The 50849-nt window shown below is 50.4% G+C and carries 45 protein-coding genes; 25 read left to right on the top strand and 20 right to left on the bottom strand.

Going from position 1 to position 50849, the window contains the following annotated elements; genetic code table 11:
- Positions 1 to 240: 240 nt before the first annotated feature.
- From ACTBZS_RS06625 to ACTBZS_RS06610, 4 genes are all read right to left on the bottom strand, one after another.
- The gene (locus ACTBZS_RS06625) at positions 241 to 546 is read right to left on the bottom strand and encodes a c-type cytochrome (protein WP_022653633.1); all 306 of its coding nucleotides are present in this window, start codon (positions 544 to 546) and stop codon (positions 241 to 243) included.
- Between the two features lie 95 nt (positions 547 to 641).
- Positions 642 to 1226, bottom strand: coding sequence for a YggT family protein (locus ACTBZS_RS06620; protein WP_460430578.1), 585 nt, complete (start codon positions 1224 to 1226; stop codon positions 642 to 644).
- Positions 1226 to 2038, bottom strand: a complete 813-nt coding sequence (proC, locus tag ACTBZS_RS06615; protein WP_463043620.1) for a pyrroline-5-carboxylate reductase — start codon at positions 2036 to 2038, stop codon at positions 1226 to 1228. Before proC ends, ACTBZS_RS06620 begins: the two co-directional genes overlap by 1 nt.
- A gap of 6 nt (positions 2039 to 2044) precedes the next feature.
- Positions 2045 to 2749 (bottom strand): YggS family pyridoxal phosphate-dependent enzyme, encoded by a 705-nt coding sequence (locus tag ACTBZS_RS06610; protein ID WP_463043621.1) that lies wholly within the window; start codon positions 2747 to 2749, stop codon positions 2045 to 2047.
- A gap of 47 nt (positions 2750 to 2796) precedes the next feature.
- Here ACTBZS_RS06610 and ACTBZS_RS06605 point away from each other — a divergent pair, with 47 nt between their 5' ends.
- Both ACTBZS_RS06605 and ACTBZS_RS06600 read left to right on the top strand, forming a co-directional pair.
- Positions 2797 to 3825 (top strand): type IV pilus twitching motility protein PilT, encoded by a 1029-nt coding sequence (locus ACTBZS_RS06605; RefSeq protein WP_460430580.1) that lies wholly within the window; start codon positions 2797 to 2799, stop codon positions 3823 to 3825.
- A complete protein-coding gene (locus ACTBZS_RS06600; RefSeq protein WP_463043619.1) occupies positions 3798 to 4949 on the top strand; it encodes a GGDEF domain-containing protein in 1152 nt (383 codons plus the stop codon). Before ACTBZS_RS06605 ends, ACTBZS_RS06600 begins: the two co-directional genes overlap by 28 nt.
- A 1-nt stretch (position 4950) precedes the next feature.
- On the opposite strand, the gene ACTBZS_RS06595 is transcribed toward ACTBZS_RS06600, so the two are convergent.
- Positions 4951 to 6597 (bottom strand): methyl-accepting chemotaxis protein, encoded by a 1647-nt coding sequence (locus tag ACTBZS_RS06595; RefSeq protein WP_463043618.1) that lies wholly within the window; start codon positions 6595 to 6597, stop codon positions 4951 to 4953.
- Positions 6594 to 6770 (bottom strand): hypothetical protein, encoded by a 177-nt coding sequence (locus tag ACTBZS_RS06590; protein ID WP_460430583.1) that lies wholly within the window; start codon positions 6768 to 6770, stop codon positions 6594 to 6596. Before ACTBZS_RS06590 ends, ACTBZS_RS06595 begins: the two co-directional genes overlap by 4 nt.
- A 225-nt stretch (positions 6771 to 6995) precedes the next feature.
- Here ACTBZS_RS06590 and ACTBZS_RS06585 point away from each other — a divergent pair, with 225 nt between their 5' ends.
- From ACTBZS_RS06585 to ACTBZS_RS06570, 4 genes are all read left to right on the top strand, one after another.
- On the top strand, positions 6996 to 7991 hold the full coding sequence (locus ACTBZS_RS06585; RefSeq protein WP_463043617.1) for a sulfate ABC transporter substrate-binding protein: 996 nt from the start codon (positions 6996 to 6998) through the stop codon (positions 7989 to 7991).
- Between the two features lie 73 nt (positions 7992 to 8064).
- Entirely contained in the window at positions 8065 to 8901 is an 837-nt protein-coding gene (gene cysT / locus ACTBZS_RS06580; RefSeq protein WP_460430585.1) for a sulfate ABC transporter permease subunit CysT, read from the top strand.
- Between the two features lie 11 nt (positions 8902 to 8912).
- The gene (gene cysW / locus ACTBZS_RS06575) at positions 8913 to 9812 is read left to right on the top strand and encodes a sulfate ABC transporter permease subunit CysW (protein ID WP_022653644.1); all 900 of its coding nucleotides are present in this window, start codon (positions 8913 to 8915) and stop codon (positions 9810 to 9812) included.
- 38 nt (positions 9813 to 9850) lie between these two features.
- A complete protein-coding gene (locus tag ACTBZS_RS06570; RefSeq protein WP_463043616.1) occupies positions 9851 to 10918 on the top strand; it encodes a sulfate/molybdate ABC transporter ATP-binding protein in 1068 nt (355 codons plus the stop codon).
- A 71-nt stretch (positions 10919 to 10989) separates the two neighbouring features.
- On the opposite strand, the gene ACTBZS_RS06565 is transcribed toward ACTBZS_RS06570, so the two are convergent.
- The 7 genes from ACTBZS_RS06565 to ACTBZS_RS06535 form a co-directional block, all read right to left on the bottom strand.
- Positions 10990 to 11175, bottom strand: coding sequence for a YgaP family membrane protein (locus tag ACTBZS_RS06565; RefSeq protein ID WP_022653646.1), 186 nt, complete (start codon positions 11173 to 11175; stop codon positions 10990 to 10992).
- A gap of 81 nt (positions 11176 to 11256) precedes the next feature.
- The gene (locus tag ACTBZS_RS06560) at positions 11257 to 12435 is read right to left on the bottom strand and encodes a YbfB/YjiJ family MFS transporter (RefSeq protein WP_460430468.1); all 1179 of its coding nucleotides are present in this window, start codon (positions 12433 to 12435) and stop codon (positions 11257 to 11259) included.
- Between the two features lie 67 nt (positions 12436 to 12502).
- Positions 12503 to 12961 carry an aspartate carbamoyltransferase regulatory subunit gene (gene pyrI, locus ACTBZS_RS06555; RefSeq protein ID WP_460430467.1) on the bottom strand — a complete coding sequence of 153 codons (459 nt, stop codon included), beginning with the start codon at positions 12959 to 12961 and terminating at the stop codon, positions 12503 to 12505.
- 14 nt (positions 12962 to 12975) lie between these two features.
- Entirely contained in the window at positions 12976 to 13899 is a 924-nt protein-coding gene (pyrB, locus tag ACTBZS_RS06550) for an aspartate carbamoyltransferase (RefSeq protein WP_463043615.1), read from the bottom strand.
- Positions 13900 to 14024: 125 nt separating this feature from the next.
- Positions 14025 to 15080, bottom strand: a complete 1056-nt coding sequence (locus ACTBZS_RS06545) for a Tim44 domain-containing protein (RefSeq protein ID WP_463043614.1) — start codon at positions 15078 to 15080, stop codon at positions 14025 to 14027.
- A gap of 77 nt (positions 15081 to 15157) precedes the next feature.
- The gene (gene tsaA, locus ACTBZS_RS06540; protein WP_463043613.1) at positions 15158 to 15862 is read right to left on the bottom strand and encodes a tRNA (N6-threonylcarbamoyladenosine(37)-N6)-methyltransferase TrmO; all 705 of its coding nucleotides are present in this window, start codon (positions 15860 to 15862) and stop codon (positions 15158 to 15160) included.
- 58 nt (positions 15863 to 15920) lie between these two features.
- Positions 15921 to 16691, bottom strand: a complete 771-nt coding sequence (locus ACTBZS_RS06535; RefSeq protein WP_022653652.1) for a GNAT family N-acetyltransferase — start codon at positions 16689 to 16691, stop codon at positions 15921 to 15923.
- 192 nt (positions 16692 to 16883) lie between these two features.
- On the opposite strand from ACTBZS_RS06535, the gene ACTBZS_RS06530 reads away from it, so the two are divergent.
- The 15 genes from ACTBZS_RS06530 (at position 16884) to ACTBZS_RS06460 (ending at position 30118) form a co-directional block, all read left to right on the top strand.
- Positions 16884 to 18653 (top strand): tRNA uridine-5-carboxymethylaminomethyl modification enzyme MnmG/GidA, encoded by a 1770-nt coding sequence (locus tag ACTBZS_RS06530; RefSeq protein WP_463043612.1) that lies wholly within the window; start codon positions 16884 to 16886, stop codon positions 18651 to 18653.
- A gap of 4 nt (positions 18654 to 18657) precedes the next feature.
- The gene (rsmG, locus tag ACTBZS_RS06525; RefSeq protein WP_460430462.1) at positions 18658 to 19284 is read left to right on the top strand and encodes a 16S rRNA (guanine(527)-N(7))-methyltransferase RsmG; all 627 of its coding nucleotides are present in this window, start codon (positions 18658 to 18660) and stop codon (positions 19282 to 19284) included.
- Between the two features lies 1 nt (position 19285).
- Positions 19286 to 20068 carry a ParA family protein gene (locus ACTBZS_RS06520; protein WP_463043611.1) on the top strand — a complete coding sequence of 261 codons (783 nt, stop codon included), beginning with the start codon at positions 19286 to 19288 and terminating at the stop codon, positions 20066 to 20068.
- Positions 20065 to 20940: a ParB/RepB/Spo0J family partition protein gene (locus tag ACTBZS_RS06515; RefSeq protein ID WP_463043610.1), complete on the top strand. Its 876-nt coding sequence runs from the start codon at positions 20065 to 20067 to the stop codon at positions 20938 to 20940. The genes ACTBZS_RS06520 and ACTBZS_RS06515 overlap by 4 nt, the downstream gene beginning before the upstream one ends.
- A 40-nt stretch (positions 20941 to 20980) precedes the next feature.
- Positions 20981 to 21391: an ATP synthase subunit I gene (locus tag ACTBZS_RS06510; RefSeq protein ID WP_460430459.1), complete on the top strand. Its 411-nt coding sequence runs from the start codon at positions 20981 to 20983 to the stop codon at positions 21389 to 21391.
- Positions 21392 to 21405: 14 nt separating this feature from the next.
- Positions 21406 to 22197 carry a F0F1 ATP synthase subunit A gene (gene atpB, locus ACTBZS_RS06505; RefSeq protein WP_460430458.1) on the top strand — a complete coding sequence of 264 codons (792 nt, stop codon included), beginning with the start codon at positions 21406 to 21408 and terminating at the stop codon, positions 22195 to 22197.
- 100 nt (positions 22198 to 22297) lie between these two features.
- Positions 22298 to 22579 (top strand): F0F1 ATP synthase subunit C, encoded by a 282-nt coding sequence (gene atpE, locus ACTBZS_RS06500; RefSeq protein ID WP_460430457.1) that lies wholly within the window; start codon positions 22298 to 22300, stop codon positions 22577 to 22579.
- A 52-nt stretch (positions 22580 to 22631) separates the two neighbouring features.
- Positions 22632 to 23102, top strand: coding sequence for a F0F1 ATP synthase subunit B (locus ACTBZS_RS06495; RefSeq protein ID WP_463043609.1), 471 nt, complete (start codon positions 22632 to 22634; stop codon positions 23100 to 23102).
- Positions 23103 to 23109: 7 nt separating this feature from the next.
- Positions 23110 to 23646, top strand: a complete 537-nt coding sequence (locus ACTBZS_RS06490; protein ID WP_460430456.1) for a F0F1 ATP synthase subunit delta — start codon at positions 23110 to 23112, stop codon at positions 23644 to 23646.
- An 8-nt stretch (positions 23647 to 23654) separates the two neighbouring features.
- The gene (atpA, locus tag ACTBZS_RS06485) at positions 23655 to 25199 is read left to right on the top strand and encodes a F0F1 ATP synthase subunit alpha (RefSeq protein ID WP_460430455.1); all 1545 of its coding nucleotides are present in this window, start codon (positions 23655 to 23657) and stop codon (positions 25197 to 25199) included.
- A gap of 31 nt (positions 25200 to 25230) precedes the next feature.
- A complete protein-coding gene (gene atpG / locus ACTBZS_RS06480) occupies positions 25231 to 26097 on the top strand; it encodes a F0F1 ATP synthase subunit gamma (protein ID WP_460430454.1) in 867 nt (288 codons plus the stop codon).
- Between the two features lie 38 nt (positions 26098 to 26135).
- The gene (gene atpD / locus ACTBZS_RS06475; protein ID WP_460430453.1) at positions 26136 to 27512 is read left to right on the top strand and encodes a F0F1 ATP synthase subunit beta; all 1377 of its coding nucleotides are present in this window, start codon (positions 26136 to 26138) and stop codon (positions 27510 to 27512) included.
- A 15-nt stretch (positions 27513 to 27527) separates the two neighbouring features.
- Positions 27528 to 27950, top strand: coding sequence for a F0F1 ATP synthase subunit epsilon (locus ACTBZS_RS06470; RefSeq protein WP_022653665.1), 423 nt, complete (start codon positions 27528 to 27530; stop codon positions 27948 to 27950).
- A gap of 93 nt (positions 27951 to 28043) precedes the next feature.
- A complete protein-coding gene (gene glmU, locus ACTBZS_RS06465; RefSeq protein ID WP_460430452.1) occupies positions 28044 to 29420 on the top strand; it encodes a bifunctional UDP-N-acetylglucosamine diphosphorylase/glucosamine-1-phosphate N-acetyltransferase GlmU in 1377 nt (458 codons plus the stop codon).
- Complete coding sequence (locus ACTBZS_RS06460; RefSeq protein ID WP_463043608.1) at positions 29417 to 30118, top strand: thermonuclease family protein; 702 nt, start codon at positions 29417 to 29419, stop codon at positions 30116 to 30118. Before glmU ends, ACTBZS_RS06460 begins: the two co-directional genes overlap by 4 nt.
- A 74-nt stretch (positions 30119 to 30192) precedes the next feature.
- On the opposite strand, the gene ACTBZS_RS06455 is transcribed toward ACTBZS_RS06460, so the two are convergent.
- The 6 genes from ACTBZS_RS06455 to ACTBZS_RS06430 form a co-directional block, all read right to left on the bottom strand.
- A complete protein-coding gene (locus ACTBZS_RS06455) occupies positions 30193 to 40518 on the bottom strand; it encodes a DUF5801 repeats-in-toxin domain-containing protein (protein WP_463043607.1) in 10326 nt (3441 codons plus the stop codon).
- 261 nt (positions 40519 to 40779) lie between these two features.
- Positions 40780 to 40995: a hypothetical protein gene (locus ACTBZS_RS06450; RefSeq protein WP_463043606.1), complete on the bottom strand. Its 216-nt coding sequence runs from the start codon at positions 40993 to 40995 to the stop codon at positions 40780 to 40782.
- 99 nt (positions 40996 to 41094) lie between these two features.
- Positions 41095 to 41805, bottom strand: coding sequence for a pseudouridine synthase (locus tag ACTBZS_RS06445; RefSeq protein WP_463043605.1), 711 nt, complete (start codon positions 41803 to 41805; stop codon positions 41095 to 41097).
- Between the two features lie 3 nt (positions 41806 to 41808).
- Positions 41809 to 42948 (bottom strand): c-type cytochrome biogenesis protein CcsB, encoded by a 1140-nt coding sequence (gene ccsB, locus ACTBZS_RS06440; RefSeq protein ID WP_463043604.1) that lies wholly within the window; start codon positions 42946 to 42948, stop codon positions 41809 to 41811.
- Positions 42949 to 44979 carry a cytochrome c biogenesis protein ResB gene (locus tag ACTBZS_RS06435; RefSeq protein ID WP_022654175.1) on the bottom strand — a complete coding sequence of 677 codons (2031 nt, stop codon included), beginning with the start codon at positions 44977 to 44979 and terminating at the stop codon, positions 42949 to 42951. It lies immediately after the preceding gene.
- Positions 44980 to 45057: 78 nt separating this feature from the next.
- The gene (locus tag ACTBZS_RS06430) at positions 45058 to 45678 is read right to left on the bottom strand and encodes a c-type cytochrome (protein ID WP_460430447.1); all 621 of its coding nucleotides are present in this window, start codon (positions 45676 to 45678) and stop codon (positions 45058 to 45060) included.
- Positions 45679 to 45767: 89 nt separating this feature from the next.
- Here ACTBZS_RS06430 and yihA point away from each other — a divergent pair, with 89 nt between their 5' ends.
- From yihA to ACTBZS_RS06415, 3 genes are all read left to right on the top strand, one after another.
- The gene (gene yihA / locus ACTBZS_RS06425) at positions 45768 to 46439 is read left to right on the top strand and encodes a ribosome biogenesis GTP-binding protein YihA/YsxC (RefSeq protein ID WP_022654173.1); all 672 of its coding nucleotides are present in this window, start codon (positions 45768 to 45770) and stop codon (positions 46437 to 46439) included.
- A gap of 131 nt (positions 46440 to 46570) precedes the next feature.
- Entirely contained in the window at positions 46571 to 49021 is a 2451-nt protein-coding gene (locus ACTBZS_RS06420; protein WP_463043603.1) for a hypothetical protein, read from the top strand.
- Entirely contained in the window at positions 49018 to 49527 is a 510-nt protein-coding gene (locus tag ACTBZS_RS06415) for a DciA family protein (protein WP_460430445.1), read from the top strand. Before ACTBZS_RS06420 ends, ACTBZS_RS06415 begins: the two co-directional genes overlap by 4 nt.
- Here ACTBZS_RS06415 and ACTBZS_RS06410 read toward each other — a convergent pair.
- Complete coding sequence (locus ACTBZS_RS06410; protein WP_460430444.1) at positions 49421 to 50314, bottom strand: patatin-like phospholipase family protein; 894 nt, start codon at positions 50312 to 50314, stop codon at positions 49421 to 49423. The genes ACTBZS_RS06415 and ACTBZS_RS06410 overlap by 107 nt on opposite strands.
- Positions 50315 to 50400: 86 nt before the next feature.
- On the opposite strand from ACTBZS_RS06410, the gene tnpA reads away from it, so the two are divergent.
- Positions 50401 to 50814 carry an IS200/IS605 family transposase gene (gene tnpA / locus ACTBZS_RS06405; protein ID WP_460429815.1) on the top strand — a complete coding sequence of 138 codons (414 nt, stop codon included), beginning with the start codon at positions 50401 to 50403 and terminating at the stop codon, positions 50812 to 50814.
- Positions 50815 to 50849 lie beyond the last annotated feature (35 nt).

Below are 50849 nucleotides of genomic sequence, written 5' to 3'. Positions count from 1 at the left end.
GCGGATGCTGTTGATCAAATCGGACAGCAATTCGGGTGATTGGGCAAAGAGACGTTTGAAGATGTAATCGTTCTTCGGGTCGAGCAGCGGCAGCATGATGGGGGTGGGGCTGAGGGTAACAGCCGATTGTAACTTGTGAACAATAAGCCGAATACACCAAACTGCCCTTAATTGGGTGGGGCGGCATTGTTGGCTTAAGCTGCCTCATCATGATAGATGAGGCAGTATTTGCTCAGTCAATTACTGTGCCAATACCCATTTCACTAGGGTTTTAGCATCAGCTTCGCTGACGTTGTTAGCTGGCATTGGAATTTGGCCCCAAGTGCCTACGCCACCTTTGATCACTTTCTGAACCAGTTTGGCTTCAGCGTCTTTCTGACCTTTGTATTTGGCTGCCACTTCTTTGTAGCTTGGGCCCACCACTTTCTTATCCACTGCGTGACAGGACATACAGGCTTTTTGCTGTGCCAGTTGCAGATTGGCAAAAGCAGGGGCAGCAGCAAAACTTGCGCTCAGGGCAGCAGCAATCAGCATTGCTTTTTTCATTTTTGAATTCTCCATAAACAAGGAAGATCACCATCGAGCGCTAAGCTTGGCGCTTTTTGCCCGATGATGTTTTGCGTTAACGCAACGTGTTGCCATCAGGATAACACTCGCGTTAACAAATTGAACACGCTCTGTTCAATCCATGCCACTGGTAGCATTAAGATCACTTGAATCAGCAATAACAATGCCAGTGGAGACAAATCAACACCGCCAACATTCAAGCGGCGAAAAGGCTGTAGAAACGGGGCGGTAAGACGATCGAGCAACGGGGCCAGCGGATTATAAGGACTGACCCAAGACAGAATCGCTTGCACGATGACTGCTCCCATCAATAGATGCAGCGAAGCCCGAAACAGTTCCAGAATCGACAATAAAGCCACACCTAGCCAAGTGGGGGGGGCGGTGAAGTTAAAGGGATAAGGCGACAACACCAATAACACCGATGTTGAACACAGCGATACCAACAGCGCCAGTAACAACGTTGCGCTGTCATAGTGTTTGATACTGGGCACCCAACGTCGCAATGGTAAGACGGCAAAATTGGTGAGGGAAACGACAAATTGTGCCAGTGGGTGTTGAAAAGGGGCGCGCACGAGCTGTAAATAAAAGCGCAACAACACCACCAAAACAAACAAATCGCTGACCGTTTTGAACAAAAAACGCAGGGTTTCCAGCAGCATCAGTGGTTTTCCTGATTGAGTAATTGACCTAATTCTTCCGAACGGGCGCGGCAATCTGCCACACCAGCCATCAGGGCGTGTTTTACCCCTTCTTGGTCAAAGCGTAGGATGGCCCGCTCGGTCGTACCCCCTTTTGAAGTGACATTGGCACGTAGATGAGCAGGGTCTTCTCCGCTGACACGGGCGAGTTTAACCGCCCCTTCAAATGTTGCCAGTGCCAATTCGCGGGCCTCGGCTTCGACAAAGCCTTGTGCTAATGCTGCATCGCGCAGGGCCTCAATTAAATAAAACACATAAGCCGGCCCACTGCCAGAAATCGCGGTGATGGCGTCCATCGCTTTTTCATCTGCAACCCATTGCGTCGAGCCAACTGCATCCATGATTTGTGTGGCGGTTGTACGGTCGCGAAGGCTTAGCGTGTCCTCTGCAAATAAACCTGAGACACCGAGGCCAACCAGTGCTGGGGTATTGGGCATGACCCGCACAATCCGCTGATGTCCTTCTAACCAACGGCTTAATGTTGCGACGCCCACACCCGCTGCAATGGATAGCACCAATGCCCCGTTTAACCGAGGGGCAATCTGTTGACAGACTTCTTTTAATTGCTGTGGCTTGACCGCCAAAATCACCACTTCTTGAGCGTCAAACTGTGTTGGTAAGGTGGCTGTGGCTGCAATGCGAAAGTGGGTAATCAATTCGGTGCACTTCGCCACATTGGGCTCAACCACCCGAATTTGGGTGTCTGCCAATTTCACCAAGCCACCGATAATGGCAGTTGCCATATTACCGCCACCGATAAATGTAATGTTCATTGCAAATTATCCTTCCCGTTGAGACGATGGCCGTGCACCAAACAAGGCGCTGCCCACTCTCACCATGGTCGAGCCATGTGCTACGGCCAGTTCGATATCGGCAGACATGCCCATCGAAAGGGTGTCGAGTGTTAGACCCTGTTGCTGCAATTCTACAAATAACTGTTGTAAACAGTGAAACTGTGCCGCCAATGCCGATTCATCTGTTGTGGCTTCTGGAATGCACATCAAACCGCGTAAGCGCAGTTTGGGTAGGGCGGCGATGGCCTGTGCTAATGCCAATGTTTGTGCTGGATCGACACCGCTTTTCGATGCTTCACCACTGACGTTGACCTGAAGACAGACGTTTAACGGTGGTAATACCGCTGGACGTTGTTCGGACAAGCGTTGGGCGATTTTTAGCCGATCGACAGAATGAATCCAACTAGCCAACTCTGCTACATGGCGGGTTTTATTACTCTGTAATGGGCCAATAAAATGCCATTCTATCGCCAAATCGGCGAGCGCTTGCTGTTTGTCCAGCCACTCTTGCACATAGTTTTCACCAAAGGCGGTTTGGCCAGCGGCAAAAGCCTGTCGTAATCGATCTGCGCTCACGGTTTTGCTAACTGCCAGCAATTGCACACTGTGGGCAGGGCGCTGGGCTGCTTGTTCTGCTTGGCGTAGACGGTGTTGGATGGTGTGTAACGAAAGGGTGAGGTTTTCTGTCATCATCAATTTCTGTTAAATATGCCTGTTGCGATAAGGGAGGCGCTGTCGTGTTGTTATCTGAATTGTTGGCATTTGCCTATCAACACAAGGCATCAGATATCCATTTGGTCAGTGGTTCGGTACCGATTTTACGGATTGGCGGGGTATTACATCCCCTCGATATGCCGATAGTGACGGCAGAAGCATTATTGACCATTCTAAACCGAGAGCCTGCCATTGCGCCCTATCTCAGCGCGTTAGGCGAACACGAACAGGATTTCGCCCTCTCTTTTCCTGAGCTGGGTCGCGTGCGCTTTAATATTTTTTTACAACAGCATGGCGTATCCTGTGCCATGCGGCTTTTGCCTAAACAACTCCCGACTTTGGCCGATTTGGGGGTGCCTGATGCGTTATTGGCCTGTTGTGTACGACAACAAGGCTTGATTTTAGTCACTGGGGCGACCGGATCGGGGAAATCCACCACGTTGGCCGCTTTGGTGCAATACATCAACCACACCCAACCTCGGCATATTGTGACGTTAGAAGATCCGATTGAATGGATACACAGTGCGAAATATGCCCTGATTCAACAGCGAGAGATTGGCAGACATAGCCCCTCTTTTGCACACGCTTTGCGTGCTGCTTTACGACAAGATCCCGATGTTTTGTTAATCGGGGAATTGCGTGATCTAGAAGTCATGCGATTGGCACTCACGGCAGCAGAAACCGGACATTTGGTGTTGGCAACATTGCATACCGGCTCAGCCGTCAGTGCAGTAGATCGCCTGCTTGATAGTTTTCCTGCTGCTGAACGCGACATGGCGGCGGCGATATTGGCCGATACCTTATTAGCGGTGGTAGCACAAACCTTATTGCCAACGGTGGTAGAAGGCCAACGTCGCGCTGTGTTTGAATTATTGCTATCTACCCCCGCTGTCAAAAACTTAATTCGGGAACGCAATAGTGCGCAATTGCTCTCGGTCTTACAAACAGGACAAGCCCAAGGTATGCAAACCCTGATGCAAGATACGCAACGACTTTATGATGCAGGTGTGATTGAGCGCACTGCATGGCTTTCGGTAAAAAACAGGTTATGAAGAATGATTATTGGGAGCGGTGTTCCGCTTGGTGGCTAGGCAGCCGAGATAAACCGTTTGAATATACCCATCACGCCCTGTTACTGGTCGGTATCGGTTTGCATCTGGTTGCCGCGGTGTTCAATTTGGCTTTGGAAACAGCCGAGGCCAACTATGCGATATCAATGTTGTTGTTGGTGCCCCTGTATCTATTTTTTTGGTATCAGTCCCGTTGGTGCGGCCGTTTTCAGATCATGGCGGTGGCGTTTAATTTTCTATTTGTGTTGTTCAATCTACCCCTGAATTGGTTTTTTAACGGTGGTTCCGCTGGCCCGACGCTGATGTTTTATTTGATCGGTTTGGTTTATATCACGGTGGTACTGCGTAGCTTGGGACGGGTACAGCGGGCGTTACAGCTATTATTTTTATTGGTACCTGTGCTGTTGTTATTGGTCGAGCAGCAATACCCGACATGGGTGTATCCCTATCCGAATGAACAAGTGCGGCAGTGGGATTTGGTGTTTAGCTATTTTGTCACGGCGGTGTGTGTGCTGATTTTGGTGAATAACTATGGCCGACGTTATCAGCTCGAACGTGACCGTGCCACCGCACTGGCTGAACAGCTCCGGCTGTTAGCGGAACGCGATACTTTAACTGGTTTGTTTAATCGCCGCGCTATGGAACAATCTTATCAAGCTTGGCAAGGCCAGCCCTTTTGTGTGGCCTTGATGGATTTAGACCATTTTAAGCGGCTAAACGACACGTTTGGTCATGCTTATGGCGATGAGGTCTTAAAACGCTTTGCTGAGTTGGCGCAGAAAGTCGCGACTCCGCTGCAAGCCGTGGCTGGACGACACGGCGGTGAAGAATTTGTGTTGTTGGTGCTCGGGGACCTTGCTGTTGCCGAGCAATGTTTAATTCAATTGCGACAACAGCTGTATGCGATTGATTTGCTACACGGTGTTGTCACCTTCAGTGGGGGGATTGTGTCCGTACAGGAAGGCGAGTCATTAGACCACGCGCTACACCGCGCTGATTTGTTGTTGTATGCCGCAAAAGAACAAGGCCGTGATCGGGTGTTGATAGAAACGCTCTCCCCTCACACGGCCCCACGGCAAGAAGAATCGGAAGCCTCGATGGTGTAACTTACACCGTTTCTGGCAAACGGAAACGGGCCAATTGCTGGCGCAAGGTGCTCACACTGTCGTTTAACGATTGTGCTGCCGAAGCGGATTGTGTGGCTGCAGCGCTGTTTTGTTCAGAAACCGCGGCTAATGATTCAACATTGCTGCCAATATGGCGACTGGTCGCCGACTGAGTTTGTAATGCTTCGGTCAAGGCATTTAATTCGCGTCGTGCTACAACTGCACCATCGCGCAATTCGCTTAAGGGTTTTACCAAACCGCTAATCAGCGATACCCCAAAACTCACCAACTTTTCACCCTGCAATAAATTATCCGCCGCGCGTCGGGTTTGTTCCTGTACCCAAGCGATGGTTTGGCTAATGTCAGTGGTGGCAATGCGAGTTTTCTCTGCCAGTTGCCGAACCTCATCCGCTACCACAGCAAACCCTCGCCCCTGTTCTCCTGCTCGTGCAGCTTCAATCGAAGCATTTAAAGCCAATAAATTGGTTTGTTCCGCTACTGCAGCAATGGTTTGCACAATGCGGCTGATTTCATCGGTACGTGCTGCCAAGTGTGAGACATCCTCAGCTGAACTTTGAATCGCTTGCACCATGTTTTGGATTTCTTGTGCGGCTTGTACGATGACTTTATCGCTGCTGCTGGCTAATTGCTGTGCCGATTCTGAGGCCTGTAGGGCTTGATTAGCGTTACCGGCAATTTGGGCAATACTTGTGAGCATTTCTTCGACAGATGCAGCAATGCTGGCTGATGACTCGCTTTGCACTTCGGTGGCAGAGGCAATTTGTTGTGAGGCGGTGGCCACTTCTTCCGCTACTCGATTGACGCTATCCCCTTCTTTCACGATCACCGCAAAGCTATGGCTGATGGTATCCAGTAGGTGGTTAAATGCTTGTGCAGTACGGGCAATTTCGTCTTGGCCTTTGATTTGACAACGCCGCGTTAAATCAAGGTCTTGGCTGCTGTTTTCCGCCGTGGTGCGCATTGCATTCAGCGGGCGCAGAATGGTACGGATAATCCATTGCGCCAAAAGAATAAACCCCGCTGTGGCCAATAAACCAAACCACAGAATAGCCTGACTGTTTTGTTGCAGGGTGTCGACCAATGCCGCTTCATTTTCATTGGCGATACGGTTGGTCATCTCTAATAGAGTTTCTAACTCACGTTCTAGCTGCTGCATCAACGGTGCCATCTCAGCCAACCCTGCCCGATATTGGTCGAGCACCGACGCGGTGACTTCCGGCACCGCTAAGAGCTGGTCAAGTTGTTGTGATCGCTGTTGCCATTGTTGCCAGAGTGGTTCAATTTTGGCCCATTGCGCCCGTGTTTTTTCTCCACGTGCTAAAGCCAAGTAACTGGTTTTACTCTGCTCAAGGTTTTGCCACAGTTGTTGTGTGAGTTGTCGGGTATGTTTCACCCGCTCAGGTTCCGGAATAAAGCCATCGGTTAACAGTTGATATTGTGCCAACTCAATCGCCAAGCGCTGTTTATTTAAATTTGCCACACCTTGCACTGCTGGCAGGTGTAAATCCACCACCAGTTTCATGCCTTCTGTGCTGAGCCTCATACCGGATAGGCCCAACAAACCCACTAAACCCATGGCGCCTATTGCTAACAGTGCAAGGGCAAATAGGCGTAAGCGCACACTCATCCCTGTGCTCCCTCGTGATGTAATTGTTCGGTTTGTGTTGGAGACCAGTTTTCTTCGATGTTTTCTAAGAGCTCACTGAGGGCCGATTCGCATTGTTTTAGGCGTTGGCAGGCGGCGTTTAACTCATGGCAGATCGCATTGGCAATCGAGGAGGATTGAGGGGAGAACATCATGGTTTTCCTTCAATGTCTGGCCAAAGATGTCAAGCAATTTACGGTTTGATGTTTACAGGAATAATCATGTTTTATGCATTTTTTGTTGCGATGCAACTATAGGATCATCGGCCAGCAAAATCGTTATAACCAAAATATATTTTTGGTATTGCAAAATAATATTTCAAGTAATAAAGAGGCACAGGTATAGTCGCGTTCATTGTGAATCACTCAGGATGCCAGACCATGAAAGCCTTTATCAGCAAAACCGTGTTAGCGCTTAGCTTTGCTTTATCGGGAACGGCGTTTGCCAATACCTCGATTCTGAATGTCAGCTACGACGTTATGCGAGATTTTTATAAAGACCTCAATCCAGCATTCCAAAAGTCTTACAAGGCCCAGACCGGACAAGATATTGCTGTGCAACAGTCACACGGTGGTTCCAGTAAACAGGCCATGAGTGTGGTGAGTGGATTAGAAGCCGACGTCATCACCATGAACCAAGCACCGGATATTGACTTATTGGCTGAGCGTGGCGCTTTGGTGCCAAAAAACTGGCAGCAACGCCTGCCTGACAATGCAGCACCCTTTACGTCAACCATGATCTTCTTGGTTCGCAAGGGCAATCCAAAACAAATCAAAGATTGGAACGACCTGACTAAACCGGGCGTGGCAGTGATTATTCCGAATCCAAAAATCACGGGTAATGGTCGCTACACCTATTTGGCAGCATGGGGTCAGGCACAAAAAGCCGGTGGTGAAGCCAAGGCCCGTCAGTATGTGGAGTCGTTATTCAAAAACGTGCCGGTGTTAGATGCCGGGGGGCGTGCTGCAACCACCACCTTTATGCAACGCAATATCGGTGATGTCTTAGTGACGTTTGAAAATGAAGCCGAAATGGTGGCGCGTGAGTTTGGCCGTGGCAGTTTTGATGTAATTTATCCGACGGTATCAATTCTGGCCGAAAGTCCGGTCAGCGTGGTTGACAAAGTGGTGGATAAAAAAGGCACTCGTAAAGTGGCTGAGGATTATTTGAAATTCCTGTGGTCACCAGAAGGACAAGAAATTGCTGCACAAAACTATCTGCGTCCACGCAATGCACAAGTGTTAGCAAAGTACAGCAAACAGTTCCCAACGATTAAAACCTTTACCGTGGAAGAAACCTTCGGTTCGTGGAAAAAAGCGATGGATACCCACTTCAAAGACGGTGGTGTGTTCGATCAAATCTACGCCAAGCGTTAATCGTGTCGGGCTGCCCATCCAATCCGTGATAGGCAGCCTGCTCCAACGAGGTTTTGCTTAAAGCAGCGTCCAGATGAATTTATTCAATAAAAAACACAGCGTTTTACCCGGCTTTGGTTTGGGCTTGGGCTATACCCTGTTTTGGTTGTGCTTAATTGTGTTGTTGCCGCTGTTGGCTTTGGTGCTGAAAAGCAGCGAGCTAGGCTGGCAGGGATTTTGGGAAACAGTTTCGACTGATCGTGTCATTGCCTCGTTGAAACTGTCCTTTGGTGCGTCGTTAGTGGCAGCGTTAATCAATGCCTTTTTTGGTTTTTTGGTCGCGTGGGTGTTGGTGCGTTATTCCTTCCCCGGCAAACGCTTTGTTGATGCATTGGTAGATTTGCCCTTTGCCTTGCCCACTGCGGTGGCGGGGATTGCCTTGACCACACTGTATGCGCCAAACGGTTGGTTTGGTCAGTATTTAGAGCCGTTAGGGATTAAAGTCGCTTTTACCCCGATTGGGATTATGGTGGCACTGACCTTTATTGGCTTGCCGTTTGTGGTGCGGACAGTGCAGCCGGTATTGCAGGATTTAGAAGCAGAATTAGAAGAAGCGGCGACCTGTCTTGGTGCCAATCGGTGGCAAATTTTTCAGCGGGTGATTTTTCCTGCCACGCTGCCGGCGTTGCTCACTGGCTTTACCTTGGCCCTAGCACGCGCAACTGGTGAATTTGGTTCGGTGATCTTTATCGCTGGCAATATCCCGATGGTGTCAGAAATTACCCCCTTGCTGATTATTGGTAAGTTGGAGCAATACGACTACCTCGGTGCCACAGCGATTGCGGTCGTGATGTTGATGATTTCGTTTGTGATGCTGTTACTCATCAATGGCATCCAGTGGTGGGCAGGACGTCGCCACGGTATTCGTTAAGGAAAAAAGCGATGGCACTGGCAACCAATCAAACCGAGCGCACTGCCGCGACAACTGAATCTGTTGTGGTGCGCTATGTGCTAACTGGTTTTGCATTAGTTTTTCTGACTTTATTTTTATTTGTGCCGCTGGTTTCTGTGTTTTGGGAAGCCTTGGCCAAAGGCTGGGATTTATACCTCGCAGCCCTAACCGATCCTGAAGCCGTCAATGCCATTAAGCTGACATTGATTACTGCCTTAATCGCAGTGCCGCTGAATTTGGTCTTTGGTGTTGCCGCCGCGTGGGCAATTGCTCGTTTTGAGTTCCGTGGTAAGGCGCTGCTGACAACCCTAATCGATTTGCCCTTCTCGATCTCGCCGGTGGTGGCTGGCTTGATTTATGTGTTGCTGTTTGGGGCGCAAGGCTGGTTAGGCCCGTGGCTTGCTGAGCATGATATTAAAATTATCTTTGCCATCCCCGGCATTGTATTGGCTACTGTGTTTGTGACTTTCCCCTTTGTTGCGCGTGAGCTAATCCCTCTGATGCAGGCACAAGGGGCCGACGAGGAACAAGCCGCTTTGGTCTTAGGGGCCTCTGGTTGGCAGACCTTTTGGCGTGTGACACTGCCAAATATCAAGTGGGGTCTGTTATATGGCGTGATTTTATGTAATGCCCGTGCAATGGGTGAGTTTGGCGCAGTGAGTGTGGTCTCGGGACATATTCGTGGCCAGACCAATACCGTTCCCCTGCACGTCGAAATTCTTTACAACGAATATAACTTCATCGGTGCTTTTGCCTGTGCTTCGTTATTGGCTGGCTTGGCTTTGGTGACATTGGCGCTCAAAACCTTTGTGGAATGGCGCGCGACCCAACAACATAAAGGCGATGCCGTGCCATTAGAAGCCCGCGCTCGCTTGGCAAGTGCACATTAAGTGTGATGGCCTGACGACGAATTAAGGATGGTTTTGTCATGAGTATCGATATCCGTAATGTACGTAAGACCTTTGGCGATTTTATTGCCCTAGAAAATATCAATCTCGACATTGCTTCGGGTGAATTATTGGCGTTGCTGGGGCCCTCTGGCTGTGGCAAAACCACTTTATTGCGCATTATTGCTGGCTTAGAAACCCCCGATTCCGGTCAAATTCTGTTTCATGGTGAAGATGCTACCGATCGCCACGTGTCAGAACGCCAAGTCGGTTTTGTCTTTCAACACTATGCGCTGTTCCGCCATATGACCGTATTTGATAATGTGGCGTTTGGTTTAAGTGTCCGTCCGCGTCGTTCGCGTCCTTCCAAAGAAGAAATCCGCGAACGGGTGATGAAGTTATTGAAATTGGTGCAATTAGATTGGCTGGCAGACGCTTATCCTGCACAGTTATCGGGTGGTCAACGGCAGCGGATTGCTTTGGCGCGGTCGTTGGCCGTCGAACCTCGGGTGTTGTTGTTAGATGAGCCTTTTGGTGCATTAGATGCCAAGGTGCGTAAAGATTTGCGCCGGTGGTTACGCCGGTTGCACGATGAAATGCACATTACCAGCGTGTTTGTTACCCATGATCAGGAAGAAGCATTAGAAGTATCGGATCGTGTGGTGGTGATGAATCATGGCCGGATTGAACAAGCCGGTCGACCAGATGAAATCTACGAAACCCCTGCTACGCCTTTTGTGACGCAATTCTTAGGGGATGTGAATTTATTCCACGGTCGGGTCGATGCTGGGCAAGTTGCAATTGGCGACTATGCACACCCGATTGCTGACGCATCAGCCACGGATGGGGCGGCGAAAGTGTATGTGCGGCCGCATGATATTGAGTTATCGCGTGAACCCGGGGCGGCCTTGGCTTCTGGCACCATTGAGCATATCCACGCCGTAGGGCCGATTGTCCGAGTTGAATTAAAACGTGATGACAGCGATGCCTATATCGATGCTGCCCTGACCAAGGAACAATATCAATCGCTGCGTTTAATGTTAGGCGATCAGGTCTATATTCGCCCCCGTAAAGTGGCGGTGTTTGTTGATGAAGGGGCTCACATCTAAACTGGTTCACAGCAAAAATGTAAAAACGGCGACCGCAACAGTCGCCGTTTTTTGTCATCAAAAGCTTTTGCTCATTTCTTGCAGGTATTGATACCCAAGATGGCATAAGGTGGGCACCATCCCAACAGGCCGGTTGCCACGGGAACCAAACCTAAAAATGCCCAAGGGCTGGCTGGCCCAACAAAAGCCAAACTCACGATACCTAATCCTGCAATCACGCGAATCACGCGCTCTGTTTTACCGATATTGCATTGCATTTTTGGACTCCTGTGACACAGTAGAAAGAAGAATGTCGTAGGTAAATAATACACTAAAAAACATTATGTAAAAAAATATATTTAAGCCTTTGGTGTCCGTAATGTCCACAGCCATGCCCACACCAACGCCACGCCACCCACCAAGTAGGTATCGGTCATGCTGGCGCCATGATCAAGCCACCACCGTGCCATCCACGGCCCTGTCAGTTGGGTAAAAGCATATAACGTCACCAAACCAGCAGAAATTCTTGGCCCTTGGTGGGGGTGGAGGTTGCGGCCCAAGCGTTGGCTAAGCAAAACACTGCCGAGGAAAGTGGTGCCGACCAACACAGCACATAACAACACACCAACACTGCCGCTGAACAACAGCGGTGCAAATACCCCAGCGCCTTGAATAGCATAATTCAATAACAACGCTGTTTTGTCCCCTAAGCGTGCGCCGAGTTGATTCCACAGCCACGCCGCGCCCAAGGTGCAACACGCCAAAATAGTCCATGCTCCACCCAGTAGCCAGTGATCGGCAGGCAGTTGTTCTTTGGCGACAACCGGTAGAAAAGTGGTGGGCAAGATATAGCCTAAACCTGCACCAGCATAGGCCATAAAGAGTGGCAAACTTTTGCGGTCGATCAATGGTGTGGTGGTATGAGGCGTGGGCGCAGCGGCTTGTGGTGAATCCGGTCGATCTAGCCGCATTAAATGCCAACCACTGAATGCGGCCAGCGGAATAGCACATAAGGCCATTGGCCACCAGCGATCCATACCATGCAATATCTCATGCGGCCACCATGCCAACGCATTCGACAGTAACAATCCCGTTCCGACACCAAAGTACACCAACCCACTTAATGCCAACTTGCCATGCCGCGATAACCATTCCAACACCAAGGCCGGCGCTTGCACAAACACAATGCCATTGCTAATGCCGTTGAATAAACGCAGCAATAAAAACAGTGTGGGATCCGTTGCGATAATTTGTAGACTGGTTGTGATAGCACTGGTTGCCAGCGCGAGCGGCAGGGCGCGGCGAATGTGGTCGGGATGGTGAAAGCGAATTGCTAACACGGCTCCCAGCAAATAACCGATGTAATTCCACGTTGCCATCGTGGCACCGGTTTGCAAAGAAAAAACCCCGTCAGCAACCAACATTGGCAACAACGGGGTATAGGCAAAGCGTCCAAGACCGTGGACGACAATCAAGGCGATTGCTGTGGCAAGAATCGGCAACCACAGCTTAGGAGGAGGGTGATGAGCAGGGGACACGACTGGCCTCAACAAAGTTTGGCCCCATACCCTAACGGTTTTTGCCTGCAAAGGCCAGTCGATTGGCCTAGCTTAAACCGGTAAAAACTTCTTTTGCGTAAGCCTTTTCACAGTATTTACATTTCAGGCGAATTTCACCGTGGCGGCTGCGGACACTAAAGTGACTTGTGACCGGTTCAACATGGCTAATACAGTTGCTATTTGGACACACCAATACCCCTGCGATGGATTCTGGGACGCCTAATTTGTGTTTTGCCACTACCTCAAAGTCTTCAATGACATTCACTGTGGCATCAGGAGCGTACAGCGCTAACTGGTTAGCGTCTTCTGCGCTTAATAAGATATTTTCGACCTTAATCAGGTCTTTTTTTCCCGAGCGTTGGCTAGGGAGATTAAACCCCATATATACCCGCTGCCCGCTTTCTGATAAACGTAACAGCTTCGCAATCCGACGACCTTGACCCGCCGGAATATGGTCAATCACAGTGCCATCTTTTAAGGCTTCAACGGTAAGTTTGTGTTCCATTACAGCGGTCTTTCTTAAAGCGTCTCGTTAAGAACCAAAGCCAATAAGGCTTGGCGGGCATAAACGCCGTTTTCTGCTTGTTGGAAATAATAGGCATACGGGGTTTGGTCAACACCCGTTTCAATTTCATCCACCCGTGGCAAGGGATGTAACACCCGCAAGTTGGGACGGGCCTGCGCCAGCGTGTCTGCGGTCAACACGAAACGCGATTTGACCTGATGGAATTCCGTTTCTTCAAAGCGTTCTTTCTGCACCCGCGTCATATACAGAATATCCAGCTCTGGTACCACTTCTTCGATGTCTTCATGGTCGGAATAGTCGATATTGCGCTCGTCTAACTCTTCATAAAGATAGTCAGGTAAGGCTAAGGCCAGCGGGGCAATAAAATAGAAGCGACAGCCAAATAACGATAGGGCCTGCACCAAGGAATGCACTGTGCGCCCATATTTCAAATCTCCGACAAAAGCCACTTTCAACCCATCAAGCCGACCTTGGGTTTCATGCAAAGTAAACAAATCCAGTAGGGTTTGTGTTGGGTGTTGGTTGGCACCATCACCGGCATTGATGACTGGCTTAGTTGAACATTCTGCAGCCAACCGTGCTGCACCATCACGAGGATGGCGCATTACATAAGCATCCACATACGAGGTGATAATTCTCACCGAGTCGGCCAGTGTTTCCCCTTTTTTGGCGAGGGAGGTATTGCCTGCATCGGCAAACCCAATCACCGAGCCGCCTAGCCGTTGCACTGCGGTTTCAAACGATAGCCGAGTGCGGGTTGACGCTTCGAAAAAACAGCTTGCTACGACCCGATCTTTTAATAGGTCGTTGCGGGGATGTCGTTTGAGTTCAGCTGCAGTATGTACCACCAGCTCTAATTCTTCACGGCTCAGATCAGAGATGGAAATGATATGTTTCTGGTACAGCGGATTGGCCATCGCCTTACCTCTTCGCTTGGGGATGAAAGACAAAAGATGGTCTAGATTATACGCGCTGCGTGAAATTCAGGCCGAAAAAAAGCCCAACCGAAGTTGGGCCAAAGGGCTTTGCGGGAAGCCGCTAGTTAACCTTGTTGAATCCCTGCCACAATCCATTTGTTATCGGTTTGTGCGGATTTGATGTAGTGCCATGTTTCGCTAAATGGCATCAAAGGTGCGTTCACCGACTCGCTGACCATACCGTGGAAGCGCACGCTTGCGACGTAACCGCCATTTTCCTGTTCTGCATTTAAGAAGTCGCAATTCAGCGTTGGGAAATCAGCAGGCTCCATGTTGTCGCTAATATCAGCACGCAAGGCATCAAACAGTTGGGGCGTCAGATACTTACGAATTTCATCCAAGTTGGCAGGATTATTCATGCTTTGCACATGCAAGAAGGTGGCTTTGGCTTGGCGCAAAAAGTGAGGTACTTCGGTGCCATCAGGCAAGCGACCAGAGGCAAAGTTAGAAGCCGCACTCATCCCACCGCCGCCTTGGGCATAGGGTGTGTTATTGAACAGTGAACTGCCGGGGGTTTGATTGCGTTGCATATCCTGACCATAAGGCACGCCACCCGCTGGCGCTAAGCCACCACCCAATGGACGTTGTGACAAAGGCGAGGCAGTTTTCTTTTTCTTCATGAACATCATGACTGCGCCACCTAACAACATCAGCAAAATCAAACCACCCCAAGGGAATCCCCCCCCTTCTTCAGTGGGAGCCGGTGCTGGGGTTGCTGCAGCGGCAGCAGGTGCAGCGGTGGTCGCAGCTGTCGCAGCTGTCGCAGCGTTATTTGCTGCGCCTTCTGCGGTTTTCGCGGCAGTATCGGCGGCGGCTTTTTCATCATCGCTGAGGGCCTCGCTCAGCATATAGCCGGCGGCAGCACCCGCGACACCTGCGGCTACCATACCACCTACTCCGGGGCCAGAGGAGGCTGGGCGTGCGGTTTGTGGCGCCATCGGTGCAGGCGCTAACGGTTGTGGTTTTGCTGCTGGCGTTTGTTGGTTATAGCTTTGGGTCGGGGTACTGCGCTGCATTCCACTGGATTTCCCTTTCCCCAGTCGGGCGGCTTCTGCAAGCGGTGCCGCGAGCACTGCGGTCAGCGTCAAACATAAAACAAGGCGGCTTGGTTGCAAGGTCATGATGGTTCTCCAGCAAAATCTAAAAATGAGCGCGAATACGCACAGTGACAGTGTAGATGGTGGGCCTTAGCCGAGTCTTAAAGGGGGGGCTCAATGTCAATCACCTCCGCACCCTGTGGCAATACCCGCCAACGCACATTCCCTACTTTGAGTTGCATACCATAGATTCGTTCTGGCTCAGTTTGTTGATAACCGGGACGAGGGTCTTGTTGTAACAGTTCGGTAATTAACATGCGATCTTGGCTAGGATGTTGACTCAGTTGCAATAAAGCCTGTTGTGCCTGTGCTGTCCAAGTGACATGCTCAATAAAACGTTGTGGTGGTGGTGCGTAGCCTGTGGTGGCGTGAGGCAGGCTATCGGCATAGGGAAGATAAGGTTTGATGTCTAACACGGGTGTGCCATCAAGCAAGTCTACGCCACCGAGGGTTAAGCATACGCCCGAGGTGGTATCGACCTCTAACAGCTCGACTACCGATAAGCCAATCGGATTGGGGCGAAAAGTAGAACGGCTGGCAAACACACCAACCCGTGTATTGCCACCCAATTTAGGCGGACGAATCAGCGGTTTCCAGCCTTGTTCTGCCGTTTGATGAAAAACAAACGTCAGCCACAGATGGGAAAACTGTTCAAGGCCGCGCACCGTGTCGGCTTGGTCAAATGGCGGCAATAGGCGCAGTCGGCCTTGTGCTGCCGCCACTAAACCGGGTTGGCGAGGAATACCGAATTTCTCGCAAAAGCAACTTTCAACAATACCAATTGGCTGTAAGGGATACGACGACACGGCCACACTCACATTTTCACCCAACAAAGCACGCTATTGTATGGCCTTGGTTCAGGTTTTAGGCTGCCTGAGCTAAAAAGTGTCGGCCATAACGTTGGCTGATTTGTTGCCGAGACCAGATCACAAAAAAATCGGCACAGTGAAAGTCACTATCCCATGCTGGCTCAGGGACGATTTTCGCTCCAGCGCGCAAATACCCTTTTATTAAAGGCGGAAGCGCGGGCAACTGGTCAGCTGTATCGAACGAAGACAACACCAATGGCTGATAGGGACAAATACCCCAACCGCTGGCTTGTTGTGCTGGGTGTTGATGTAAATGTTGTTGGACTGCAATCACTTGGGCTGCGTTGTCGGCCAAGCCCACACTGGCACATCCAATCAGGTACTCGTGACCACTATTGAGTAAATACTCGGCTAAGCCTGACCACAGCAAGGTAATCACTGCACCACTACGAAAATCTTTATGAACGCAAGAACGGCCAATTTCGATCAGGTGGTGGCGAATCGGTGCCAGCCCAGACAAATCAAACTCTTGTTCTGAATAGAGTTGGGGCAGCTGTTGTGCCCGATGCGGGGGCAATAAGCGGTAGGTTCCTACCACTTGTCCACTCATCTCGTCACGGACAATCAGATGATCGCACACTGCATCGTAGTCATCCTCGTCCAGCTCTACATGGGCAGAAGACAGTTTTGCGCCCATTTCTTCAGCAAAGACTTGATAACGCAACCGTTGTGCTGCTTGCACATCCCATTTGTTTTGAGCCAAACCGACGCTAAAGCGTGGGCGCGAGAATGTCTGAGACTGAAGCGTCGAGCCGTGTTGCAACATGGATTTCTCCCGAATTGAAACGACCGCTTTAGCCTAGAGAGGGAAAGTGAAACCCGAGTGAATGGAAGGTTAAAATCTTATGGCTTTGATGTGTAAGTGATTTTTTGTTTTTGCTGCATCTGTGTTGCTGACGTTGTTGGGCGAATTCCCGTACAATGCCGCACTTGATTTTTTGCAGATTAGCGACGGCTCATGTTGTTCCCAACAGAATTCGAAGTCATTGTCGTGGGTGGAGGTCATGCTGGTACTGAGGCGGCACTGGCCGCTGCTCGCATGGGACGGACCACCCTACTATTGACTCACAATATCGAAACCCTCGGCCAAATGTCGTGCAATCCCTCTATTGGCGGGATTGGCAAGGGACATTTAGTGAAAGAAGTCGATGCTTTAGGTGGGGCGATGGCCTTAGCCACGGATATGGGCGGGATTCAGTTTCGTACCCTCAATGCCAGTAAAGGCCCTGCTGTTCGCGCAACCCGTGCCCAAGCCGACCGTGTTCGCTACAAAGCCGCTATTCGCACGATGTTGGAAAATCAGCCAAATTTATGGCTGTTTCAACAACAGGTTGATGACTTGTTACTCGAGGGTGAGCGAGTCAGTGGTGTGGTGACCACCATCGGGATTCAGTTTAAAGCCCGTTCAGTGGTGTTGACAGCGGGGACTTTCCTCTCTGGAAAAATTCATGTCGGCTTAGAAAACTATACCGGCGGTCGTGCGGGTGATCCGGCTGCGGTGACACTCGGCGCACGTCTTCGTGAGTTGGCTTTGCCAGTCGGCCGCTTAAAAACTGGCACCCCACCGCGTATTGATGGCCGCACGATTCGCTTTGATATCTTGGAAGAACAACCGGGGGATAACCCCGAACCTGTTTTCAGCTTCCGAGGTTCTCGCGCACTACACCCAAAGCAATTGCCCTGTTGTTTTGCTGATCGTAATAGTCATCAGGTATTTTTGGAACCAGAAGGGCTAGATACAAACGAGTTTTATCCTAATGGGATTTCAACCAGTTTGCCCTTCGATATTCAGTTGGCAGCGGTACGTTCGATTGTTGGCTTAGAAAACGCCCATATTCTGCGCCCTGGCTATGCCATCGAATATGACTACTTCGACCCGCGTAACTTAAAGAGCAGTCTAGAAACGAAATCTATCCAAGGGTTGTTCTTTGCCGGACAAATTAACGGCACCACGGGTTACGAAGAAGCAGCGGCACAAGGGCTGCTGGCTGGTATCAATGCGGCACGCTATGCCCGTGAGGAAGCCAGCTGGTGTCCAAGTCGAGCCGAGGCCTATATCGGGGTGTTGGTGGATGACTTGATCACCCGTGGTGTATCCGAGCCCTATCGAATGTTTACCAGCCGCGCCGAATATCGCTTGCAACTGCGTGAAGACAATGCTGACTTACGTCTGACTGAACAGGGGCGCGCTCTAGGTTTAATCAGTGATGCCCAATGGGAAGCATTCTGTCGCAAGCGTGATGCAATTGACGCTGAAAACGCTCGTTTGCAACACACTTGGGTCAATCCACGCTTGGTGCCCGCTGAGGAAGCGCTGGCCGTTCTTGGACAAACCATTGAACGTGAATACACCTTGGCCGACTTACTACGCCGTCCACAAGTGAATTATCAGACTTTGTCTGGTCTGACTGCCTTTGGTGAAGCGGTAGCAGCGGCAGAGGTGGCGGAACAGGTGGAAATCCAAATTAAGTACCAAGGCTATATTGCACGCCAACAAGAGGAAATTGCGCGCCGCGATCAGTTGGAAGATGTCCGCCTACCACAAAACATTGATTATGCTTTGGTTTCAGGTTTATCGAAGGAAGTGCAACAACGTCTGAACCAACATCGTCCCGAGACCTTGGGTCAGGCTTCACGGATTCAAGGCATGACGCCAGCGGCGATTTCTTTACTCCATGTCCATCTCAAGCGGGGTTTGTCGTCAACAACTCGCTCCACGAAAAATTAACACTATGTCTTCTTCTCGCGATGAATTGCAACATGGCCTCACTACACTGGGTCTTACCGCCAGCCTCGAACAAATCGACCAATTATTAGCCTATGTCGATCTGTTAGATAAATGGAACCGCGTATACAACCTGACAGCGGTACGCGAATCGGAACGGATGTTGTCTTACCATGTGTTAGACAGTCTGGCTGCCTTGCCACATATCACGGCTCGGCGAGTATTGGACGTGGGATCTGGCGGCGGGATGCCGGGAATTTTATTCGCTATCTTACGGCCCGATTGGCAACTGACATTACTTGATGCCAACCACAAAAAAACCACTTTCTTAAAACAAGCGGTGATTGAGCTGGGCTTATCTCAAGTTGAGGTGGTCTGTGATCGGGTGGAAGCCTATCAACCAGCTGACAAGTTTGATGTCATTACCTCGCGTGCATTCGCTGAACTGAATGAGTTTATCCGCTTGACCCGTCACTTATTAACAACTGACGGTTATTGGGCCGCACTCAAAGGGGTGTATCCCTATGAAGAGATCGCACAATTACCGGCTGATATTCGGGTTCAAGCTGTTGAAGCCTTGCAGGTGCCGAACTTAGAAGCTGAACGTCATTTGGTCAAATTAGTGGTGGCTTAATATGCAGCATTGCATTGCAGTGGCAAATCAAAAGGGTGGCGTTGGCAAAACCACGACGGTCGTGAACCTTGCTGCTAGCTTAGCAGCCCGTGGTCAACGAGTATTAGTGGTGGATCTTGATCCACAAGGTAATACCACCACCGCCTGTGGCATTGATAAACACGGTTTGCAGCTCAGTGTGTATCACCTCTTGATTGGTCGGGCAACGGTGGCACAGATCTTACAGACTGCAGAAAAAGGTGGCTTTGCGGTGTTACCTGCCAACCGTCACTTGGCTGGCGCAGAACTAGAACTGGTCGAATTGGAGCAACGCGAGTTACGGTTGCGGCAGGCTTTGCAGCCTATTGCAGCAGACTATGATTTTATCTTGCTTGATTGCCCACCCGCACTTAACCTGTTGACCTTAAATGGGTTAACTACGGCAGAGCGGGTGTTGATTCCGATGCAATGCGAATACTATGCCTTAGAAGGCCTGACTGATTTACTGAATACGTTAAAAAAACTGCGTGCTGCATTAAATCCACGCATTGAACTGCTTGGTTTGCTACGAACCTTATTTGATGCGCGCAGTACGTTATCAAAACAAGTTGTCGCTGAGTTACAACAACATTTTCCGGATCAAGTATTAGAAACGGCGATTCCTCGCAATGTGCGGCTTGCCGAAGCGCCTAGTTATGGTATGCCGGTATTGGCGTATGATAAGTCGGCACGAGGCACTAAAGCTTATCTCGCTTTAGCAGATGAAATTTTGGCCTACTACGGTAAAGCACAGGCGAAAGCATGAGCAAGCCAAAGTTAAAAGGGTTGGGACGTGGTCTAGATGCTTTATTGGCCCATGAAAATCAGGGTGAAGATCGGTTGCAGTCACTACCTGTGACTGCATTGCAAGCGGGTGTGTATCAACCTCGCTCGCACATGGATCAAGCGGCGCTGGCAGCTTTAGCGGATTCAATCCGAGTACAAGGGGTCATTCAACCGGTTGTCGTGCGAGAAATTGGCTTGGGTCGTTATGAGATAATTGCCGGTGAACGTCGTTGGCGAGCCGCCCAATTAGCCGGTTTAGCTGACATACCGGCCGTTATTCGTACTGTCCCTGACCAAGCGGCTTTAGCGATTGCTTTGATTGAAAACATTCAACGAGAGCAGCTTGACCCGCTCGAAGAAGCCACTGGGGTGCAACGTCTGATTGATGAATTCCACATGACCCATGAAAGTGCTGCTGCTGCCTTGGGTCGGTCACGCAGTGCAATCAGTAATTTATTGCGATTGTTGACCCTGCCCGAGCCGGTGCAAGTCTTGGTGCATGAAAAAAAACTCGATATGGGACATGCACGGGCCTTATTGGCTTTGCCGGTATTGCAACAAATCGAGTGGGCACAACACGCTGCAACGCAGCAATGGTCAGTGCGAGAAACTGAACGTCGTGTCCAGCATTATCTCCATCATTCCGCAGTGCAAAAAAAGGTTGCACTGCAACAAGATCCCGATATTCGTCGTCTCGAAGAGACCCTATCTGACCAATTAGGTACCACCGTACATATTCGGCATGGAAAGCGTGGGAATGGTCGTCTGACCATTGAATATAGCGATTTGGCTCAGTTAGACGAAATTTTGCATGGCTTACAAAAAAAGACTGAGAAAAATAAGGGTTTATAAATACAATTTAATCATCTGATATAGGTCTGCTTGCGTTGACGTGAATGGCAGGCCTCCCGTACAATCCAGCGGTTTTGATTTGGCGCCAGACGTGATTACACGAGAGGTTGCAAAGGTTTTACGTTGGCAAGTCCGATTGACTGCGGTTTCCATGCTGCTAGGCAGCATTTTAGTGTCACCGCCCCTCATCGGATTGTTGTCAGCTTTGGCTGGGGGGATGTTAGCTATCCTCCCGGGCTTGTTGTACGCGAAATTGGCTTACTCGCGTCGCAGAGTTGCGCCCCAAGTTTTACTTAAGGCCCACTTCCGCGCCGAAGCAGCGAAATTACTACTGACCATTGCGCTATTTGTGGTGGTTTTGTTGGTTTTCAAGTCAGTTTCAGCACCAGCGCTCCTTGGAGCGTTTGTGCTTGCTCAGGCAGCGTACTGGATCAGTCTTCTATCTACATAAACCGAGAGCTGACTATGGCAGGTAACGCGACAGAGTACATCAAGCACCACCTTACACATGCGACAGTACCGCATGATGGCGGGTTTTGGGCAATTAATATCGACACATTCAGTGTGTCATTGGCTTTGGGCTTTATCTTTCTATTTGTTTTCACGCGTGTGGCGAAAACATTTAGCATGGAAAATCCTGGCCGCCTGCAATTATTCGTTGAAATGATTGTTGAAATGGTGGCAAACCAAGTGAAAGATGTGTTCCATGCTAAGAGTGCAGTGATTGCCCCTTTAGCTTTGACCATTTTCGTTTGGGTGTTCTTAATGAACACCATGGACTTGTTGCCAGTTGACTTACTGCCTTACATCGCTCAACTGATTGGTGAGCATGTTTTTGGTGCAGATCCTCATCACGTGTATTTGCGCGTGGTGCCATCTGCTGACGTGAACGCAACTTTCGCTATGTCGTTGTCGGTGATGTTCTGCATTATCGGTTTCTCGATCAAAGCTAAAGGTTTGGGCGGTTACATTCACGAATTGTTCTCGGCTCCATTCGGCCCTAAAGTTGGTCCAATCAACTTTGTGTTCCAAATTATTGAGCTGTTGGCAAAACCAATCTCTCTGGCACTTCGTTTGTTCGGTAACATGTACGCCGGCGAACTGATCTTCATCTTGATTGCCCTGTTGCCATTCTGGGCACAGTGGTTGTTGGGTGCGCCGTGGGCCATCTTCCACATCTTGGTGATTACCTTGCAAGCTTTCGTGTTCATGATGTTGACCATCGTGTACCTGAGCTTGGCAGTTGAAGACCATTAATTTTCTGGGTTGATGCGGTGTATCACACTGCATCAACCCTAATAACCGTGTTTTTTTCGTGTTTTTCTTAACCATCCTTGACTTGATTTAGGAGATATCAATGGAAGCTCTCGTTACTCAGATCCAAAGCATGACCGTGCTGGCCGCTGCCCTCATCATCGGTCTGGGCGCTATCGGTACGGCTCTTGGCTTTGCCATTCTGGGCGGCAAATTCCTGGAAAGCTCGGCTCGCCAGCCAGAGCTGATTCCTGTGCTGCAAACCAAGCTGTTCATTATCGCCGGTCTGTTGGACGCCATCTCCATGATTGGTGTCGGTGTTGCTCTGCTGTACACCTTCAACAACCCGTTCCTGTCTGCTGCCAAGGCCGCGCTGGGCGCGTAATCCTTGAGGCCGCACAGCGGATGTCGTTGTTGAACTAAGGAGGAAAACAAGCGTGGATATCAACGCAACACTGCTAGGGCAAGCGATTACTTTCGCTATCCTAGTGTGGTTCACCATGAAATTTGTTTGGCCTCCGCTTACTAACATGATGGATGAGCGTGCCAAGCGCATCGCTGACGGTTTAGCTGCTGCAGAACGCGGCAAGCAAGATCTGGAACAAGCTTCTAAGCGTGTCGAAGAACAGATCCGTCAAGCGAAGCAACAGGCAACTGAACTGGTGATGGCTGCTGAAAAGCGTGCTAACCAGATCATTGAAGAGGCGAAACAAGCTGCGAAGGTCGAAGGTGAGAAAATTATCACCGACGCCCGTGCTGAGGTTGGTCAAGAAGTACAACGAGCTAAAGAAGCTCTGCGTGCTCAAGTGGCCGATATCACTGTCGCTGGTGCAGAGAAGATTCTGCGCCGCGAAATCGATGCAGCTAAACACGCTGATTTGTTGGCTTCCATCAAAGCGGAGTTGTAATTACCCCATGGCAGAGCTCATTACCGTAGCAAGGCCCTACGCCGAAGCGGTATTCCGGTTGGCCAAAGAAGAAAAGCGTCTCCCCGCATGGAGCGAGGCGCTGGCTTGGCTGTCGGCGGTGGTTAACCACCCCGACGTACAAGGGATCGTAACCCACCCGGAACGTACCCCAGACGAGGTCGAAAAGTTGTTGGCCGGTTTGATTGGTGATCGTGCCGATGCACAGGTGAAAAACCTGCTCAGCGCTTTGGCTGAGAACCGCCGTCTGACGCTGCTACCGGAAATTGCCAGCCAGTTTGAACTCCTGAAGAAGCAGGAAGAAGGTGTGCTCGATGTAGTCGTGACATCCGCCTTCCCGCTCACCGAAACCCAAGCCGCCGAGCTTGCCGAAACGCTGAAAGCCAAATACGGCAAGCAGGTTGCTCTGACCTCGAAAGTCGATCCCGAACTCATTGGCGGGGTTTGCCTGCAGGTGGGGGATGACGTGATTGATGCGTCGGTGCGCGGCAAACTGCACGCAATGGCGGTAAGCCTCAAAAGTTAGGAGACATCATGCAGTTGAATCCTTCTGAAATCAGCGAGCTTATTCGCGAGAAGATTCAGAACCTGCCGTCCTCGACCGAAGCGCGTACCACCGGTACCGTCATTTCGGTGACCGACGGTATCGTCCGCATCCATGGTCTGAAAGACGTGATGCAGGGTGAAATGCTCGAATTTACCGGCAATACGTTCGGTCTGGCCATGAACTTGGAGCGTGACTCGGTCGGCGCGGTGGTTCTTGGTGAATACGAACATATTTCCGAAGGTTCGGAAGTAAAATGCACCGGTCGCATTTTGGAAGTGCCAATTGGCCCCGAGCTGGTTGGTCGCGTTGTTGATTCCCTCGGTCGTCCTATCGACGGCAAAGGCCCAATCAACACCAAATTGACCTCGCCTCTCGAAAAAGTGGCGCCTGGTGTGATCGCGCGTAAATCAGTTGACCAGCCATTGCAAACTGGCTTGAAGTCGGTTGACTCGATGGTGCCAATTGGTCGTGGTCAGCGTGAGTTGATCATTGGTGACCGCCAAACCGGTAAAACTGCCGTTGCTTTGGACGCGATCATCAACCAAAAAGGTACTGGCGTAATATGTATCTATGTTGCAGTGGGTCAAAAGGCCTCCTCGATTGCTAACGTGGTGCGTAAGTTAGAAGAACACGGCGCGATGGGTCACACCATCATCGTCGCGGCTTCGGCTTCTGATACCGCTGCTTTGCAATTCTTGGCACCTTACGCCGGTTGCACAATGGGTGAATATTTCCGCGACCGTGGCCAAGACGCGCTGATCGTGTATGACGACTTGTCCAAACAAGCCGTTGCTTACCGTCAGATTTCTTTGCTGTTGCGCCGTCCGCCAGGCCGTGAAGCCTACCCAGGTGACGTGTTCTATCTGCACAGCCGTCTGTTAGAGCGTGCTGCTCGTGTGAATGCTGACTATGTTGAAGCCTTCACCAATGGTGAAGTGAAAGGCCAAACCGGTTCTCTGACCGCGTTGCCAATCATTGAAACCCAAGCCGGTGATGTGTCTGCATTCGTGCCAACCAACGTGATTTCGATTACTGACGGTCAGATCTTCTTGGAAACTGACTTGTTCAACTCTGGTATTCGTCCTGCTATCAACGCCGGTATTTCCGTGTCGCGTGTTGGTGGTGCAGCGCAAACCAGCGTGATCAAAAAACTGGGCGGTGGTATTCGTCTGGCTTTGGCTCAGTATCGTGAATTGGCCTCGTTTGCGCAGTTCGCTTCCGATTTGGATGAGACAACCCGTAAACAGTTGCAACACGGTGAAATCGTCACTGAGCTGATGAAACAGAAGCAATTCTCGACACTCAGCGTATCCGAAATGGCGTTGACACTGTATGCCGTGACCAAGGGTTTCTACGAAGGCGTGCCAGTGAAAAAAGCATTGGGCTTTGAAGCGGCATTCTTGTCGCATATGAAGGCCAATCATGCTGACGTGCTGGCCGACATCGAGAAAAGCGGCAAGCTGTCTGACGAGAACGACAAGAAATTGGCTAAGGCGCTCGAATCGTTCAAATCCGGCTACAACTTCGCCTGATCTTTCCAGACGATACTGAAAGGATTGGGATATGGCAGTCGGGAAGGAAATTCGCACCAAGATCAAAAGCGTGCAAAACACGCAGAAGATCACCCGCGCAATGCAGATGGTCGCAACTTCCAAGATGCGTAAGACGCAAGAACGTATGCGTCAAGCGCGTCCCTACGCGGAGAAAATCCGCGAGGTGATGGCGCATCTGGCTGAAACCAATACGGATATTAGCCATCCGTTTTTGGATGCCAGAGACGACGTCAAGCGTGTTGGCATCATTCTGATTTCCTCGGACAAGGGTTTGTGCGGTGGCTTAAATGCAAACGTATTGCGTCAGTTCTTTAATGACGCGCAAGCGTTGATGGACAAGGGCGTCGAAATTGACGTCTGCGCCCTCGGTCAAAAAGGCTACACCGCTGCCCAACGTCTGAAGATGAACATTGTGGCGAGCGCAACACATCTGGGGGATACCCCTCAGATGGACAAACTCATCGGCCCGGTGTCGGTGATGTTGAAGGCTTATCAAGAAGGTCGTATCGACGCTTTGCACATCGTGTACTCGAAATTTATCAACACGATGAAACAAGAGCCGAAGAGCGAACAGTTGTTGCCACTCAAACCAGAAGAGCTCGAACAAGAATATCCATATTCTTGGGAATATCTGTACGAACCGGATATTTCCTCTGTGATCGAGTTTTTGGTGAAACGCTACATTGAATCCGTGATTTACCAATCCGTTGCTGAAAATATGGCATCGGAACAAGCAGCACGGATGGTGGCGATGAAGGCTGCAACTGACAATGCGGCTAATGTGATCGAGACCCTCAAGCTCACCTACAACAAGGCCCGTCAGGCAGCGATTACCACCGAACTTTCGGAAATCGTCGCCGGCGCAGCCGCCGTGTAAGGCGCGCGGGAAACAGTATTGATTTATAGGAACCGATAATGAGCCAAGGCAAAATCGTACAGATCATTGGTGCGGTTATCGACGTGGAATTCCCGCGCGGTAGCATCCCCAAGGTCTATGACGCCCTTCGCGTGGTGGACACCGGTCTGACCATGGAAGTACAACAGCAGCTTGGTGACGGCGTGGTTCGTGCCATTGCGATGGGTAGCTCGGATGGCCTGAAACGTGGTCTTCCGGTCGTGAACTCCGGTACACCGATTTCGGTGCCCGTGGGTACCGCTACTTTAGGTCGTATTATGGATGTGCTGGGGACCCCAATTGACGAATTGGGTCCGATTGGCACCGAAGAGCGCATGCCAATTCACCGCGCTGCACCTAAATTCGACGAATTGTCCTCTGCCACCGAATTGCTGGAAACCGGTATTAAGGTGATTGACTTGCTGTGTCCGTTCGCTAAGGGCGGTAAAGTGGGTCTGTTCGGTGGTGCCGGTGTGGGCAAAACCGTGAACATGATGGAGTTGATCCGTAACATCGCTGCCGAACACAGTGGTTTCTCTGTGTTTACCGGTGTGGGTGAGCGGACTCGTGAAGGTAACGACTTCTATCATGAAATGAAAGAGTCGAACGTTCTCGATAAAGTGGCGCTGGTTTATGGCCAGATGAACGAACCTCCTGGCAACCGTCTGCGCGTGGCACTGACTGGTCTGACCATGGCCGAGAAGTTCCGTGATGAAGGTCGTGACGTGTTGTTGTTCGTGGACAACATCTATCGTTACACCTTGGCCGGTACCGAAGTGTCTGCGTTGTTGGGCCGTATGCCTTCTGCTGTGGGTTATCAACCTACGCTGGCAGAAGAAATGGGTAAATTCCAAGAACGTGTGGCGTCGACCAAAGTGGGTTCGATTACCTCGATCCAAGCCGTGTATGTGCCAGCCGATGACTTGACTGACCCATCCCCTGCAACCACTTTCGCCCACTTGGATGCAACCGTTGTGTTGTCTCGTGATATTGCTGCTTTGGGTATTTACCCTGCAGTGGATCCACTGGACTCCACCTCTCGTCAGCTCGATCCATTAGTGGTTGGCGAAGAGCACTACAACGTCGCACGCGGTGTGCAAGCAACCCTGCAGAAATACAAAGAATTGCGTGACATCATTGCGATTCTGGGTATGGATGAATTGTCTGAAGAAGACAAACTGGTGGTGGCTCGTGCGCGTAAGATCCAGCGTTTCTTGTCCCAGCCGTTCTTTGTGGCTGAAGTGTTTACCGGTTCGCCAGGTAAGTACGTGAGCCTGAAAGAGACCATCAAAGGCTTCAAGGCTATCTTGTCCGGTGAATACGATGCCCTGCCAGAACAAGCGTTCTATATGGTGGGTGGTATCGAAGAAGCGGTCGAAAAAGCCAAGTCGCTGTAATTGAGGGGTTAACCCATGAGTACGATGCATGTGGAAGTGGTGAGTGCCGAAGCCCAAATTTATTCTGGTGAAGCCGAATTTTTGGTTGCGCCAGCAGAAATGGGTGAAATCGGTATTTATCCACGTCATGTGCCGCTCTTGACCCGTATCAAACCTGGTCCGTTGCGCATCCGCGTTGCGGGTCAGGCACAGGAAGTATTGGTGGTCGTGTCTGGTGGCATGATGGAAGTGCAACCAAATGCGATTACCGTGCTAGCAGATACGGCGATTCGCGGTGAAGAGCTGGATGAGCAGCGTGCGCTTGAAGCCAAGAAAGCGGCTGAAGCAGAATTGGCAAAAGCCTCTGATGATAAAGATGTGGCACAAGCTCGTGCTGCGCTGAAACAGGCCATTGCCGAACTGCACGCGCTGGAATATCTGCGCAAGCGGGTACACTAACCGTACTGAGCATTTACGGTGTGACGGGCTGTTACTGAATCAGTAACAGCCCGTTTTTCGTTTAAGATCTCTATTTTTTAGTCTGATTATTAAATGAACTCTCTCTCGATTGTGATTCTTGCCGCAGGGCAAGGCAAACGGATGCGTTCAGACCTGCCTAAGGTACTGCATACGCTCGCGGGTCGTTCCTTATTAAGTCATGTCGTTACTACCGCTCGACGCTTGCAACCACAGCAATTGGTGGTGGTGTATGGTCATGGCGGCGAACAAGTACAACAGGCCTTCGCCACAGAAACAGATATTCAGTGGGCACATCAAGCGCAGCAATTGGGCACAGGCCATGCACTACAGCAAGCCTTACCCTTTTTGCCTAGTGATGGAACAACGCTAGTGCTGTATGGAGATGTACCACTGACTTCAGCTGAAACATTACAACAGTTGTTAACCCTTGCTGGTGACCAAGTTGCTTTACTCACCGATCACTTACCACAACCGCAAGGCTATGGTCGCATTGTTCGTGATGCCGCAGGTCAGATTCGCGCTATCGTAGAAGAAAAAGATGCCACGCCAGCACAAAAAATGATCACTGAGATCAATACCGGTATTTTGGCATTGCCCAATCGTTATCTAGCCGCTTGGTTGTCACGTTTATCAAACAGTAATGCACAGGGTGAGTATTATCTTACGGATGTGATTGCATTAGCCGTGGCGGAAGGTGTGGAGGTGCGCGGTTGTGTTGTACCAAACTCATGGCAAGCCGCAGGGGTCAATAGCAAATTACAACTGGCTGAATTAGAAAGAATTTACCAGCGACAACAAGCCAATACCTTGCTAGAAGCAGGGGTACAGCTTGCCGATCCAAACCGCTTTGATCTACGCGGTGAGCTGCGGTGTGGTAAGGATGTCTTTATTGACATCAATGTGGTGATTGAAGGTGTCGTTGACTTAGGCGATGGTGTGACGATTGGGCCAAATTGTGTCTTACGCGATGTCACCATTGCCGCAGGGACTGATGTTGCGGCTTTTAGTCATTTACAACAAGCCCAAGTGGGGGCTTCATGTCGTTTAGGGCCGTATGCCCGTTTGCGTCCCGGGGCTGAACTGGCCGATCAGGTGCATATTGGTAACTTTGTTGAAGTGAAAAAATCTCACATTGCTCAAGGGAGTAAGGTCAATCACCTGAGCTATATTGGGGATGCGGTAATTGGTGCAGGTGTCAACATTGGGGCGGGAACAATCACTTGTAATTATGATGGTGTAAATAAATTTACCACTCGTATTGCCAATGGCGCTTTTATTGGCTCTGGGACGATGCTTGTTGCACCCGTTGTGGTTGAAGAAAACGCCACCATTGGTGCCGGTTCTGTCATCAGTAAAACGGCGCCTGCCGATGCGCTTACGGTTGCACGGAGTAAGGCCATTACCCTTACCGATTGGAAACGGCCGCAAAAATTAAAGGATATAAAATGAAACAGAGTGTAGGTCGTTGGTTGGCCGTTCCCATCTTGGCCTTTGCTTTAGTGGTGCCAAGTTGGGCAGCAAAAACAATTGAGGGGAAAGTGATTTCTGTTGCTGACGGTGACACCTTGACTTTGGTTGATGCTAACCGCGAAAAGGTGAAAGTACGCCTAGGTCAGATTGATGCTCCCGAATCTGCCATGCCTTACGGCGGTAAAGCCAAACAAGCTTTGGCAGATAAAGTGTTTGGTAAACAAGTCTCTATCGCCGTGGAAACTAAAGACCGCTATGGTCGTGTGGTAGGTGTGGTGTGGTTACAGGGTAAGGAAATTAACTTACAGTTATTAGAAGAAGGGATGGCGTGGTGGTATAAAGAATACTCATCTGACTCACGCTACCAAGCTGCTCAAGAACAAGCACGGCGTGCCAAGAAGGGCCTATGGGAACAGGCTAATCCTCAAGCTCCGTGGGAATGGCGCAAACAGCAACGCAGTGGGCAGTTTGTTCCCAATAGCTCAGCCAAAACAGACCCCTCCATTCCTCCATTAGTCAAAACCCCACCAGCAGCCAACGGTACCGCTGATTGTCGTAAAACACGTTGCAGCGAAATGCGTGATTGTGCTGAAGCCAAGGCCGTATTACAGCAATGCCGTGTGCCCTCGTTAGATAAAGATGGCGATGGGGTGCCATGTGAGGCATTGTGTCGTTGAGCGGTATGATGATATGAACTAAGAAGCAAAAAACCCCTGTAAAAACAGGGGTTTTTATTGCGCTGAAGGCGCTGTTAGATTGGCGAAGTTGTGGGTTCTGGTGCTGGGATATCAGTTGGAATCTCAACAATAAACAGGTTATCGCTGCCTGTCGAATCCAGCCAATCACTTGCCGGTGCACCCGGATCACCTAAATCTGGGAAATCGAAGAACGGATCAACTGCCGAGTCAATTGCAGCCAAATTCTGTTCAATCGTTTCCAAAATTTGCTCTTCCGTGAATGGTGTTGGCGCAGGTGAATGACTGTCTGGTAGTTCTTGTCCTACTGTACCTGGCGTTGTCTGTACTACATCATTACCAGCACCACCGATCACAGTGTCGCCTAACGTTGTTTTGAAGGTATCGTCATACGAACCACCCAACATCACATCATTGTTAGCTCCACCATCGAGGGTATCGTTTCCTGAACCACCTAATAGTGTGTCGTTCCCTGTTCCACCATTCAGATTGTCATTGCCTGTTCCTCCAGACAAAATATCTTGTCCAGCTTGGCCAAGGATTGTGTCATTACCTGCTCCACCATCCATAATGTCATTACCATTACCGCCTTCGATACTGTCGTTACCATCGCGACCTGCGATTTTATCATTGCCATCGCCACCATAAACACTGTCGTTATCACTGCCAGCATCGATGACATCGTTGCCACTTTCACCATAGAGCTGATCACTACCACTACCTCCCATGATGGTATCGTTGCCTGCTCCGGCTTTAACAGTATCGTTACCCGCACCTGCATCGATGTTGTCATGACCGGTACCAGCAGTGATTGAATCATTGCCATCACCACCGGCAACAGTGTTGTTGCCATCACCGGCATTAATTGTATCGTTGCCAACACCACCATCAATGCTATCTGCACCATCACCTGCATTGATAGTGTCATTTCCAACACCACCAATTAGGGTATTGTTACCTGCTCCAGTAACGGTAATGCCATCGTTACCACTGCCACCATCGACAGAGTTATTACCACCATCGGCTGATAACGTGTCATTACCATCTCCGCCAATGATCGTATTATCACCACCACCTGCATTGATAACATCATTGCCAGAACCGCCATCAATACTATCGGCACCCCCGCCGGCATTAATCGTATCGTTACCAGTGCCGCCGGTAATCGTGTTCGAACCATTACCTGTTGTGGTGATTTTATCGTTGTCGTTACCGCCATCGATGATGTTATTACCAGTACCTGTAGTAATGGTATCGGTACCATCTCCACCTTGAATGGCGTTGTTTCCAGTCCCAACCGTAATGGAGTCGTTACCAGTCCCTCCGTCTATGGTGTTATTACCCGATCCCGCTGTGATGATATCGTTACCAATTCCCCCCACAATCGAATTATTACCATCAGTCACTGTAATTCGATCATCTCCATAGCCACCATCAATCGTGCTATTGCCTGTTCCACCGGTAATACTGTCATTGCCGATGCCGCCGATGATGCTGTTATTTCCGCTACCGCCAGTGATAGTGTCGTTACCAGAGCCAGCATCGACCGTGCTATTACCACTCCCTAGGGTAATTTTGTCGTTACCTGCACCACCCTTGATAGTGTTGTTGCCATCACCAGAGTTCACATCATCATTACCTGCTCCGGCATCGAGTACATCGTTACCTGCACCACCCTGCAATGTATCGTTACCAGCTCCACCGATTAGGATATTGCTTTGGTCATTGCCAATTAAGCGGTCGTTTCCTGAGCCGCCGGTCAGGTTTTCAATTCCATCAAGAATGGACGTTTTGCCATCGTGGGTTGCTTTTCCGGTGGTCAAATCTGCTGTGACATTTTTAGTCAGATTTTCAAACGAAGCAGTATCACTGCCACTTCCACCCGTTAAGGTGTCTTGGCCACCACCACTGATCAAAGTGTCGTTACCGGCATTGCCTTCTAACAGGTTATCCTCTGCATTGCCTTCTAAGCGGTCACTGCCCGCACCACCAATGAGGTTTTCGACATCAGACAACTCATCTTTACCTGCTTGGCTACCAGATGCCTTATTAGAAGAGAGAGAAGCATCTACGGCAGAGGTATTGTCAATATACGATACCGTGTCGCGGCCAGTACCACCACGCAGGGTGTCATTACCGGTACCGCCCATTAAGGTATCATTACCTGCGCCACCGTCCAACGTATCGCGACCCGCACCACCAGACAGCAAATCATTCCCATCACCAGCAGCCAAACTATCGTTACCGACACCTCCATCTACTGTGTCATCACCGGTGCCTGCGTCAATGGTGTCATTCCCTGCATTGCCCTGCACGCTGTCGTTGCCTGCTCCTGCATCGATACTGTCATTGCCAGCATTGCCTTGAATAGTGTCATTGCCAGCACCACCCGAGATAGTGTCATCATCATCTACTGTAGGTTGTGGAGTGGCTCCCAGCAGAGGGTTGCTGCTAATCACATTGCCAGCGGGGTCACTTCCGCCCCCACCAAACACCAAGTCATTACCATCGCCAGCATCAATACTATCTTTACCTGCACCCCCACGTAAGGTATCGTCGCCCCCCAGTCCAACGATAGTATCGTTGCCGGTACCTCCAGAGATCACATTGGAATTGTTATTGCCAATTAATGTGTCATCCTGACTACCACCAATCAGGTTATTGATATCAGTTAATACATCCTGATCCACTGTGCCGTTGGTTTGGGTTGCTGTTGCAGCGCCAGTGGTTAAGTTGGCATTCACTGCAACATTATGGTCAGCATAAGAAGCCGTATCGTTACCACCGCCGCCGATTAAGGTGTCACTGCCACGACCGCCGGTGAGACGGTTATCTCCGCCATCACCAGTCAATTTGTCATTACCGGAGCCACCAATGAGATGTTCTATTGCGACTAAGTCATCAACATCGTTACCGGTGATACCTTTATCAGTTTGCAAATTGGCATCGACATCTTCGCTGTGATCGTCATACGAAGCCGTATCTCCACCCCCACCACCATCGATAGAGTCGCTACCTTTACCTCCGCGCAGGAAATCATCACCGCTCCCCCCAAGCAGCGTGTCATTTTGACTGCCGCCATAGAGCTCATCGGCACCAGCGCCACCTTTCAAAACATAACCTTGGTCGTTGGCTGCTTGTAACACGTCACTATCGCCGTAAACTTTGCCAAGCGTATCCAAAATACCGGTATTGATGACTTGCTCAGTTTCGGTATTGGTGGTGGCGGTTTGGGTATGACCAGCGATAATTTCGCCTTTTTCGTCATAAACATTAACGAGGGTCGTTGTTGTTTCTTTTACCACTACGGTCGATTCACCTGTATCGACAGCCTCAGCTTTACCATCACCATTGGCATCAATGGTCAGATGGAAATTGGTTTGCGCTTGATCGCCATCACCATCGGTTACCGTTGCAGTAAACGAAATTGTCACATCGTAGGCTTTGGTTGTTGTCGTTGTGGTTTGGGTTTGTTTGGTAGCGTCAACCTTAATGTCTTGTTGTTCCTGGTATTGGTATTTCACCCCAACACCAGCCACTGAAAAACCATCTGCGCTGGTTTTATCAGTTGGATCAACTTTTTCCATCTGTACATAGACTTTGTCGATGCCGTTACTATCGGTGACGTTCACCGTTTCGCGAGTATCAACATTATTGCCTTGTGTCGCCGTACCAATCTTTTCTGCGCTGACTTTAAGGCTGCCATCTGCATTTAACTCAGTACCCAACAAGGCTTTTTCATTCGAGCCAAGTTTGGTGGTTGTTACAGTTACCTCCGTAATTTTGATACCGCCTGTTGGATCCAGGTCGATAATTAAACGCTCGCCTTCATCACCGTCGTCATCACCTTTATTTGTTGGATCGTCATTATTGATTTGACGGTTATCAATGCCAACCAATGAACCGCCTGTTTGACCGTCGCTACTGGCATTAATTTGTTCGACAGCTGTTGTATCGGTAAAACCTTGTGCCGTTGAACTATCCTTTTGTGCCGATAGAGTGATATCAACGGTGCCAATCGATTTACCCGAGCCATCGACTAGGTCAACATTCGTGAGTGCTTTTTGATCTTCAGGTTGATTAGTCAGTTTATCGAGTGGTAACTCGACAGTTTTTTCTACTGTTACCGTTTGCGTACCGGTGGTAATTTTTGTTTCTTCAGTGGTGGTGGTTTTCGATTCCTCTTTCACTTCATAGGCATCGACCTGACCCTTCATTTCAACCGTGTACGAACCTTGGTTCGGCTTGACGGTGAACACAACCTCACCTGAGGTTTCTTTGACTGCACTGACCAAACCATTGGCATCAGTTTTATAGACTAAGCGATCACCGCCAGAAGTGACATAAATCGCATCACCATTGGCTGCAACACCCGTGACATATTTCACCTCGGCTATTTCACCGCCTGCAGCTTGCTTGCTGTGTGTCAGCGACGTGTCTTTGCCATCATTTGGGGAGGTATCTGCAAACGGTTTCACCGCTAGCGTATCACCCTCAATCTTGGTCTCTTTCCAACCATCGGCACCAATGGCGACATTCAAACTCGCCGTTGCACTGGTATCCGTTTGGTTCGCAATGACTACGTTTTGTGATAGACCTGCCTCAGGGGCATCGTCTTGCACCTTAACGTTAAAGCCTTGCTTTTCAACAGTGCCATCAGCAGTTTTCTTTTCGGCAACAAACTGTAAGAACAAATCTTCGTTTTTGCCGGCAACAGGATCGTTATTGTTGTGATCGATGGCGCCTTTCAGCTCAACTTGGTATTCGCCCGTTGCTTTATCCATGGTCACCGCAACGACAGCCTCACCGCCTGCTTTCGTCCCGACTAAAATGGTATTGCCATCGCTGTCGGCGGATTTACTCCATTGCACCTCTTGGCCGCCAGAGGTGATTTTTTGCATTGGAGCGTTGATGTCGTACTCTGCTGCACCCATGCCAAGTTTGCCCTGTGAGTTAGCCAGTTCAGCCTTCTCATCGTAGCTAAATACTTTCGGGAACCAATCAGCATTACCACTTACCAAACCATCTTCGTGCACCGTGGCAACGTTTTTATCATAGGTTTGATTGAGATTGATCGTCAGGTTTGCACTGTCGGTATCACCGTCACCATCGGTTAACTGATATTGGAAAACCTCTTGTGTGTTTTCGGCCACTTCACCGGTGTAGGTCATGCCCTTCACCAGATAGTTACCGCCACTACCCGTGGCCTGATCTTGATTGACCTGATTTGAGGTTAATACTAAGTTTTGGAACAAAATTGGGTTGCCATCAATGCCGATGACTTCAATTTCGGCTGTGCCATCGGCATTCAGCAAACCATTTTGGCCACCGATATAGCCTTCACCGACTTTATTGCCCTCAGCATCAAATGCCTCCCAGCGGGCGGCTTCCGACTGATCAAGGTTGTCTAGTTTGACTTCAGCACGAACTACATTGCCATCAAACTTCACACCCACCGATTGTGTTTGGCCCACACCCACACCACCACCTGTTGTGACAGAGGCATCTGCCGGTGTAGTGTCCTGACCGTTGCTATCGGTGACATTGAGACTGGTGTTTTGATTGGTGACACGCCCGCTGTCTGTGGTAACAGCCTGATCGGCATAAGGGCTGTTGTTGCCGTAGCCTTCAATTGTCACACCGCCAGCAGTGATCTTACCGTCGGCACCGACGGTGGCTTGCGATAAATCGACACTGTTTTCTTTACCGGTATAGGTATAGACATAGCTACCATCTGCGTTCATGGTCAGTTGGCCATGCTCGCCTGCGACTTGCAACCCGTCGGCATTACTCTCATCAGAGGTCGAGCCAAAGCTGATTTTAGTGACTTTCGCACCATCAGCTCCGAGAGCATCTTTACCAGTATCACCGCTGGTTGTTGCAGCACCGGTGATTACATTGCCATCTGTTTTGTTACCCAGTTGACTGCCACTGATTTGCACACTATCGGTATCGTCTTTGGCAACAGCGGTATCGTCTTCTACGGTAACAGTCATGGCTAATTTGTCTGTTAATCCGCCGGTTTTATCTGTTGTCACCAATTCGAATTTGAGACTGGTTGTATCCGAGTCTGAAGAATAAGCGTCACCCACTTTCGGATGGTCAATTGCCCCTTTGAGTTCAACATTCGCCGTATAGGATTTTTGACCATTCTGGTAATCACCCGTTACGGTGACTTCCAACACCGGCTTAGCCGTATCAGCATTACCATCAGATCCTTTTACATAACCTTTGGCGACGGCACCTTCGACCACCCACACGACATCCTCACCTCCGGAAGTGAGTTTGGGCAATACGGAGGGATTGAAAGTAACGGTTGGTTTGTCAGTTACATCTGGATCGGCGATGCCAAAATCTTGCTTCCCAGAGGTGGTTTTTGCCCCTTCCCATTCAGCGACATGACCTGTGCTCAGCGCATCTTCCTGTACATTGAATGTTAAGCTGTCATTATTCGCATTGGAAAAATGAGAAACCTCACCTTCATCTTCATTGCCGTCTTTATCGCGGTCGATGAAAAGCTTTTCGACCTTATCGCTGCCAACAATAAATTCGGGTGCGTCGTTTGCGCCTTGCACCTTGACCGTGACATTTGCCGTGTCAGTATCCCCATCAGCATCTTTCATCTGATAGTTAAACTGTTCGGTGATTTCTTCACCTTCTAATAGTGCTTTGGCCAATAGGTCCGAGGTATAGGTTGCTGTGCCATCTTGGTTAATACTGAACTCACCGTAGTACTTATTTCCGCCTGTAGCATCGTTACCTGTTTGACCTTTCGCAACAAACGTGTCTCCTGAGAGATCGGTTTGAGCATAGCTGCGATCACCGCCCTCACGATTAAAGGTCACTGCTGCTTTAGCACCGTCTTCTTTCCCTTCATGGGCATCATTGGCTAAAACATTAATGTTACTGTTGTTTGATTTCGAGAGATCAACAACCAAACTGTCATCAACAGCAGCAGGCCCGCTGTCTTGGAAATAAATTTGTTTGCCCAGATCAAAAGAAGCGACATTCGATTGATCAAGGTCGTTATCCGTCGCTTGTGCAGTGAGACGAATGACATCCGAACCGATGGTCGTCAATTCGTGCGGATCATTAGACTGATGGACCACCGCGCGGAACTGCTCAATCGATACTTCACCGGTGGTTTTATCTACCTCGACCGCAAATACTTTCTGTTCTTTGCCATCGACAGTTACATAACCAACTGCCTGACCATCCACTAATTTCACTTGTACAACTTGACCAGACGCAGAATCTTTTAAGCCGGAGTCCGTTTTGGCAATTTGTAAACCAAAGGACTTACCACCGCTGTCAAGCTCGCCATCGGCACCAAAATTGAATTGGAATTTACCAGCTAAAGCGGTATCGCCGAGATCTTGATCGTTATCAACACTGCTCCCCGCTGAGGCATCACTGTCTTTGACATGCAGGGTCATACCACTCCAAGACAGTTTTAGGTTGAGATCATCAAAATCTTTATCCGAACCTGTCCCATCTTGTGCTGTGACTTTTAAATCTTCCCAGTTAAAATTGCCGCCCAGTTGTGTACCAATCGAGGTACCGGAGCTTGTGCCTTGAACGTGCGATTGCCCATCACTATTGAGCTTGCTATCCGAGAAAAATACTTGGCCATCGGCAGTCTTGATTTGAGTATTACCAAGCTGAGCAACCCACGTATCCCCTTGTTTAGTGAAAGAAAGCTTGGAGCCTGCATCTAGCATCTGCAATGATGACAGGTTTGTTGGATTGGTTAAGTCATAAGGCAGCAGGAAAAAGCCGACTTGGTCAGGTGTCACACCTTCTGGTAAGGCAATATTGAACGGTGACATACCTTCGCTTGGTGTATCCCACAACAAGGTGCCTTCAGTTGGGTTACCATTCGCATCTTTGACATACCAACCGAAACCGTGATCGTACTTCGCTTCGCCACGGCCCATATACTCAATGGTTAAGTTTGCTGCTGGTGCTTGGGTATTATCTACGGTCACCACGGGTACATCATCGCCGAAGGCAATTCGCCCCCCTAAATCAAGTTCAGCGACCGCCTTGTCATCATCTCCATCGGTTGCTGTGGCAACCACTTTTAATGCACCATTGGCCAGAGATTGTAATTCGTCACCCCCCCCTGGTTTACCGTCAGGGGCATCATGCTTAATGGCGCCTTGTTGCGTTAGCACGACTTCACCGGTTGCAGCATCGATTTTTAGTGAGAAAATTGCATCACCATTTTCACTACCAGCACGACCAACTACCTCTCCCGTGACGGGGTCGGTATAGAGTTTGATGTCACTTCCGGTTGCAGTGTCCTTAAGTCCGCTATCAGCACCCTCCTCGAATTGGAAGCCATATCGCATGCCATCAGCAATGGGTTTGCCATCGGCATCAACAGCCATTTTTTGGCCATCACCACCAAAGTTGACAGTGAAACTGGTTTGGAAAGCACCTTTATCCGCTGCTTGTGGTGCACCAGTACCGTTCTGTAAACCAGAGTCACGTTGGACCAAGCTAGGGCCTTGGTCTTGCAAGGCAGCGAGGCTCGGACCGTCATCTTGAAAGGCAATCCGACTGCCTAAATCGATCTCTGCCGCTGCCGTATCCGCATCACCATCGGTTGCGGTGGCGACAATTTTCAGTGCATCTTTTGCCAGTGATTGCAGTTCGTCAGCACCGCCTGCTTGACCATCAGGGGCGCTGTGTAGGATGGCGCCTTTTTGGGTCAGAGTGACTTCGCCGCTGGTGCTGTCGATTTTCAGGGAGAAGATGGCGTCACCATTGGCGTTACGGCCTTCGACTTCGCCAGTCGTTGTGTTGGTGTACAGTTTGATGTCGCTACCGGTGGCGGTGTCTTTCAACCCACTGTTAGCGCCTTCATCAAATTTGAAACCATATTGCATGCCATTAGCGACCAACTGAGCTTGATCACCTTGGCCAACCACGGTCATTTTTTCACCATCACCGCCAAAGCCCACTTTGAACGAGGCTTTAAACTCACCCGTCGCGGCATCTTGTTGGCCAAGCGTGCCGTTAGCGAGACCTGCATCACTCTGGATAAATTGTGGTGCTTGGCTTTCTTCCGCCGCAATGCTTGGGCCATCATCCGTAATGGTGATACCGATTTTGCCACTGGTCACGACATTGCCGTTGTTAATCACCTGAGTCACAAAATCATCAGGCAAGGCATTGTCTTGACCTTGTGTTTTATCGTGTTTGACTGCACCGTCTAGTTGATACTCATATTGGTATTTACCATCCACGAAGGACACGGTTAATTTACCGTGCTGTCCTTCAACGACCACCGGCCCACCATCACGACTCAGCTCAACGGCTTGGCCATTTTTATCCAAAATAACCAGCTTATCCCCACCAGCAGAACCGGGGGTAAAAGTGAACGTGCCAGTTGTTTTCTCTGTGTCTAGCTCGGCTTCGCTTCCACCTTGGTCTAGCGCTTTTTCTTCTACTTCACTTTGTGCAGAAGATAAGTTCGGCGGGGTCGGAGCCGGTTCAGGTATGGGACGAGCCGGCGGCTCTGGCTTTTCCGGTTCCTTTGGCGTATCTGGTGTTGGCGTAGGGGCTGGCTCAGGTGTCGGGACCGGTGTTGGTGTAGGTTGCGGCGTAGGCACTGGTTCAGGCGTAGGGGCTGGTTCAGGCGTAGGCACTGGTTCAGGTGTAGGCACTGGTTCAGGTGTAGGCACTGGTTCAGGTGTAGGCACTGGTTCAGGCGTCGGGACCGGTGTTGGTGTAGGTTGTGGCGTTGGGGTGGGTTGAGGTGTCGGAACCGGTTCGGGTGTCGGTACTGGCGTTGGAGTGGGTTCTGGATCAGGTGTTTCTGTGGTTTCAGGCGTCGGTGTTGGCGTGGGTTGAACGTCAACAATTGGATCTAGCACCGGATCAAGCTGGGTCGTTGAGTTTTGCTGTTGATCAGGGACAGAAAACGCCATGGCTTGTAAATCGCCGGCTAAGGCTGAAGCCACGACTGATTCATTGGCATCTCCAGCGTCTGCCAAACGTTGTTCTGCTGCGCTTTCTGGTACTTCAACCATCAACTGTTGAGCGACTTCAACCGGATTGGCAACAAAACCACGAGTCAAAGCTTGTGCTCGGGTACCTGTGGTTTCCCCTGCTGCAGAAGAAAAGCTTTGTGAAAGCACCGTGTTTTCGGTGGGGACATAACCTGTTGCCAACTGTGCCATTTCAAAACTGGCTTCCAGTTGACGCTTACTCATCATAATTTGGTCTAACGCTTCATCCCGCGCCGCTGCTTCAATATTTTGTGCAGCAGGATCGTCAGCCAAATTCACCGCACCTACGTCACGCGCTAAGGTGGTGAGTTCTTCGTTTAATTGGTGATCGTTATCGACGTTTGGGTTATTGACATTATCCATGATTCACTGCACTCCTGAATTGAAGCAAGGTTAGCGGGCTGACACGCCACGCTTTTCCTAATAGAAACAGTCCTCTTCCGTCATCTTAAATGCAAATCGGGTTGAGCGCATCTATTTTTTAATGCGTTAAATTTTTCGCCATACGGTTTAAAAAACAGAGCTGAAACAAAAAGAAGAATCGATTTTATCTTGGTAGAAACGTCTAATTCACAGAAAACAAAAAAAACGCTTTTTGCCTTCAGTAATAAAATCTATTTATGGCTAAAACTTGTCTTCTGAAGATAATAATGTGCCAGGTTCTTCAATGTCGGGGATGACCATTTCGTGAACCACCAGATCAAAAAACAAATCGTGTTCGCGATCGGCTTGATGTTCGGCCTGGCTAACTGCCTCTTGTAATTCCGCGCTGGACAAAGGGGAGACAGCAAGACGGACCTTAAAACACTGCGCGAGCTGTTTTTTCTTGCGGCGGATCATGGCATTTCCTTTTGACGTTCATACGAACAGCATCGTAAGCCAATTGACGCTAACTGATTTTTATCACACGTCATCTGACTAAACGCAAGGAAACCAGTATCACTTTGTTAAAAGAGAATGTTGTTGCGCTGAAAGTGTGGCCCATTGACCACAGGCTAAATCAGGTGGAAGCATAAGCGCACCAATTGCCTCGCGATGCAAAGCCACGACGCGATTGCCTACCGCGGCCAGCATCCGCTTCACCTGATGGTAGCGCCCCTCGGTAATCACCAAACGCAATTGGTGGGAATCGACCTGTTCTGCGGCTTGAGCAAACACAGGGTGAGGATCATCACGCAATACCACCCCCGCCAACAAATCCGCCAACATCTTGGGGGTGAGCGCATGGGCCGTGGTGACCAGATAGGTTTTCGGAACGTGATGTTTTGGCGAGGTTAAAGCATGATTGAGAGCGCCGTCATCGGTCAGCAATAACAGTCCAGTGGTGTCTTGATCTAAGCGACCGACACACTGTAAGCCTCGTTGACGCAAGCGGATTGGCAATAGTTGATGGACGGGAGGGTGGTGGCTGGGGTTGTGGGAACACTCGACCCCAGCCGGTTTATGCAGCAACACCGTCAGCTTGGTTTGGCTGAACCATTGTTCATCGTTAAAAGATAACAAAGTGCCATCGCGGGGAAATGTTTGCTGCGGATCGGTGACCGGCTGTTGGTTCACCGACACCGCTCCCGCCATAATCCAACCACGGCATTCACGCCGGCTGCCAAGCCCTTCGGCTTGTAGCAGGCGCTCTAGGGTAACAACTGACATCGCTTATAGTGCACCATAAGAATGTAGGCCAGACAGGAACATATTCACGCCAATAAAGGCGAAAGTGGTCACAAAAAGACCAATAATGGCCCACCACGACAACACTGCACCACGCCAACCTTTTACTAACCGCACATGCAACCAAGCGGCGTAGTTAAGCCATACAATCAACGCCCAAGTTTCTTTCGGATCCCAGCTCCAATAGCCGCCCCACGCATCGGCTGCCCACATTGCGCCGAGGATGGTCGCAATCGTGAAGAATAAGAATCCAACCGCAATCGCGCGGTACATCACTTCTTCCATAATATCGGCACTGGGCAGTCGGTCTGCCAAAACACCACGCGATACAAGGCGTTCGGCAATCCCCAACATGGCAGCAATGGCAAAGGCACCATATCCAATAAAATTAGTTGGAACATGAATTTTCATCCACCAAGACTGCAGGGCAGGGATAAGCGGTTGAATTTCATGCGCCTGACGATCAAAGGTGTACCACAAGATGAAGCCGACGGCAGCACAGATAATCGGCAGCACAAATGCCCCCATCCGACGTGTTGCCACCCGCTCTGCGTAGTAGAGATACATCAAGGCAGTGATTAAACAAAACAGCACAAAGACTTCGTACAGATTCGACACTGGAATATGGCCGATATCAGGAGAAATCAGATAGCTTTCGTCCCAGCGGACAAAAAGCCCCGTCAGTCCCATGACCGAGGCAGCCCAAGTTAATCCCGTCGCGAATTGTTCTAGGAAGGCCGAGCGTGAAAATAATGCGGCCCAAAACACGGCCATAGCGAGGAAAAACAAGGTGCACATCCACATAATCGCCGATTGTGACGACAGCAGATAGCGCAGGAAAAACCGACTTTGGCCTTGGTTAATATCTCCTGCATAAAGCGCAATCGCAGCAAGGGCTAAGGCTCCCGTTAAAGGAAAAAACCAGCGCCACGATTTCCAAAACCAACCTAAAGCAATCAAGCCGAGCGTGCTGCCAATCAAAATGGAGTGCTCATAAATATCCATATACTGGCCATATTGCTGCTCGGCCACCACTGCCGCCACCACAATCAGGGCAGCATAGAGCCAATCAAATACATCCAACCGCTTTTGGTTGGTGTTCAGTTGCGAATGAACCAATTCCATTTAGGCTTTTCCTTGCACGATTTCCAATAAACGAGCCTGATGACGGGCAAAATCTTGCTCGAGGTCGCGGTTTTTGCGGTTACTTGATACCGCTAGGCGTGTATCTTGTGCGCCAAGACGAACCCATACTCGCACCTCACGGATATAGAACATACACAAGATTCCCAAAACCAAGATTAAGGAACCGAAGTAGACGACATTTTTTCCGGGAGAACGAGTGAGCTGTAACCCTGTGGCTTGGACTTGTTCAAAGCCAGAAAGTTGTAGGAAAACTGGCGAACCGTAGTCACGCACTAAAATCCCTGCGGCCACCAAGCTATCTAGCAAAAAGCGGTAGTTATTTTCGTTAAGTTGAAACGGGGCAAGGCCAGCACGCTGATGTGCAATTTCCATCATGTCCACCACGACCGCCTGCAAAATCTTGATATAGGTTTGCCCCACTTCGGCTTGTTTATCCGCTGGCACTCGCGCTTGCACAAATTCATCTAAAGCACGGAATCCCCCCTCATGGAAACGATTGAGGACAAATTCAACGCTAAATTGAAATTGTTGTTGCATCTCGGGGCTAATAGACGAACCCGCTAACGCCTTCGCAGCCGCGCGGCGAGCAATCTCAGGATACAGGCTTGTATCGTGCAAAGTGGCATACAGCCGCATAAAGCTTTGCAGCGAGCCTTCTTGATCCAACGGTAGGCGCAAATAGGAGAATGGTTGACCGACTTCTTTACGTACACCGGTCACGATATAACTGCGCCCTTCTAAAACCAACGGCGACATATACGTGTGATATTCAAACGCCTGACCTTGATTATCACGTAGTTTGAATTGAATGGTCGGGCCGGCATTAGCGAGGTTTTTCTCGTGTTGCACGCTTTGCGCTTGTGACAGCAATTCGTTAAAAGTTTTGTTCACTGCAACGGTGGAGTTGTCGCGCATGTCTTGGATATTAAAAACACGCAACTCACCAAACTCAAGCGAATACGGTTTGCCATTGGCAATCAACGGTTGTTGATTCATTGATCGCCCCTCAACCTTGATCGGGCCCATTGCTGGTGCCGCGAGGTTCCATGCGGTCAGTGCTAGGGGGGACCCACCATCCCCAAAGCTGGCCTGATAAATGGCCACACCATCGACATGCACTGGATGGTTCACTTTGACGGTTTCTTCTCGGGTCTTACCGCTGGCCTTATCGGTAATCACAATATCGCTGGCAAAGAGCTTTGGCATCCCTGTTGGATAGTACTCAACACGGAATTTCTTCAGGGTGATGATAAAGGGTAAATCCTGTACCAAATAGCCCCGCCCTGCATTCAAAAATACTACATCGGCACTGCTGTTTTCTGGGATAGTGACATTGCCACGAAAAGAGAGATTGCTCGTAGAGAGACGACTTTCTGCAGGCACTTGGCCTTGTGGAATATCGCGAGTTTCGGGTCGAATGGTGCCGACAAGTTCACCGATTTTGAGTGGCAAATTGCCATCCATGAGGCCACCAATACAGATCACCACCAACGCAATGTGGGCAAAGAAATAGCCTAATTTATTGCCTGCCCCACGCTTACCGACCACCATGGTTGAGCCATCTTCGCGTTGGGCGGTTTTGATTGCAAATCCTTGGCTAGTTAGGTAGGCCTGTACTGTTTCGGGTGTGCCTGTACCTTGGAGTAGGGCAGTATGGCTCATGGCTGCCAGCGAACGCTCGGAAGCATGCTCACGCCACCCGCGCATTTCTTTGAGAAAGCCGGGGGTGTTGCGCCAGATGCACAAGCTGGTGGAGAGCACCAAAAACGCTAACAGAATTAAAAACCATGCCGAGTGATAGACATCAAACAGCCCCAGCCATTCAAATACTGTGAACCAAAACTGACCAAATTCAATCACGTAGTTTGGATAGGGTTGGTTTTGTTGCAATACCGTACCGATGACCGAAGCAATCGCCAAAATGGTGAGTAAACCAATGGCAAAGCGCATAGAACTCAGTAAGTCAAACAGCGAGGCCCAAAAAACCGTAGAGCGAGTAGGTGTTTTCATAGTCATCAAAATGGAAAGAAGGGAGAGCCGCCAAGGCGTGCTCCCCCCTCTGATTGCCAAACTCGGGTTAAGTTGCGCTTAACGCAGGCCAGCAATATAGTTTGATACCGCTTTGATCTCAGCGTCGGTCATGCGCGAAGCAATATCCATCATCACGTTATTGTTAGCGCGTTCGCCTTTCTTAAACGCCAACATTTGTGCTTCGATATAACCCGCATGTTGTGCACCTAAGCGAGGGTATTCAACAGGAATCCCCGCACCGGTTGGACCGTGGCAAGCCATACAGGCAGGCACTTTAGACGCTGCAATCCCACCACGGAAAATCTTGCCGCCAGCCTCTTGCAACTTAGCATCAGGGGCTTCACGTGGCTTTAACTTTTGCTGAGAAAAGTACGCAGCCAAGTTTTTCATGTCATCATCTGACAAAGCAGCGGTCATCCCCAACATAATAGCGTTGTTACGCTTGCCGGTTTTAAACTCGACTAACTGCTTATACAGATACTCTGGGTGTTGGCCAGCCAGGACAGGGTTGGCCGCTGCCACGCTGTTACCGTCCACGCCGTGACATGCTGCACAGACCTGTTCGGCAATCGGCTTGGCGGCTGCCGCATTTGCCGGCTTTGTGCTAACTGCCGGATTGGCAAATGCAGCGCTGGCGCTTACCAGCCCGACCGCTGCCAACAGCATAGAAACTCTCATGGTTGCTCCTTGATTTTTCGCCTGAATCTTGTGGCACAGATGATAGCTATAAACCCGCGATTCTATACCAACTGACTTGACCATTCACCATGTCTCTTTTCCAAAACGCTCGTTTTCACATTACCGTTAACCACTTGAAGGATCTTCCTGACACTGGAGCCGAGATTGCTTTTGCCGGCAGATCCAATGCTGGCAAGTCCAGCGCCCTGAATACGATGGCCAATCGTACGCGTCTGGCATTCGTTTCTAAGACTCCGGGACGAACCCAACACATCAACTATTTTGACCTCGATCAAAACCGTTTTTTGGTGGATTTGCCCGGCTATGGCTATGCACAAGTCCCCGAAGCAGTCAGAACGCATTGGGTGGCGCTGTTAGGGCGCTATCTCCAAACTCGTCAACCGCTGATTGGGTTGTTGTTGATTATGGATGCACGGCATCCATTGAAGGACTTAGACTGGGCAATGCTGGATTTTTTCCGCACTACCGGTAAGCCCGTGCATATTTTGTTGTCCAAATCGGACAAATTAAACCAGCAAGAGAAGCAAGAGACTTTGCGTAAAGTCAGAGCGGCCCTACAAGACCGGCCTGAAATCTCTGTGCAATTGTTCTCAAGCTTGAAAAAACAGGGTATTACCGAAGTAGAGGCCGTGGTGGAACGTTGGTTCGCACATCACGCCGAAGAACAAGCCTCTCTGCAACGTGGCATGGAAGCGGCTCGCGATGAGGCTGCAGAGGGCGATGAAGTGGCTGATTCATAACACGGTTTCAGGTGGACATCGTTGATAGCACGAAAAAATAGCAAAATAGCGGCGCTAATTGGTGTTGTTCTGCAAAAACTTGTGCTATCTCCACTAAAATAGCTTTCCTTACTAAGAATCCTGTCTGAACTATGACCCACGCTACTCACCTTCCTGATGATGAACACCGCCTCTTTGCTGGCATCAGCCAACTTGCCCCTGCTTTACCTGCAGTGGCCTTTGATGCAGCGTTGTTTGCCACAGATCGGCAGCGTTATGAACGAGGGTTGCTAGCGTGGTTGCGTGGCGCAGATCCAGCAGGACTTAAAATCATGCGCGATTCGTTAGAGCGCGCGGCACGCCATGAACCTGATCCGGTATTAGCGGGGTTTTGGAAACTAGCCAGTATCAATGTTGACACGTTTGCCGGTGATCACAGTGAGGGAGCGCGCTTGTTGCCTGCGCAGTTGGCACGGCAGCTGAAAAAACGGGGCGATGACAGCCAGCCTTATTCCCCGCCGGTATCGTTAGCGCGTCAGCTGTGGGAGCGTTTGTATCAACAAGAACATCATCCAGCGGTTGAAGCCAGTCTGGCTTTATTGGAGATTGGTGCCGATCATGCCGCCAGTTTGTTAGAGCAACTGGAAGATGAAAGTTTGCCAGCCGACACACCGTTATTGGTGGAGGAACCACCAACAGCGGTAAGTGTTGCACCTGCACAACACATTCGCCCAACGCCACCGCGTATTTCTGCCAGTGCAGCGGTTGTAGCGGCTTTTGCAACCACCGCTGCGGCCTCTGCACCCGTACCTGAGCCGGTGTCTGAGCCAGTACCTGAGCCAGTGCCTGAGCCAGTGCCTGAGCCAGTGCCTGAGCCAGTGCCTGAGCCAGTGCCAGTGCCAGTGCCTGACCCAGTGCCCGAGCCAGTGCCCGAGCCAGTGCCCGAGCCAGTGCCTGAGCCAGTACCTGAGCCGATGCTTGAACCCGTACCTGAACCCGTATCTGAGCCAGTACCTGAGCCAGTACCTGAGCCAGTGCCTGAACCCGTACCTGAGCCAGTACCCGAGCCAGTACCCGAGCCAGTACCCGAGCCAGTACCCGAGCCAGTGCCAGTGCCAGTGCCAGTGCCAGTGCCAGTGCCAGTGCCTGAACCGGTGCTTGAGCCCGTGCCGGCAATGTCTTTGCCGCCGGTACTAGAGGACATTCCCGAGCTAACCTTACCTGTTGAGGAAGATCCCTTGCCGGGCTATGTGCCGTATGACACGACACCGTTAACGCTGCCGCCAGCACTGGAAATCCCCGCGCCAGAGGTGCCTGCTGCTGCGATACCGGTCGCCGACATCCCTGTGCTTGAGCCCTTAGACCCCATCACAGAGTCCATTCCGACGGTAACAGATCAAAATGCACCGACAGCCCCTGCTCTACCCGCCGAGCCTCTTAAGGCGTTGGATGACTTTGCTCTAGAAGATTTTCTCAACCCCACTTTCCCAGAAGTGGCGTTGCAGCAAGTGAACACTGCGGCCAGTTTCACGCCGCCGTTAGCTCACACAATGGCAGAGGGGGAACCGGTGAGTGCGCCTCCGTCACTAGCCAGCGTTGAGATGCCCGAATCCGAGCGCAGCGAACTTCCTGCATCTGAAGCAGCTTTGCCTGCCCACGAACGTGTATTACACACAAACATTTTTTCGAGCAAAGATGCGGCCAGTAGCAGCCTGATGCCGCCCAAACATATCGACCAAGCCTATCCGCGTTTAGTGGTCATGCGTACCCTAGCGGCAGCTTTACAGTCTAATTGGGCTCGTCTTGTCGCCGGCAGTACCTCTCACTTTGGCTTATTCCGTGATGCACTGACGGTACTAGAACAAGATGCCCCTGAACTCGATAATGCGTTAATTAGCGATGCCATCAGTACACTGGTCAACATGGCTGACAATTTGCCGCTGTCTGGGCCTAGCGATTGGCAAGCCCAACATACTGCTTCTGTGCTGGCTGAATTGGGTAAAACCTTGGATCGTTTCCCCACGGCAGATGCCACAACCTTGCAACAGCTCACTGAAGCGTTGGCACAGCTCAAAGCGGGGGATCCTAATCCACCACGTTTTACTTTTGCGCCCACACCGGTTGCGTCAACTGCACCAGCCGAGCCTGACACGCCGGCCCCGATGGCCGCACCACCAGAATTACCCGTGTTAGAAAGCATCGCGATTGATGATATTCCCCATCTCAACACCCCTGTGGTTGAAGATGCCTTGGAAGACAGCGAAGGCCAAGCGGCGATTGAACATGCTGCATTTTGTGCACAATCGCGAGGTTTGTTCGCCGCCATCACCCGCGAACGGCTGACACATGGGGTGGAGTCTGCACAACGCATGGCCGCTGCTTCGCTGTTATTGGCGGAAGCCGCCGTCGTGGCAAAACAGATGGCGATTGCAGAATTAGCTGTGACATTAGCCGATACGCTGCAACGTCATGAAATTACTGGCAATCTGATTGAGTTGGTTGCCGATAGTGTCACGGTGTTGTCAGGGATGTTAGAGGAAGTGCGGCAAGGCCTACCGGCCACCCCTGCCCCCGATTTAATTGCAGCCTTGCGTGGATTATGAGTCGTCATCCCATCCATGACCTCGCTCGACAGGACAGCGGGCTAGGTCAATTACTACAACAAGCGCGCACATTTGCCCGTATGAACCAACTGTTTTTAACATTACTGCCCACCAATTTACATGGCAGTTGTCAGCTGGTTTGTGCCCGTGAGGATGGTTTGGTGGTGTTTGCCCAATCGGGGATGGCGGCAAGCAAATTGCAGCGTTTTGAACGAGTCATTTTGCAGGGCTTTGCTGCACGAGGATTGCACTTTCCGGCGGTCAATATTGTGGTAAAGCCCAAGCAGCGCGATAGGACAGCCCCTAAAGCTGTCCCAATCAGCGACCAAACCTTAGCGGAATTTGAACAGCTATCTCATCGCATTCAACATCCCAAATTGCGCGCCAGTTTGGAACAACTTACCGCCCACCACCGCCGCGCCATGCCGCCAACTTGCGCTGAATCTCCGGCAGCGCCGCTTTGGCCGCCCGCTCCCCCTCCAACATCGCCTGATGTTTTTGGTTGAAATCTGCTGCACCAATGCCCGCAATTGCAGGGCGAATCACCACATCGGCGCGGTTAAGTTCTTGTGCACTTAACTTTTGTCCCATGATGGTAAAGGTCTGATCGAGGATAGACAGTGCACCCTCTGGGCGGCTATGACCGGCTTTGCTAGAAATATCCACTGCGATCACCACATTGGCCCCCATTTCGCGTGCGGCTTCTACTGGGACTGGACTGCTTAACCCACCATCGACAAAGCGCCGTTGACCAATGACCACCGGTTCAAACACCCCAGGCACACTGCTTGATGCTCGTACCGCTTGGCCAGTATTGCCGCGTTGAAATAACACCCGTTTGCCGGTATCAAGATCTGTGGCAACCGCACCAAAGGGCTTGGCTAATTTTTCAATTGGGCGTTTGTGGACTAATTGATTGACATAGTCTTCGAGCTTTTGTCCCTTGACCACGCCGCCACTGCCAAAAGTCAAATCACGGACTTTCGACTCATCTAATCCAAAGGCCAGCGTTTGTAAGCGAAAGCCATCATAACCAGCGGCATACAGCGCCCCGACGACACTGCCAGCGCTGGTGCCGGTGACAATATGAACGGGAATGCCGGCAGTTTCCAAAACTTTAATCACCCCTACATGAGCAAAGCCCTTCGCGGCGCCCCCGCCGAGCGCCAGACCCACTTTTAACGGTGGTGGAGGCGTGGTGGACGGTGTCGTTGGTTGCAAGAGAGGGGACACATGGCCACACGCGGTCAGCATCGCTGTGGCACATGCGGCCAAAAAAAATCTTCGATTCATAGAATCTCCGCAAGGAAACCCCTGACTTGAGTCAGGGGAGGAATTGCGGGTGCGCGAAGCGCACCATGTGGTGTAAACTGTGACGCATGATTGATGTTGTCACGAAACGTAATTGCGTCTATCAAACGGCGTACCATGTGATCTGGTGCCCGAAGTATCGGCGCGACGTACTGATTGGAGCGGTGGCGGAGGAAACAGGGGCGATGCTGGATGTGATTTGTGCGGAACGGAGTTGGCCGGTGATTTCCAAGGAGATTCAACCGGATCATATCCACCTGTTTCTGAGCATCCCGCCTGCCATTGCCGTAGCCGATGCCGTCAAGGTGCTCAAGGGCGTCACGGCTCGCCGTCTGTTCCAGCAGTTCCCGGCGCTGAAGAAACGGCTGTGGGGCGGACACCTGTGGTCGCCGTCGTACTACGTCGGCACGGCGGGCAACGTCAGCACCGAGACCATCCGCCGCTACATTGAGCGTTGCGAGCATGTCACCAAGAGGCGATAAGCGATGATGCGCACGGCGTCGATTCGGCTTGATAC

It is taken from the genome of Aquaspirillum sp. (assembly GCF_055136605.1).
The sequence above is the reverse complement of the archived record's forward strand: the minus strand, read 5'-3'. Positions and strand labels throughout refer to the sequence as shown.

Excerpts from the sequence above, each read along its gene's own strand:
- ACTBZS_RS06520 (WP_463043611.1), top strand. The coding sequence starts at position 19,286 with ATGCAGCATTGCATTGCAGTGGCAAATCAAAAGGGTGGCGTTGGCAAA.
- cysT (WP_460430585.1), top strand. The coding sequence starts at position 8,065 with ATGAATTTATTCAATAAAAAACACAGCGTTTTACCCGGCTTTGGTTTG.
- ACTBZS_RS06565 (WP_022653646.1), bottom strand. The coding sequence starts at position 11,175 with ATGCAATGCAATATCGGTAAAACAGAGCGCGTGATTCGCGTGATTGCA.
- ACTBZS_RS06515 (WP_463043610.1), top strand. The coding sequence starts at position 20,065 with ATGAGCAAGCCAAAGTTAAAAGGGTTGGGACGTGGTCTAGATGCTTTA.
- pyrI (WP_460430467.1), bottom strand. The coding sequence starts at position 12,961 with ATGGAACACAAACTTACCGTTGAAGCCTTAAAAGATGGCACTGTGATT.
- ACTBZS_RS06490 (WP_460430456.1), top strand. The coding sequence starts at position 23,110 with ATGGCAGAGCTCATTACCGTAGCAAGGCCCTACGCCGAAGCGGTATTC.
- ACTBZS_RS06535 (WP_022653652.1), bottom strand. The coding sequence starts at position 16,691 with ATGTTGCAACACGGCTCGACGCTTCAGTCTCAGACATTCTCGCGCCCA.
- ACTBZS_RS06460 (WP_463043608.1), top strand. The coding sequence starts at position 29,417 with ATGAAACAGAGTGTAGGTCGTTGGTTGGCCGTTCCCATCTTGGCCTTT.
- ACTBZS_RS06435 (WP_022654175.1), bottom strand. The coding sequence starts at position 44,979 with ATGAAAACACCTACTCGCTCTACGGTTTTTTGGGCCTCGCTGTTTGAC.
- ACTBZS_RS06585 (WP_463043617.1), top strand. The coding sequence starts at position 6,996 with ATGAAAGCCTTTATCAGCAAAACCGTGTTAGCGCTTAGCTTTGCTTTA.
- ACTBZS_RS06590 (WP_460430583.1), bottom strand. The coding sequence starts at position 6,770 with ATGATGTTCTCCCCTCAATCCTCCTCGATTGCCAATGCGATCTGCCAT.
- ACTBZS_RS06545 (WP_463043614.1), bottom strand. The coding sequence starts at position 15,080 with ATGACCTTGCAACCAAGCCGCCTTGTTTTATGTTTGACGCTGACCGCA.
- ACTBZS_RS06445 (WP_463043605.1), bottom strand. The coding sequence starts at position 41,805 with ATGTCAGTTGTTACCCTAGAGCGCCTGCTACAAGCCGAAGGGCTTGGC.
- tnpA (WP_460429815.1), top strand. The coding sequence starts at position 50,401 with ATGATTGATGTTGTCACGAAACGTAATTGCGTCTATCAAACGGCGTAC.
- ACTBZS_RS06595 (WP_463043618.1), bottom strand. The coding sequence starts at position 6,597 with ATGAGTGTGCGCTTACGCCTATTTGCCCTTGCACTGTTAGCAATAGGC.
- atpD (WP_460430453.1), top strand. The coding sequence starts at position 26,136 with ATGAGCCAAGGCAAAATCGTACAGATCATTGGTGCGGTTATCGACGTG.
- ACTBZS_RS06455 (WP_463043607.1), bottom strand. The coding sequence starts at position 40,518 with ATGGATAATGTCAATAACCCAAACGTCGATAACGATCACCAATTAAAC.
- ACTBZS_RS06625 (WP_022653633.1), bottom strand. The coding sequence starts at position 546 with ATGAAAAAAGCAATGCTGATTGCTGCTGCCCTGAGCGCAAGTTTTGCT.
- ACTBZS_RS06410 (WP_460430444.1), bottom strand. The coding sequence starts at position 50,314 with ATGAATCGAAGATTTTTTTTGGCCGCATGTGCCACAGCGATGCTGACC.
- atpB (WP_460430458.1), top strand. The coding sequence starts at position 21,406 with ATGGCAGGTAACGCGACAGAGTACATCAAGCACCACCTTACACATGCG.
- ACTBZS_RS06620 (WP_460430578.1), bottom strand. The coding sequence starts at position 1,226 with ATGCTGCTGGAAACCCTGCGTTTTTTGTTCAAAACGGTCAGCGATTTG.
- atpA (WP_460430455.1), top strand. The coding sequence starts at position 23,655 with ATGCAGTTGAATCCTTCTGAAATCAGCGAGCTTATTCGCGAGAAGATT.
- ACTBZS_RS06600 (WP_463043619.1), top strand. The coding sequence starts at position 3,798 with ATGGCTTTCGGTAAAAAACAGGTTATGAAGAATGATTATTGGGAGCGG.
- ACTBZS_RS06610 (WP_463043621.1), bottom strand. The coding sequence starts at position 2,749 with ATGACAGAAAACCTCACCCTTTCGTTACACACCATCCAACACCGTCTA.
- ACTBZS_RS06570 (WP_463043616.1), top strand. The coding sequence starts at position 9,851 with ATGAGTATCGATATCCGTAATGTACGTAAGACCTTTGGCGATTTTATT.
- pyrB (WP_463043615.1), bottom strand. The coding sequence starts at position 13,899 with ATGGCCAATCCGCTGTACCAGAAACATATCATTTCCATCTCTGATCTG.
- ACTBZS_RS06450 (WP_463043606.1), bottom strand. The coding sequence starts at position 40,995 with ATGATCCGCCGCAAGAAAAAACAGCTCGCGCAGTGTTTTAAGGTCCGT.
- ACTBZS_RS06430 (WP_460430447.1), bottom strand. The coding sequence starts at position 45,678 with ATGAGAGTTTCTATGCTGTTGGCAGCGGTCGGGCTGGTAAGCGCCAGC.
- atpE (WP_460430457.1), top strand. The coding sequence starts at position 22,298 with ATGGAAGCTCTCGTTACTCAGATCCAAAGCATGACCGTGCTGGCCGCT.
- ACTBZS_RS06420 (WP_463043603.1), top strand. The coding sequence starts at position 46,571 with ATGACCCACGCTACTCACCTTCCTGATGATGAACACCGCCTCTTTGCT.
- rsmG (WP_460430462.1), top strand. The coding sequence starts at position 18,658 with ATGTCTTCTTCTCGCGATGAATTGCAACATGGCCTCACTACACTGGGT.
- ACTBZS_RS06415 (WP_460430445.1), top strand. The coding sequence starts at position 49,018 with ATGAGTCGTCATCCCATCCATGACCTCGCTCGACAGGACAGCGGGCTA.
- ACTBZS_RS06470 (WP_022653665.1), top strand. The coding sequence starts at position 27,528 with ATGAGTACGATGCATGTGGAAGTGGTGAGTGCCGAAGCCCAAATTTAT.
- cysW (WP_022653644.1), top strand. The coding sequence starts at position 8,913 with ATGGCACTGGCAACCAATCAAACCGAGCGCACTGCCGCGACAACTGAA.
- glmU (WP_460430452.1), top strand. The coding sequence starts at position 28,044 with ATGAACTCTCTCTCGATTGTGATTCTTGCCGCAGGGCAAGGCAAACGG.
- yihA (WP_022654173.1), top strand. The coding sequence starts at position 45,768 with ATGTCTCTTTTCCAAAACGCTCGTTTTCACATTACCGTTAACCACTTG.
- atpG (WP_460430454.1), top strand. The coding sequence starts at position 25,231 with ATGGCAGTCGGGAAGGAAATTCGCACCAAGATCAAAAGCGTGCAAAAC.
- ccsB (WP_463043604.1), bottom strand. The coding sequence starts at position 42,948 with ATGGAATTGGTTCATTCGCAACTGAACACCAACCAAAAGCGGTTGGAT.
- proC (WP_463043620.1), bottom strand. The coding sequence starts at position 2,038 with ATGAACATTACATTTATCGGTGGCGGTAATATGGCAACTGCCATTATC.
- ACTBZS_RS06530 (WP_463043612.1), top strand. The coding sequence starts at position 16,884 with ATGTTGTTCCCAACAGAATTCGAAGTCATTGTCGTGGGTGGAGGTCAT.